This window comes from Nonomuraea sp. NPDC004580 (assembly GCF_040609855.1).
GTDB classification, from domain to species: domain Bacteria; phylum Actinomycetota; class Actinomycetes; order Streptosporangiales; family Streptosporangiaceae; genus Nonomuraea; species Nonomuraea salmonea.
The window spans coordinates 1-57,435 of sequence record NZ_JBEXLH010000032.1; the positions used below are offsets into that span (position 1 = coordinate 1).

Annotated in this window: 51 protein-coding genes (1 of these 51 only partly in view); 20 read left to right on the plus strand and 31 right to left on the minus strand. The window is 72.9% G+C overall.

The window, feature by feature from the left end:
* On the minus strand, positions 1-471 hold a 471-nt coding region (locus ABZW11_RS28165; RefSeq protein ID WP_355423104.1), incomplete at its 3' end, for a type VII secretion protein EccB.
* A gap of 22 nt (positions 472-493) precedes the next feature.
* Positions 494-1,879, minus strand: a complete 1,386-nt coding sequence (gene eccD, locus ABZW11_RS28170) for a type VII secretion integral membrane protein EccD (protein WP_355423107.1) — start codon at positions 1,877-1,879, stop codon at positions 494-496.
* Positions 1,880-1,982: 103 nt separating this feature from the next.
* Between eccD and eccCa the strand changes: the two genes are divergently transcribed.
* Positions 1,983-5,957 carry a type VII secretion protein EccCa gene (gene eccCa / locus ABZW11_RS28175; protein ID WP_355423110.1) on the plus strand — a complete coding sequence of 1,325 codons (3,975 nt, stop codon included), beginning with the start codon at positions 1,983-1,985 and terminating at the stop codon, positions 5,955-5,957.
* Positions 5,958-6,017: 60 nt separating this feature from the next.
* Here the strand turns inward: eccCa and ABZW11_RS28180 are convergent, their stop codons facing one another.
* Genes ABZW11_RS28180 through mycP form a run of 8 tightly spaced genes read right to left on the minus strand, consistent with a single transcriptional unit; the run spans position 6,018 to position 11,089 of the window.
* Positions 6,018-6,446 (minus strand): hypothetical protein, encoded by a 429-nt coding sequence (locus tag ABZW11_RS28180; RefSeq protein ID WP_355423113.1) that lies wholly within the window; start codon positions 6,444-6,446, stop codon positions 6,018-6,020.
* 5 nt (positions 6,447-6,451) lie between these two features.
* Complete coding sequence (locus ABZW11_RS28185) at positions 6,452-7,264, minus strand: hypothetical protein (RefSeq protein ID WP_355423116.1); 813 nt, start codon at positions 7,262-7,264, stop codon at positions 6,452-6,454.
* Positions 7,261-7,602 (minus strand): hypothetical protein, encoded by a 342-nt coding sequence (locus tag ABZW11_RS28190; RefSeq protein ID WP_355423119.1) that lies wholly within the window; start codon positions 7,600-7,602, stop codon positions 7,261-7,263. The genes ABZW11_RS28185 and ABZW11_RS28190 overlap by 4 nt, the downstream gene beginning before the upstream one ends.
* A 5-nt stretch (positions 7,603-7,607) precedes the next feature.
* Complete coding sequence (locus ABZW11_RS28195) at positions 7,608-8,864, minus strand: hypothetical protein (protein WP_355423122.1); 1,257 nt, start codon at positions 8,862-8,864, stop codon at positions 7,608-7,610.
* A gap of 8 nt (positions 8,865-8,872) precedes the next feature.
* Complete coding sequence (locus ABZW11_RS28200; protein ID WP_355423125.1) at positions 8,873-9,214, minus strand: hypothetical protein; 342 nt, start codon at positions 9,212-9,214, stop codon at positions 8,873-8,875.
* A gap of 6 nt (positions 9,215-9,220) precedes the next feature.
* Positions 9,221-9,511 (minus strand): WXG100 family type VII secretion target, encoded by a 291-nt coding sequence (locus ABZW11_RS28205; protein ID WP_345399826.1) that lies wholly within the window; start codon positions 9,509-9,511, stop codon positions 9,221-9,223.
* An 11-nt stretch (positions 9,512-9,522) separates the two neighbouring features.
* Positions 9,523-9,864, minus strand: coding sequence for a WXG100 family type VII secretion target (locus tag ABZW11_RS28210; RefSeq protein ID WP_345399823.1), 342 nt, complete (start codon positions 9,862-9,864; stop codon positions 9,523-9,525).
* Positions 9,865-9,922: 58 nt separating this feature from the next.
* Positions 9,923-11,089, minus strand: coding sequence for a type VII secretion-associated serine protease mycosin (gene mycP, locus ABZW11_RS28215; protein WP_355423128.1), 1,167 nt, complete (start codon positions 11,087-11,089; stop codon positions 9,923-9,925).
* 133 nt (positions 11,090-11,222) lie between these two features.
* Here mycP and ABZW11_RS28220 point away from each other — a divergent pair, with 133 nt between their 5' ends.
* The 3 genes from ABZW11_RS28220 to ABZW11_RS28230 are packed head-to-tail and all read left to right on the plus strand — an operon-like array spanning position 11,223 to position 15,269.
* Positions 11,223-11,846: a hypothetical protein gene (locus tag ABZW11_RS28220; RefSeq protein WP_355423131.1), complete on the plus strand. Its 624-nt coding sequence runs from the start codon at positions 11,223-11,225 to the stop codon at positions 11,844-11,846.
* A gap of 10 nt (positions 11,847-11,856) precedes the next feature.
* A complete protein-coding gene (locus ABZW11_RS28225) occupies positions 11,857-13,104 on the plus strand; it encodes a hypothetical protein (protein ID WP_355423134.1) in 1,248 nt (415 codons plus the stop codon).
* A complete protein-coding gene (locus ABZW11_RS28230) occupies positions 13,101-15,269 on the plus strand; it encodes a protein kinase (protein ID WP_355423137.1) in 2,169 nt (722 codons plus the stop codon). Before ABZW11_RS28225 ends, ABZW11_RS28230 begins: the two co-directional genes overlap by 4 nt.
* Before the next feature lie 100 nt (positions 15,270-15,369).
* On the opposite strand, the gene ABZW11_RS28235 is transcribed toward ABZW11_RS28230, so the two are convergent.
* From ABZW11_RS28235 to ABZW11_RS28285, 11 genes are all read right to left on the minus strand, one after another.
* Positions 15,370-17,526 carry a transglutaminaseTgpA domain-containing protein gene (locus ABZW11_RS28235; protein ID WP_355423140.1) on the minus strand — a complete coding sequence of 719 codons (2,157 nt, stop codon included), beginning with the start codon at positions 17,524-17,526 and terminating at the stop codon, positions 15,370-15,372.
* Between the two features lie 182 nt (positions 17,527-17,708).
* Entirely contained in the window at positions 17,709-18,830 is a 1,122-nt protein-coding gene (locus ABZW11_RS28240; protein WP_355423143.1) for a DUF58 domain-containing protein, read from the minus strand.
* Positions 18,827-20,977, minus strand: coding sequence for a hypothetical protein (locus tag ABZW11_RS28245; protein ID WP_355423146.1), 2,151 nt, complete (start codon positions 20,975-20,977; stop codon positions 18,827-18,829). The genes ABZW11_RS28240 and ABZW11_RS28245 overlap by 4 nt, the downstream gene beginning before the upstream one ends.
* Before the next feature lie 103 nt (positions 20,978-21,080).
* Positions 21,081-21,686: a HipA domain-containing protein gene (locus tag ABZW11_RS28250; RefSeq protein ID WP_355423149.1), complete on the minus strand. Its 606-nt coding sequence runs from the start codon at positions 21,684-21,686 to the stop codon at positions 21,081-21,083.
* Between the two features lie 143 nt (positions 21,687-21,829).
* Positions 21,830-23,419 carry a DUF262 domain-containing protein gene (locus ABZW11_RS28255; protein ID WP_355423152.1) on the minus strand — a complete coding sequence of 530 codons (1,590 nt, stop codon included), beginning with the start codon at positions 23,417-23,419 and terminating at the stop codon, positions 21,830-21,832.
* Positions 23,420-23,462: 43 nt separating this feature from the next.
* Positions 23,463-23,780 carry a hypothetical protein gene (locus tag ABZW11_RS28260; RefSeq protein WP_355423155.1) on the minus strand — a complete coding sequence of 106 codons (318 nt, stop codon included), beginning with the start codon at positions 23,778-23,780 and terminating at the stop codon, positions 23,463-23,465.
* A gap of 128 nt (positions 23,781-23,908) precedes the next feature.
* Complete coding sequence (locus ABZW11_RS28265; protein ID WP_355423330.1) at positions 23,909-24,943, minus strand: LacI family DNA-binding transcriptional regulator; 1,035 nt, start codon at positions 24,941-24,943, stop codon at positions 23,909-23,911.
* 87 nt (positions 24,944-25,030) lie between these two features.
* On the minus strand, positions 25,031-25,750 hold the full coding sequence (locus ABZW11_RS28270; protein ID WP_355423158.1) for a cupin domain-containing protein: 720 nt from the start codon (positions 25,748-25,750) through the stop codon (positions 25,031-25,033).
* Entirely contained in the window at positions 25,747-26,649 is a 903-nt protein-coding gene (locus ABZW11_RS28275) for a PmoA family protein (RefSeq protein WP_355423160.1), read from the minus strand. The genes ABZW11_RS28270 and ABZW11_RS28275 overlap by 4 nt, the downstream gene beginning before the upstream one ends.
* On the minus strand, positions 26,646-27,737 hold the full coding sequence (locus tag ABZW11_RS28280; protein ID WP_355423163.1) for a Gfo/Idh/MocA family oxidoreductase: 1,092 nt from the start codon (positions 27,735-27,737) through the stop codon (positions 26,646-26,648). The genes ABZW11_RS28275 and ABZW11_RS28280 overlap by 4 nt, the downstream gene beginning before the upstream one ends.
* A 110-nt stretch (positions 27,738-27,847) precedes the next feature.
* Positions 27,848-28,867 carry a LacI family DNA-binding transcriptional regulator gene (locus ABZW11_RS28285; RefSeq protein ID WP_355423166.1) on the minus strand — a complete coding sequence of 340 codons (1,020 nt, stop codon included), beginning with the start codon at positions 28,865-28,867 and terminating at the stop codon, positions 27,848-27,850.
* 115 nt (positions 28,868-28,982) lie between these two features.
* Between ABZW11_RS28285 and ABZW11_RS28290 the strand changes: the two genes are divergently transcribed.
* Positions 28,983-30,242 carry a serine hydrolase domain-containing protein gene (locus tag ABZW11_RS28290; RefSeq protein WP_355423169.1) on the plus strand — a complete coding sequence of 420 codons (1,260 nt, stop codon included), beginning with the start codon at positions 28,983-28,985 and terminating at the stop codon, positions 30,240-30,242.
* Between the two features lie 121 nt (positions 30,243-30,363).
* The gene (locus ABZW11_RS28295; protein WP_355423172.1) at positions 30,364-30,774 is read left to right on the plus strand and encodes a hypothetical protein; all 411 of its coding nucleotides are present in this window, start codon (positions 30,364-30,366) and stop codon (positions 30,772-30,774) included.
* Positions 30,775-30,826: 52 nt separating this feature from the next.
* On the opposite strand, the gene ABZW11_RS28300 is transcribed toward ABZW11_RS28295, so the two are convergent.
* The 4 genes from ABZW11_RS28300 to ABZW11_RS28315 form a co-directional block, all read right to left on the minus strand.
* Complete coding sequence (locus ABZW11_RS28300; RefSeq protein WP_355423175.1) at positions 30,827-33,442, minus strand: M36 family metallopeptidase; 2,616 nt, start codon at positions 33,440-33,442, stop codon at positions 30,827-30,829.
* A 154-nt stretch (positions 33,443-33,596) separates the two neighbouring features.
* The gene (locus tag ABZW11_RS28305) at positions 33,597-34,121 is read right to left on the minus strand and encodes an NAD(P)H-dependent oxidoreductase (RefSeq protein WP_355423178.1); all 525 of its coding nucleotides are present in this window, start codon (positions 34,119-34,121) and stop codon (positions 33,597-33,599) included.
* A complete protein-coding gene (locus tag ABZW11_RS28310; protein WP_355423181.1) occupies positions 34,118-34,264 on the minus strand; it encodes a hypothetical protein in 147 nt (48 codons plus the stop codon). Before ABZW11_RS28310 ends, ABZW11_RS28305 begins: the two co-directional genes overlap by 4 nt.
* Positions 34,257-34,388, minus strand: a complete 132-nt coding sequence (locus tag ABZW11_RS28315) for a hypothetical protein (protein ID WP_355423184.1) — start codon at positions 34,386-34,388, stop codon at positions 34,257-34,259. The genes ABZW11_RS28310 and ABZW11_RS28315 overlap by 8 nt, the downstream gene beginning before the upstream one ends.
* 120 nt (positions 34,389-34,508) lie before the next feature.
* Between ABZW11_RS28315 and ABZW11_RS28320 the strand changes: the two genes are divergently transcribed.
* From ABZW11_RS28320 to ABZW11_RS28355, 8 genes are all read left to right on the plus strand, one after another.
* Entirely contained in the window at positions 34,509-34,841 is a 333-nt protein-coding gene (locus ABZW11_RS28320) for a putative quinol monooxygenase (RefSeq protein WP_355423187.1), read from the plus strand.
* 197 nt (positions 34,842-35,038) lie between these two features.
* Positions 35,039-36,247: an ROK family protein gene (locus ABZW11_RS28325; RefSeq protein WP_355423190.1), complete on the plus strand. Its 1,209-nt coding sequence runs from the start codon at positions 35,039-35,041 to the stop codon at positions 36,245-36,247.
* Positions 36,248-36,266: 19 nt separating this feature from the next.
* Complete coding sequence (locus tag ABZW11_RS28330; protein ID WP_355423193.1) at positions 36,267-37,076, plus strand: ABC transporter permease; 810 nt, start codon at positions 36,267-36,269, stop codon at positions 37,074-37,076.
* Positions 37,073-37,852, plus strand: coding sequence for an ABC transporter ATP-binding protein (locus ABZW11_RS28335; RefSeq protein WP_355423195.1), 780 nt, complete (start codon positions 37,073-37,075; stop codon positions 37,850-37,852). The genes ABZW11_RS28330 and ABZW11_RS28335 overlap by 4 nt, the downstream gene beginning before the upstream one ends.
* Before the next feature lie 35 nt (positions 37,853-37,887).
* The gene (locus tag ABZW11_RS28340; protein WP_355423198.1) at positions 37,888-38,862 is read left to right on the plus strand and encodes an aliphatic sulfonate ABC transporter substrate-binding protein; all 975 of its coding nucleotides are present in this window, start codon (positions 37,888-37,890) and stop codon (positions 38,860-38,862) included.
* Positions 38,859-40,352 (plus strand): sulfatase-like hydrolase/transferase, encoded by a 1,494-nt coding sequence (locus ABZW11_RS28345; RefSeq protein WP_355423201.1) that lies wholly within the window; start codon positions 38,859-38,861, stop codon positions 40,350-40,352. The genes ABZW11_RS28340 and ABZW11_RS28345 overlap by 4 nt, the downstream gene beginning before the upstream one ends.
* 105 nt (positions 40,353-40,457) lie before the next feature.
* Entirely contained in the window at positions 40,458-41,384 is a 927-nt protein-coding gene (locus ABZW11_RS28350) for a hypothetical protein (protein ID WP_355423204.1), read from the plus strand.
* 6 nt (positions 41,385-41,390) lie between these two features.
* Positions 41,391-41,684 (plus strand): hypothetical protein, encoded by a 294-nt coding sequence (locus ABZW11_RS28355; RefSeq protein WP_355423207.1) that lies wholly within the window; start codon positions 41,391-41,393, stop codon positions 41,682-41,684.
* Between the two features lie 9 nt (positions 41,685-41,693).
* On the opposite strand, the gene ABZW11_RS28360 is transcribed toward ABZW11_RS28355, so the two are convergent.
* Positions 41,694-41,987 (minus strand): fumarylacetoacetate hydrolase family protein, encoded by a 294-nt coding sequence (locus ABZW11_RS28360; protein ID WP_355423210.1) that lies wholly within the window; start codon positions 41,985-41,987, stop codon positions 41,694-41,696.
* 1,021 nt (positions 41,988-43,008) lie between these two features.
* A complete protein-coding gene (locus tag ABZW11_RS28365) occupies positions 43,009-43,857 on the minus strand; it encodes a L,D-transpeptidase (protein ID WP_355423213.1) in 849 nt (282 codons plus the stop codon).
* A 57-nt stretch (positions 43,858-43,914) separates the two neighbouring features.
* Between ABZW11_RS28365 and ABZW11_RS28370 the strand changes: the two genes are divergently transcribed.
* Together ABZW11_RS28370 and ABZW11_RS28375 are read left to right on the plus strand one after the other, a co-directional pair.
* On the plus strand, positions 43,915-44,562 hold the full coding sequence (locus tag ABZW11_RS28370) for a hypothetical protein (protein WP_355423216.1): 648 nt from the start codon (positions 43,915-43,917) through the stop codon (positions 44,560-44,562).
* Positions 44,563-44,655: 93 nt separating this feature from the next.
* A complete protein-coding gene (locus ABZW11_RS28375; protein WP_355423219.1) occupies positions 44,656-46,170 on the plus strand; it encodes a cytochrome b N-terminal domain-containing protein in 1,515 nt (504 codons plus the stop codon).
* Between the two features lie 67 nt (positions 46,171-46,237).
* Here the strand turns inward: ABZW11_RS28375 and ABZW11_RS28380 are convergent, their stop codons facing one another.
* Genes ABZW11_RS28380 through ABZW11_RS28395 form a run of 4 tightly spaced genes read right to left on the minus strand, consistent with a single transcriptional unit; the run spans position 46,238 to position 53,149 of the window.
* Positions 46,238-49,501, minus strand: a complete 3,264-nt coding sequence (locus ABZW11_RS28380; protein ID WP_355423222.1) for a glucodextranase DOMON-like domain-containing protein — start codon at positions 49,499-49,501, stop codon at positions 46,238-46,240.
* 57 nt (positions 49,502-49,558) lie between these two features.
* Positions 49,559-50,872: an MFS transporter gene (locus tag ABZW11_RS28385; protein ID WP_355423225.1), complete on the minus strand. Its 1,314-nt coding sequence runs from the start codon at positions 50,870-50,872 to the stop codon at positions 49,559-49,561.
* A gap of 10 nt (positions 50,873-50,882) precedes the next feature.
* Positions 50,883-52,391 (minus strand): AMP-binding protein, encoded by a 1,509-nt coding sequence (locus tag ABZW11_RS28390; protein ID WP_355423228.1) that lies wholly within the window; start codon positions 52,389-52,391, stop codon positions 50,883-50,885.
* Positions 52,388-53,149: an enoyl-CoA hydratase/isomerase family protein gene (locus ABZW11_RS28395; RefSeq protein WP_355423231.1), complete on the minus strand. Its 762-nt coding sequence runs from the start codon at positions 53,147-53,149 to the stop codon at positions 52,388-52,390. The genes ABZW11_RS28390 and ABZW11_RS28395 overlap by 4 nt, the downstream gene beginning before the upstream one ends.
* Positions 53,150-53,260: 111 nt before the next feature.
* Between ABZW11_RS28395 and ABZW11_RS28400 the strand changes: the two genes are divergently transcribed.
* The 4 genes from ABZW11_RS28400 to ABZW11_RS28415 form a co-directional block, all read left to right on the plus strand.
* Positions 53,261-54,154 (plus strand): LysR substrate-binding domain-containing protein, encoded by an 894-nt coding sequence (locus tag ABZW11_RS28400; RefSeq protein WP_355423234.1) that lies wholly within the window; start codon positions 53,261-53,263, stop codon positions 54,152-54,154.
* Positions 54,155-54,291: 137 nt separating this feature from the next.
* On the plus strand, positions 54,292-55,173 hold the full coding sequence (locus tag ABZW11_RS28405) for a polysaccharide deacetylase family protein (protein ID WP_355423237.1): 882 nt from the start codon (positions 54,292-54,294) through the stop codon (positions 55,171-55,173).
* A gap of 78 nt (positions 55,174-55,251) precedes the next feature.
* Complete coding sequence (locus ABZW11_RS28410; protein ID WP_355423239.1) at positions 55,252-55,941, plus strand: hypothetical protein; 690 nt, start codon at positions 55,252-55,254, stop codon at positions 55,939-55,941.
* Positions 55,942-56,237: 296 nt separating this feature from the next.
* A protein-coding gene (locus ABZW11_RS28415; protein WP_355423242.1) for a PepSY domain-containing protein crosses the window boundary here: on the plus strand, positions 56,238-57,435 show its 5' portion. Its footprint extends 245 nt past the window's final position; only the first 1,198 of its 1,443 coding nucleotides appear in the window; its start codon is at positions 56,238-56,240; its stop codon lies beyond the right edge, outside the window.

A 57,435-nucleotide genomic window follows, 5' to 3' on the forward strand; every position in this document is an offset into this window, starting at 1 on the left:
CTCCTGCACGCAGGCCGACCAGGGGCCGCGGGCCAGGTGCGCGGGGCCGGGCAGCGAGTCGGGGGCGCCCGGGATGCCGATGGGCACGCCCCGCTCGTACGCGGTGAGCGCCTCGCGCGCCACGACGCGCTCCTTGACCTGCCCGGACGCCAGGACGAGCCGGGCGGAGGCGTAGTTGGCGACGGGGACGAGGCGGCGCTGGTCGTGGCTGTAGACGTAGCGGGCGCCGGTCTCGCGCTCGATGATCAGCGTGCCGGGCTCCTCCAGGGACTTCGTGCCCCCGGGCCGCAGCAGCCCGTACACGGCGAAGCCGACGCAGAGCAGCACCGCCACCATGATCCCGGCGAGGAACCCGATGGTCTGGCGGCGCAGCGGCCACTCCGGCTGGTTGGGCTGGGCACGCAGCAGCGCCAGGCCGATGCGCTGCACGGTGAGGCGATACGCCTGGTAAAGGTCACGCTGGCTGTGCAACTGCGCCTCTCCGGTTAGTCGGCTAGCTGACCAGGCCGCGGATGGTCTCGTACAGGTCCATGACGGCCAGCGCGAGCGGGATGAGGGCGATCATCAGCAGGATGTCGAAAATGTCGCCCACCCGTCCCCAGAACGGGGACGGCCGCGCGGTGGCCACCCACAGCGCCGTGCCGGTCACCCCGAGGGCCAGCACCACCAGGCCGGGCACGATCCCGTACAGCAGCAGGGCGTCACCCGCGGTCAGCACGGCTCCCGCGGCGGGCAGCGCGACGCCGGCCAGGGTCGCCGACAGCAGCCAGGCCCGCTGGCCGCGTCCCTCGAAGACGCGGGCCCGCATGAGCAGCGACAGCGACAGCGCGCCGCTCATCACCAGCGCCGCCCAGGTGCCCTCCAGCACCAGCAGCGCCTGCGCGCCGAGCACGACCAGCGCCACCGTGCCGAGCAGGCCGGCGCAGAAGCGGTCGGCGACCACGGTCTTGTCGATGACGAGCTCACCGTCGAGGTCGCCGCTCTCCCGCCGCAGCTCCTCCGCCGTGGTGGGCAGCGCGGGCAGCGGCATGCCGGCCAGCCGGAACGACAGCGTGGGGATGACCGTGGTGAGCCCCACGGCGAGCGCGGCCAGCACCGCCGCCACCCCCGCCGCGGGCAGTCCGAACGCCATGACGACCCCGCAGCCGAGCAGCCCGCAGAGCGCGGCGGCGGCGATGCCGAGGAAACCGGGCAGCCCCCGCGCCACCGCGAACCCGGCGGCGGTGGCCAGCATGAGCGTCACGCCGCAGGCGGCCAGCAGGTTGTCCGGCTGCAGCACGGACGGGCCCGAGGCGGGCGCGACCAGGCCGGCGACGAAGCCGTAGGGCAGGGCGGCGTACCCGATGACCGCCCCTGACCGGTCGTCGCCCAGCGCGCGCGAGAGCGCGACGGCCACCACCAGCAGCAGCACCGCGACGACGCCCGCGACCAGGGCCGCGGGCGTCCACGGGGGCCCCGCGAGCGGCGGCGCGGCGGCGCCGAGCGCGAGCAGGCAGGCGGCGGCGCGCAGGCCGTAGGCCCTGGTGACCGCGGGCTGCCAGCGCCCGGTGCGTTCGATGACGCCGGTGGCCACGGCGTCGGCCACGTCGTCGAAGACGGGTTCGGGCAGCTCGTGGCCGCGGGGGCGCAGGTGCAGCAGCTCGCCGTCGTGGACCTGCAGCTCCGCGAGGGTGACGCCGGGATCGAACGGCGGCCCGCCGAGCCGCTGCAGCGCCCAGCCGCCGTGCGCGAGGCCCGCCTCGGCCAGCCCGTCGCCGGCGATGCGCAGCACGGTCGGCAGCAGGTTGCCGAGCGGGATGTCCGGCGGCAGGCCGAGGTCCAGGAAGCCGCGCGGGGTCACGACGGTGACCCGGCACAGGTCGGTTCCGGTGGCGCTCACCCGGACGAGTGTAGGGAGCGGACTTCTCCGGCGGCGGCTGTGACACGTCTAGGAATTTTGAAATATCCGGCATATCCCTACGTCAGGGGCTTTCATAGGGCCGGTGAGCGGGAGCCTGATCGTGGTACGCAGGCCCGAGCGGCGCAGGCCGCCGGAGCCTCCGGGGGGCGAGGTGCTCCTGGAGTCGCCGCCGGAGATCCCCGAGACGGTCACGGGCGGCGGGCTGACGCAGCTGCTGACGTACCTGCCGATGATCGCCGGGGCGGGCGCGATGGCGCTGATGTTCACCGGCGGGTCGGCGAGCAACCCGATCATGCTGGTCTCCAGCGGCCTGTTCGCGGTCTCCATGATCGGCATGAGCGTCGGCCAGATCATGCGGAACGCCGCTGAGCGCCGCAACCAGCTCAACGGCCTGCGCCGCGACTACTACCGCTACCTGGAGCAGGTCAGGAAGCGCGTCCGTACGGCCGCCGCGCAGCAGCGCCGCGCCATGACCTGGAGCCACCCCGACCCGGCCGCGCTGTGGTCGCTGGTGATGACCAGCAGGCTCTGGGAGCGCCGGCCCCGCGACGACGACTTCGCGCAGGTCAGGATCGCCACCTCGGCGCAGCGGCTGGCGCTGCCGCTCATCCCGCCGGAGACCCGTCCCGTCGAGGACCTCGACCCGCTGACGGCGGGGGCGCTGCGCCGGTTCGTCCGCACGCACGCGACCGTGCCGGGGCTGCCGGTGGCGCTGGCGCTGCACTCGTTCGCCAGGGTCGTGGTGTCGGGGGATCCGGTGGCGGCCCGCGACCTCGTACGCGCCGCGCTGGGGCAGGCCGCTGCCCTGCACGCGCCCGACGACCTGCGGATCTCGGTGTGCGCGAGCCGCGAGCGGACCGGTGAGTGGGAGCCGGTCAAGTGGCTGCCGCACGCCCTGCACCCGTCCGAGGAGGACGGCGCGGGGCCGGTGCGGCTGGTGACGGGCGACCTGGGCGAGCTGGACGACCTGCTGGGCTTCGAGCTGAAGGACCGGCCGCGCTTCAGCAAGGGCATGTCGGCGGACGCGGTGCCGTACCACGTGGTCGTGGTGGACGGCGGGACGGTGCCGTCGGGCAGCCAGCTCGGCCTCGACGTCATCGAGGGCGTCACCGTGATCGACCTGGGCGGCGGGGTGCCGCAGGCGCCCGCCCAGCTCACGCTGCGCCTGGAGGTGACCGCCGACGAGGTGGTCAGGGTCGCGGAGGACGAGCTGGGCAAGGAGGTCAGGACGCCGCTGGGCCGGCCCGACCGGCTGGCGCCGCCCGCGTTCGCCGCGCTGGCCAGGCAGCTCGCGCCGATGCGGACCGGCACCGGCGGGCCCGAGGAGGAGCGTGACGTGTTCGCCACGAACACCACGCTCACCGACCTGCTCCGGCTCGGCGACGCCCGCCGTCTCTCGACCGCCGTCACCTGGCAGCCGCGCCCGGTGCGCAACCGGCTGCGGGTGCCGATCGGGCTCGGCGCCGACGGCCGGCCCGTCGAGCTGGACATCAAGGAGGCCGCGCAGGGCGGCATGGGCCCGCACGGGCTCGTGGTCGGCGCGACCGGCTCGGGAAAGTCGGAGCTGCTGCGCACGCTCGTCCTCGCGCTGGCGATCACCCACTCGTCCGAGACGCTGAACTTCGTGCTGGTCGACTTCAAGGGCGGCGCCACCTTCCTCGGGCTCGACGCGCTGCCGCACGTCTCGGCCGTCATCACCAACCTGGAGGACGAGCTGCCGCTGGTCGACCGCATGCACGACGCGCTGCACGGCGAGCTGGTACGCCGCCAGGAGCTGCTGCGCGCGGCCGGGAACTTCGCCTCGCTGCGCGACTACGAGCAGGCCCGTGAGCAGGGCGCTGAGCTGAGCCCGCTGCCGACGCTGTTCATCGTGCTCGACGAGTTCAGCGAGCTGCTGTCGGCCAAGCCCGAGTTCGTCGAGCTGTTCGTGATGATCGGCCGGCTCGGCCGTTCGCTCGGGGTGCACCTGCTGCTGGCCTCGCAGCGGCTGGAGGCGGGGCGGCTGCGCGGGCTCGACACGCACCTGTCGTACCGGATCGGGCTGCGCACCTTCTCCGCCGCCGAGAGCCGGGCCGTGCTGGGGGTGGCGGACGCGTACTCGCTGCCGCCCGAACCGGGCAACGCGTACCTGATGTTCGAGACGACCGGGATGACGCGGTTCAAGGCGGCGTACGTGTCGGGGCCCTACCAGGTGGCGGCGCAGAGCCCTGCCACGGCGGCCCGCTCAGGCCATCGGGGGAAGATCGTCTGGTACGGGCCAGAACGCGTGCCGCTGCCGCCCGTCGCCGACACGCCGCCCGTCGCCGAGGACAAGGGCAAGCAGGACAGCCTGCTCGACATCGTGGTCTCCCGGCTGACCGGCAAGGGGCCCGCGGCGCACCGGATCTGGCTGCCGCCGCTGAAGGAGCCCGCCTCGCTCGACCGGCTGCTGCCCCGCATCGAGGCGACGCCCCGCCACGGGCTCACCGCCGCCGGGACCGCGCAGGACCGTCCCGGGCGGCTGCACGCCGTCGCGGGGATCGTGGACAGCCCGTTCGACCAGCGGCGGGATCCGTACTGGCTGGATCTGTCGGGCGCGGCGGGCAACGTCGCGATCGTCGGGGCGCCGCAGACCGGCAAGAGCACGCTGCTGCGCACGCTCATCGCCTCGCTCGCGCTCACCCACACGCCCCGGGAGGTGCAGTTCTACTGCCTGGACTTCGGCGGCGGCACGCTCTCGGCGCTGGCCGGGCTGCCGCACGTCGGCGGCGTGGCCACCCGGCTGGACGCCGACGCGGTCCGCAGGACCGTCGCCGAGGTGCGGGGCGTGCTGGAGCGGCGCGAGCGGCTGTTCGTGGAGCGGGGCATCGACTCCATGGCCACCTACCGGCGGATGGTCGCCTCCGGCGCGTACGAGGGCGACGGCTGGGGCGACGTGTTCCTCGTCGTGGACGGCTGGGCGACGCTGCGCCAGGAGTACGAGCAGCTCGAACCCGACCTCGGCGACCTCGTCACGCGCGGGCTCGGCTTCGGCGTGCACGTCGTCGGCACCGCCAACCGGTGGCTGGAGTTCCGCGCCGGCGTGCGCGATCTGCTCGGCACCCGGCTCGAACTGCGGCTCGGCGACGCCTTCGACTCCGAGATCGACCGGCGGGCCGCCGCCAACGTGCCGGAACGCGCCCCGGGCCGCGGCCTCACCCGCGAGGCGCTGCACTTCCTGGCCGCGCTGCCGCGCATCGACGGCCGCGGCACCGTGGACGACCTCGCCGACGGCGTGTCCGCCCTGGTCGAGGCGGCCGCTGCGGCCTGGCCCGAGCAGGGGGCGCCGCCCGTACGGCTGCTGCCCGCCCTGCTGCCCGCCCACACGCTGCCCGTGCCGCCCGGCGACGGCACCCGCGTGCCGATCGGCATCGACGAGGCCGCGCTCGCGCCCGTCCTGCTGGACTTCGACACCGACCCGCACTTCGTGGTGTTCGGCGACACCGAGAGCGGCAAGAGCAACCTGCTGAAGGTGATCGCGCGCGGCATCGCCTCCGCCCGCACGCCACTGCAGGCCCGCTTCATCGTCATCGACTACCGCCGCACGCTGCTCGACGCCACCGACACCGAGCACCGCATCGGGTACGCCGCTTCGAGCGCCGCCGCCGCGACCCTGCTCAAGGGCGTGCAGGAGGTGCTCCAGGACCGGCTGCCGCCGCCCGACCTCACCTCGGAGCAGTTGCGCACGCGGAGCTGGTGGACCGGGCAGGACCTGTACGTCATCGTGGACGACTACGACCTCGTCGCCACCTCCGCCAACCCCCTGTCCGTGCTCGGCGAGCTGCTCCCCCAGGCTCGCGACATCGGCCTGCACCTCGTGCTGGCGCGCGCGATGGGCGGGGCGGGGCGGGCGATGCTGGATCCCGTGGTGCGGCGGCTCAAGGAGATGAACACGCCCGCCGTACTGCTGTCGGGGCCGCGCGACGAAGGCCAGCTGTTCGGGAACGTCCGGCCTCGTGTGCTGCCTGCTGGGCGGGGGGTGCACGTGGATCGGCGGGCGGGCGAGAAACTCATCCAGACCGCCTACCTGCCGTCCTGAGCCCCACCCGCCCTGCCGGCTGCTCCGTCGGCCGCCCTTCAGCCCCCTGCGCGTTGCTTTCTACAGGCCGCGTTCTATCCGGGACAGCTCGGCCATCGCCTGGTCCATCGCGGACTCGTACGCCTCGCGTGCCTCGCGCATCCGCAGGTCGGCCGGGTTGTCCTGGGCGGACAGGTCCAGCGGGCCGTCGCCCACCACGTCGCCCACCACGGCACGCAGCAGCTCGGCCGAGCGGGTCTGCAGGTCGGCGAGCGCCTCGGCGATCAGGCTCAGGATCGTCTCCGACAGGCGCTGCGAGCCCCACCGCATGGCCCTGGGGTCGATGTCCAGGCCGGTCACGCCCTCCGCCGAGCACTCGACCCTGACCAGGTCGTCGGGGTCGCTCGCGGTGCCCTTGGCGGCCAGGACCTGCTGGTAGAGGTCGTCCAGCCCGTCGGCGGGGTGCTGGGAACGGGCGATCAGCCGGTCCAGGGCGCCTTCGTCGGACATAGCCGTCATTTCTCCGTCTCCGTGCTCGGGTCGTGGGTCGTGGGCGGCTGGGCGTCGAACGGTGACAGGCCCTGCGGTGTCAGCCCCTGCGGTGACAGGCCGGGCGGTGTCAGGCCGGGCGGCGCCTGCCCCGGCGGGGTCTGTTGCAGCTTCGTGGCGCTGAAGCGCTCGGCCACCGCCTGCTGGGCCAGCATCCCGCCGCCTGCCGCCGCCGCTCCCCCGCCGAGCGCCAGCTTGCCCGGCGAGACCTGGGCGAGCCGCCCCGCCACCTTGCCCAGCACGCCCTGCCCGCCCGTCACGAACTGCCGCACCCGGGACGCGATCGCTCCGGCCTGCCGGTCGGCCCTGATGCCGAACTGCGTGGCCGCCACCTCAGAGGCGACCCGGGTGAAAGGGTTGAGCTGGGCGACCTTGTGCATCACGCCGGCCGTGAGGATGCTCGCGCCGGTGAGGAAGACGGCCTTGCCGGCGGCGTCGTACACGTCGGCGGTGACGTTGAGCGTGCGGGCGGACGCCGCAGGCAGCGCGGCCTTCTCCTCGGCGTCGGACGCGTAGTCCGCCACGGCGCCCATGGCCAGTTCGGCGCTGGCGGCGGTCCAGGTGACGCCCTTGGTGGCGGTGTCCACGACCTCGGGGTGGCGGCGCAGGCCGGCCGACAACGTCTCGTAGCCCTCGGCGGCCCGCCGCTGCTCGGCGGTGTCGCCGTACATGAGGGGCAGGATCAGCATCGCGTAATGGGCGCGGCGGAAGCCGAGCAGCATGGAGCCGGTCGCCGCCATGGCCGAGCCCTCGATGACGGACTGCGGCTGCTCCATCATCGCGGCGCCCCCATGGTCGCGGCGACGGAGGCGGCGTTGCCGTCCACGTAGCCGTTGGCGGTGTCGTACGCCCGGTCGTGCAGCTCGGCGACCTGGTCGCGCTTGGCCAGCAGGTACCGCTGGGCGGCCTCGTTGACCTCGTCGAACGAGCGTCCCAGTGCGCCGCCCAGCATGCCGAAGGCGCCGTACGCGCCGGAGGAGAGCCGTACCCGGGCGACGGCCCTGGTCATCTCCTCCAGGTCCCGCATGGGCGTGTCGGCCAGGTCGCGGCCCATCTCCCTGACGGAGTCCGCCACCACGGCGACGGCGTCGGCGTCCATGCCCGGTGTCCCCCTCATGTTCATCAGCTCACCACCGGTGGTGGCGTGTCCACGGACGGGCGGAAGAAGTCGTCGTCGGCGGGGCGGGTGCCGGGGTGGCGGGTGCTCTGGCGGTCCGCCGCCGCTCCCGCGGCCATCGGCATGAACGGCACGCCGCCCGCACCGGCCATCCCGGCCGTGCCCGGCTCGCCGCCGAGGCCGCCCGGCGGTCCCATCGCCGCAACCGGCCCGCCCACCACCGGGACGCTGCCCGGCCGCACGGAGGGGCCCTGGGCGGTGGTGGTGTCCCGGCCGTGCGGGACGGGGCCGGGGGCTGTGGGGCGGCCGCGCTCCGTCGTGCCCGGCTGCGCCGTTGCGCCCGTCACACCTGACATGCCCGTCAAGCCGGATGTACCCGTCAACTCCGACGAATCGGTCATGGCCGATGAGCCGGGGCTGCCTGGGGAGCCGGTAGCACCGGGGTGGGGGGTGGCGCCCGCGAGGGCGGTGCCCGTGAAGCCGTCGGTGCCGGGCTGCGCGACGGTTCCCGGCAGGCCCGTTCCTCCGGGTCCCGTCGTGGGGCCGGGCGAGGTCGGAGTCCACGGCGCGGTGCCGGCCATGGTGTCCAGCGTGGTGTCCATCGTGGCGGCCGGCGTGGTGTCCAGCGTGGCGGCCGGCGTGGTGTCCAGCGTGCCGGCCGGCGACGTGCCGGGCCGGGCCGGCGTCGTGCCCGGTTCGCCGGGCGGCGGCAGGTACGGCGCGGGCGAGGCCAGCTCCGCGTCCCACGGCAACCGGTCGGGCAGGGCCGTGTGCGCGGTGTGGAAGGCGGTGTTGAGCCGGGCGATGAACGCCCGCGCCGCGCCGTCGGGGTCGTTGGTGGGATGGTCGGGGTCGGTCGAGCCCGAGCCCATCGCGTAGTGGGTCTGCGGCTTGGTGGCCTGGTCGAAACGTTCCTTGGCCGTGGTCAGCTCCCTGGCGACGCCCTCCAGCGAGGGCGGGACGTCCTCCAGCCGGTCCCGCAGCGCCTGGAGGTAGGTCTGGAGCCGGTTCATCCGGGTGAGCATGGCGCGGGCCGACTCCCCGCCCCAGTTCCCGTCGGCCACCAGGCGGGCCGCGCCGTCGCCGAGCGTGGTGATCGTGGTGGTGAGCAGCTCGGCCGTCTGCCGGTACGCCGCCGCGACCGGCCCGAACTCCTCTGGCCTGGTGGACATGATCAACGTTCTGATCGCGTCACGGCCGCCGTACCCCTGCGGGTCGCCGCCCTGGAGGCAGCCGGTCTTGATCGGTTTCGGTTCCGGCACGCGTTCCTCTATCTGTCCGTACGTCCCGCCACGCCCGCGGCCCGCTGGTCGGCGTCGCGCACGGTGGCCGCGGTGTCGGCCAGGTCGCCGATGACCCGCTGGACCTGCTCCAGCACGAACTGCAGCGACTCCCCCGTGGCCTCGCGGGCGCTGCGCACGGTGCCCGCGTACCCCTGGGCGATGTCCCACGTCCCGGCGGCGCCCGGGGTGAGGTCGGGCACCTGGAACCGCGCCGTCTCCAGGCGCGGCAGCAGCTCCCGCCGCAGCTTGCCCGCCACGTCGAGGAGCGCGTCAGGGCGGCAGGTGACCTGGTCCCCGGCGGCGGCCGGGTCGATGAGCGGCTCGTTCACCCGGGCTCAGGTGGTCCAGCGGCGGATGTTGACGTGTTCGGCCTCGCGCATGATGCCGGTGGCCTCCTGGAGCGACGGCCCGAAGCGCTGCATGGTGTCGCCCATGGTGACGACGGCCTCGTTCCACTGGCGCTTGGCCTCGAGGTAGACGCCCTTCGCGGCGCCGTCCCAGGTCTCCAGCACCTTGAAGTCGGCCTCCAGGTCCGTCAGCTCGCCGACGAGATTGGTGTACGCGCGGCCCAGCTCGGCCGCGATCTCTTCCATCTCGTCGAAATTGGCGACGATGATGTCATTCATGTCGGTTCCTTTCAGGAAACGGGCCCGGAGTATTCACCGCCGGCGAGCGCGGCCCGGAGTTTCACCGCGACGTCGCTCGCCTGGGTGTTGGCGTCGTTGTACTGGATGCCGGTGGCCTTGAGGTTCTCGCCGATCGTGTTGAGCGCGTCGATGACCTTCCTGAACTGCGGGGTCCACTCCGTGAGCACCTGCCGGTAAACGGTGGCCGCCTCGCCCTGCCAGGCGCTGCCGAGCGTCTCGGGGATCTGCGTGAGCCGGTTGTAGATCTGCTCGATGTTGGCGACGGCGAGCTGTGCGCGTTCTGCGGCACTATGCTGGCTGCCCTCGGTATAAGTCGTCGGTTGATTGACCACGCTGCTCCTTTCGGCGGGCTTTTCCCGCATCAACGTAGGCGGGCCCCGGCGGGCGAGGCTACGATTTCAACTTTCCTGTAAATGTCCCGGCGCCGCCCTGGCGCCGGCGTCTGGCTCTGGGCAGCATGAGCGCCGCGAACACCACCAGCGCCGTCACCCCGGCCGCTCCCGCGGTGATGCCGACGGCGATCGCCCGCGTCCGCTCGTCCGGGACGGGCGCCCTGGCCAGCACGACGGGTGGCGCGCCGGCGGCGCTCACGGTGGCCGCGGGCAGCACCGAGGTGACCGCCTGCAGCGGGTTGACCAGTCCGGCGCCGGTTCCCGCCGCGCCGCCGCCCTCGGCGGTCTGCTCCAGGCGGCGCTTGACCTGCCAGTGGTCGAGGTCCGGGTGCCGGGCCCTGACCAGGGCGGCGACGCCGGAGACGAAGGGGGCGGCGAAGCTGGTGCCGTCGAGCCCCGTACGGTAGCCGCCGCCCGTCCACGCGCTCGTGATCCCGGCGCCTGGCGCGGTGACGGAGATGCGGGTGGCGCCGTTGGAGAAGCCCGGCTTCTCGCCGTCGGGGGCCGCCGCGCCGACCGCGATCACGCCGGCATACTCGGCCGGGTACGCCGGCGAGGCCGCGCCGCCGTCCTGCTCGACGTTGCCGGCGGCGGCCACGATCACCGCGTCCTTCTCCTGCGCGTACGCCACCGCCGCCTTCAGCTCGGGCGCGTCGTGGGCCTGCACGGACACGTTGATCACATCGGCACCCAGGTCGGCGGCCCGCCGGATGCCGGCCGCGAGCCGCGACACGTCGCCCGACCGTCCCTCGGTCTGCTTGATGGACAGGATCCGCGCGGCCGGGGCCACGCCCATGACCGGGACGCCGCGCCCGGTGAGGTCCTGGCCGGCGATGATGCCGGCGACCGCGGTGCCGTGGCCGACGCAGTCGCGCGCGTCCGTCCCCGTGAGGTCCACCTGGCCGGTGACCACGCCCCTGAGCTGCGGATGGGTGGCGTCCACGCCGCTGTCCACGACCGCGACCCGCACGCCTTCGCCTCTGGTGAGCCGCCACACCTGGGTGAACCGCAGGCGTTCCTGCGGCCAGGGCGTGCCGGTGACCTCGGCGACGCCGGGCTCGGGGTCGCAGGCGACCGTACGGGCCGTGTCGGTCGTCGGCGTCGGGGTCACCGGGGCGGGGGTCAGCGCCATGAGGAGGGCGGCGCCGTACCAAAGGAAAGGCACGAAAACGGAGTCTCGCCGACATTTCCGGCCTCTGCCGCTCTCTTAGAAATATCTTGAAATGGCGCTGCGCCCGGCGTCACGGCAGGTAGGCATGTGCTGGCATGTCCAGCGCTATGGCCCGCGGAGAGTGAGCATGACGGTACCTGCCGCCGAGGGTGGCGACGCCCACGGCAACCCCAGGCCGGGCATCGGGCTGTCGCGGCTCCAGCGGCCGACGACGACCGTCGGCCATGAGGACGCCATCTCCTCCCACGATGAGCACATAGAGGCGCGCGGCGTCGAGGACGCCTACGCCGACCACATCCACGACCACCGCAACGGCGACTATCCGCCGGAGCCGCCGCCCGCCCCGACGCAGGCGCAGCTCGACGAGCTGCTCGCGGCCAACCGCGTGGACCCGGGGACGACGAGCAGGACGATGTTCGTCAAGATCGGCGAGTACGAGGACCCGGCGTCCGGCAGGCCGCTGCCGTCGTCGCCGATCGAGCGGCTGCGCCAGGACCTCGAACGCCTCCAGGGTGCGGCAGGCGAGAGCCTCAAGGTCCGGCTCCAGTTCGCCAGGCTCACCGAGCAGGACCTCGGCACCTGGCAGGCCGCCACCGACCTCAAATACACCACCGACCAGGCACAGACCACCCTCGACCAGGTCATCACGCGCGTCACGCAGGTGTACGAAGCCGTGGTGCAGGCACTCGACGAGACCGTCAAGACCGCGAAGAACGCCGACCGGTCCATCGCGGGCGGCGTCAGGAAGTGACGGAGGCCTGATGACCGACTACTGGGTCGGAACGCTCAAGGACAGCCGGGAGCCGCAGATCGACGGCACCCAGCCGCTGGGCGGCGACGCCGAGAGCAGCGACGGCATCTCCGACCTCATCCAGTCCACCAAGCCGGAGAAGGTGGCCGAGGCGGGACGCCGGTACACCGAGATCGCCGAGATGTGCGCCACGTCGGTGGAGGTGCTGCACACCGAGGCCGCGCGCATCGCCCAGACGCTGGGCGGGGAGTCGCTCGAGGGCATCTTCGACACGATCGGGGAGCTCCAGCGCGACCTCACCCGCCTCAGCTTCGCCGCCCGTTCCGTGGGTCAGCCCCTCGTCTGGTACGGGGCCGAGGTGCTGCCCTGGTTCCACCACAACGTGCCCAGGACGGGCAGCGTGGACCTCGACGACTGGATGGGCGACGTCGCGGGCACCGACACCAACGCCCACGCGCTCGCCCGGCACCACCTTCAGCAGCTCAACCGCTTCATCCAGGCCGTCTACCACTCCATCGACGACCACGTGGAGCAGCGGACCACGGCGCCGCAGACCTCGCTCACCGACCCGTCGTTCGACCCGCGGCTGGGGCTGCCGAGTGGGCTGACCGCCGACCCGTACGGGGGCCTCGGCTCGACTCCCGGCTTCGACGGCCCAGGACTGCCCGGGTCCGGCGGGCCGGACCTGCCGCGCCTCGACGACCCGTCCCTCCAGGACCCGTCCCTGCGCGACCCCTCCGCCCCGGACCCGTCGGCGCAGGACCCCTCCCTGCAGAGCCCCTCCCCGGAGAACCCCTCCCTGCCGAACCCCTCGCTGCAGGACCCGTCACTCCAGAACCCGTCCCTGCAGAACCCCTCGCTGCAGGACCCGTCCCTGCAGGACCCGTCCCTGCGGAACCCGTCCCTGCAGAACCCCTCGCTCGACCAGCCCGACCTGCGGAACCCGGCCACGCACCTGTCCAGCCACCCCAACCCCCAGGTGCCGACCACCCAGTCGATCGTCCCCGGGATGCCCACCGGCGCGGGCCCCTCGATGCTGCCCGGCAGCGCCGCCGCCACCCAGCTCGGCGGCGCGCCGGGCGGTCCTGGCGCGCCGGGCGCGGGCGGCCTGCCGGGCGGGCCGATGGGCATGATCCCGCCGATGGGCGGCGCCGGGGGTGCCGGGGAGGAACGCGAGCGGGAACGCATGAAGATGCCGCTCACCGAGCACGACCCGTTCGACAGCGATGACCTGGGCGGCCCGCCCCTGATCACATGACCCCGCCCATCGACCGGCCCCCCGGTGTCCCCGGACAGGTCCATGGCGCCCGCCCACCCGGACCCGCCCGACAGGCCGGTGACATCCAGCCGCCCGCACCCGCCCACCAGACCCGCGGCCCGCACACGCCCGCACCCGCCCAACAGGCCCGCGGCCCGCACTTGTTCAGAACCGCCGAACGCGTTCGCGGTTACCAGCTGCTCGGGCCTGCCGGCCAGGACGGCCCCTGGACCCTGTACCGGGCGCGCTCGGTGGCCACCATGGCGGAGGTCCTGGTCAAGACGCTGACCTGCCACCGCGTGGACAAGCGGGCGCTCAAGCGGATCATCCGCGGGTTCGCCTTCCCTGACGAGCTGGCCGCGCACGACGGGGTGATCCCCGTCCTGGAGGTGGGAGCGACCGGGGACGGTCGGCCGTACCTGGTGACGCCTCCCCACGACGGCCTCACCCTCGCCGAACGCCCGGACCGCGACCGTCCCATGCCGGCGGAGCAGGTCGCCGGCCTGCTGGCCGCGGTGGCGCGCGCCGTCGCGGCCACTCATGCGGCGGGCGGCGTACACGGACGCGTCACGCCCTCGAACGTGGTCATGACCCCGAACGGCGTGATGCTGACCGGCTTCGCGATGTCGGCCCTGATGTCGATCGCCGAACTCACGGACGGCACCCCACCGTCGTCGGTCCACGCCTCCCCCGAGGAGGTGGAGGGCCGCCCACCATCCCCCGCCTCCGACATCTACACCCTGGCCTCAACGACCTACGAACTCCTGACCGGCCACCCCGCCTTCCCCCTGGAAGGCACCACCGACATCGCCAGATTCACCCTGGCCGTCCTGACCGAACCACCCCCACCCCTACCTCCCACGGTCCCTGAGGCCCTGGCCGCCCTCCTCGCCCAAGCCCTCTCCAAGGACCCCGCCACCCGCCCCACAGCCACCACCCTCGCCACCACCGCCCACCGTTTCGCCGGCGGCCCTCCGCGACCTCACACCACCGGCGCTCCCGCCACCGGAAAGGGCGCGACGACCGACCCCGACGCCCAGCGGGCCGCCCCCGCCGGCTCTGCCGCCGACCAGCGTGTCGGCGTCGACGGCTCCGGCCGCTCGACGGTCGCGCCTCCCCCCTTCGGCGGAACCGCCGCGTCCTCGGCCGGTCTCACGAGCGAGCCCGTGCTGGGAGCGACGGCGGATCAGCCGCGTACCGCCCGGCTTCCGGAGCCCAGTCCCGTGCCGGAGCCCGGTCCTCGGCTTCCCCGCACGGCGCGCCTCCCCGCGTCCGGGTCACCGGGCAACCAGGAGCTGTCGGGGCCCAGGGAGCTGGTGTGGACCGTGGACTCCGAGCGGTCTCGGCTCAGGCCGCCTGCGGGGCCTCAGCCGTTCCTGCCGACGCCGCCCGACCCCGGCTCGTCCGCCCGGACACCGGATGCCCAGGCACCGGCTGCCATGGAGGGCGGGCGGCGGGGGCGGATGCCGCTGGTCGTGGCGGGCGTGTCGGCGCTGGCCGTGCTGGCCGGTGCGGGCAGTGTGGCGCTGGCGATGAGCGGTGATCAGGGCGTCACGCTGACCGCCGACCACCAGGCGGCCGCCACCCGGCCCCCGGACGCGGGCGTGCAGGACGGACAGGCCGGCGAGGGCGACACGCAGAACAGCCCTCATGACGGGCAGCCGCAGGATGGCCAGGTCCAGGACGGGCGGCCGCAGACCCTTCAGCCTGACGCGCAGGCCACCGGTGACCGTGCGCGGCCCGAGCCGTCGCCCGAGCAGAGCACGGCCGGCCCCGCCACCTCACCACCGGCCACGCTCAGGACCCCCGGCCCGGCCGCCCTCACCGCCTACCGCCCCAAGAGCCTCAAGCTGGTCGCCGACAACGGCACCACGGTGACGCTGTCCTGGAAGACGGCACGCAAGACCGAGTACCCGGTGATCGTCCAGCAGGCCCCGGACGACCGCCTGATGTCGGCCCCGGTCGGCAGCACCACGTACACGGTCGGGAAGCTCGACCCGGGCACCGGCTACTGCTTCAAGGTCGGCGCGGTGGTCGCACTCGGCCGGCCGTCCTCGGTGGCCTGGTCGCCGGCGCTGTGCATCAGAGGTGCCGCGGAGACCGGCGCGGAGGACGACGTCCAGCCCCCGATCGTGCTCCCCCTGGTCACCCCACCGACCGGCTGACCCCGCCTGTCACGCCAACGAGCCCCCGACCAGGCCGCCGACCCCGCTGCCGGAGTCTGCTCGTTGCCTCCAACCGACCGGCTCGGCCGCCGGGCCGGCCTCAGCCGATCAGTGACAGGGGTGACAGCCGGCCGGCGGCCCGGCGCAGGAGGCTCACCCTCCGCCTGACCAGGGTGTCCACCGTCGTGTGGTGCTGCCAGGCGAGGTCGGCGTCGTCCGCGTTCACGGGGGTGTCGCCGAAGGTGGCCGCATTGGCGAGGGTGGCGAGGGTCATCAGGGGGACGCGAGCGGCGGGGTCCAGGAAGCGTTCGGCCAGGGAGGCCACCTCGCCCGCCGTCAGCGTCCCCGAGGTGACGGGGAGGCCGGCCGTGCGGAGGCGGGTGAGGGTCTGCTGCCAGGCTCCGATGACGCGGGCGGCCGGTGCGGCGGCGTGGCGGCGGCGCGTCCGGCGTACCAGCGGGACGAGGGCGGCGGCCAGCACATAGGCCGCCGCCAAGCCGCCGGCCGCCGCAGCCCACACCCACGGTCCGGTCGAGGCGTCCTTGACGGGGGTCGCAGGTGGGGTGGGGCGCTTGGTGGGGGTCTTGGCGGGCTTGGGTGGGGTGGCGTCCTCGTTGATGGCCTGCTCGATCTCCTTGGCCTGCTTGGGCGCGCCCTCGGCGACGTCCCCGCCCTCGCCGGAGCGCGTACGGGACGGCGTCGGATAGAACGGCACCCACCCGATGCCGTCGAACTCGACCTCGGCCCAGGCCAGCACGTCCCCGCCGCGCACCTGCCGGACGCCGCCCCGCTCCTCCCCCGGACGGAACCCGACGACGATCCGGGTCGGCAGCCCGATCGCCCGCCCCAGCAGCGCGAACGACGCCGCGAACTGCTCGGTCGTCCCTCGCTTCGACTCGGTCAGGAAGAACTCGATGCTGCGGTAGCCGTGCCCGGGCGGCGCGTTGACGTCGTTCACGGCGAGTTTGCGCAGATAGGCGGCCAGTTTGGCGGCCTGCTGGCTGGGGCTGCGGGCGCCGGCGGTGGCGCGGCGGGCGATCTCGCCGAGGCGGGCGCGCTGGGGCGGGGTGCGGCCGTCGGGGCCGTCGGGCAGCCGCCGCTGTTCGGGGTCGTCGGCGGGTGACGCCTGCCGCAGCTCCGCCGCCGGATATGTCCGGACTCCTGATGTCACCTGGTACGTCAGCCCCTCCCGCGTCCGCGTGCTGGCCAGCATGCCGGTGCCGGGGTCGACCACGAGGCCCGTACCGGTCGCCGCGAGCGGCCGGTCGGCGGCGGGCAGCCAGGGCCCCGGCAGCTTCTGCACGGTGAACCGCTGCTCCACGGTGTCGCGTGCGGCGTCGTCCGCGCCGGGGACGCGTCCGCCGGTGGGGAGGAAACCGGCGCTGGACGTCCAGCTCACGCCGTCGAACCGGTCGAGTACGGCCAGGCGCAGGTTCGCCTCGGACGTGGTGCGGACCGTGAACAACTCGCGCCGCGGGTTCTGCAGCCAGGCCGACACCTGGTCGAGGGCGCTCACGCCGTTGATCGGCTGGGGCGGGGGCTGCTCGACGAGGGTCCGTACGTCGAAGGGCTCCCCGGCGACGGGCAGCACCGGCGCGACGACGGCGGCGGCCACCACCAGCCCGGCCGGCAGCGGCACCGCGACCGCCACCGCGAGCGGCGACCTGCCGGTCCTGACCAGCCCCAGCAGCAGTACGAGCCCCGCGAACCCGGCCGCGTAAGGCACCACCGTCCCGCCCCCTGCCACCCCGAGCACGACGGCCGCCCCGAACACCGGCAGCGCCGCCACGGCGGGCAGCATCGGGGTACGGCGGCGCAGGGCCAGCTCGGCCGCCACGGTGGTCGCCGTCCAGACCAGGAAGCTGACCAGCACGATCGCGGGGCTGCCCGGGGCGGCGGGCAGGATGGTGGTCAGCAGCCACCCGCCCGCGTCACGCACGCCCAGCAGCGCCGCCCTGACGGCTCCCGGGCCGGGCAGGAACCCGAGCCACGCCTGCTCCCTGAACACCGTGGCCGACACCACCGTCAGCCACCCCAGCACGCCGACCGGCACCGTCCCCCACAACGGCAGCCGCCCCGGCAGCGCGAGCGCCAGCACACAAGGCCCTGCGACGGCCACCCCGACGACGGGCAGCAACGCCTCCAACGCGAACACCCCGTCGAACGCCAACCCAGCGCACGCCACCAGTAACCCGGCCACGACCACGGCGGCCACCCGCCGCCCCAGCGGCTCCTGCTGCTGATCCCGCACCACCACCCGAGAGCCATCCGCGGCCTGGGCCCCCGCCCCACTCCCCCCAACGCGCCCCGCCCCTTGGACAGGGGTGGAGGTGGAGCGGGAAGTGGGCTCGGGACCCGAGCGGGCGGGGTGGCCGGGCCCTGAGCCGTTGGGGGGTGGGCCGTTGGGGGGTGGACCGCTTGGCGGTGTGCCGTGGGGGGTCAGCGTGGCCATGCTGCCGCCAGCTCGTCCAAGTCCGTCGCTTCGATCACGGTTACCCCCGCGGCCCGTGGCGCACCGGCCTCAGGGGGGCCCACGTGGACGAACAGGGCCTGGCCGAAGCGGCGGCGGACGGCCGCCGCGTCGGCCAGGGCCCCATAGCCGCCGCTGATCAGCACCAGTGCTCCGCCCGCCCCCGCGTGGCGGAGCGCGTGCAGCGGCGGTTCGGCCCGGTCCGAGCGTTCGACGAGCGCGAGCCGGTCCAGGACCTCCTCGTCCTCGCCGGGCCCGCCCTTGGCGTGCAGCAGCTCGCCCTCCCCGGTGAGCACCCGCACGGGGAACCGGTCCCGGGTGACGGCGCAGGCCGCCGACGCCGCGACGTCCACGGCCAGCTCGAACTCGTCGTCCCCCTCGTACGACGAGCTCCGGGTGTCGAGGACGACCACGGTGTCCGGCAGGTTGACGTCGGTCAGCTCCTTGACCATGAGCACGCCGGTCCTTGCGGTCGAGCGCCAGTGGACGTGCCGCAGCTCGTCGCCGACGACGTACTCGCGCAGGCCGTTGAAGCTGCTCGCGCCCGACGGCGCGGAGCGGGAGGCCAGCCCGTCGAGGTGCCGTTGCCGCCCGGAGCGCAGCGGCCCGAGCGGCACGGTGCGGGGCCGGACGAGCAGCAGGTCGGCCCGCCCGTACGCGATGGAGCGCCGCGCCAGCCCGAACGGGTCGGCCCGGTCGAGCAGCAGCGGCCCCACCGGCGTGCGCCCGCGCCGGCGGGTGGGCAGCCGGTACGACACCGTCCGCGCCGCCCGCCTGCCCAGCGACGGCACCTCGACCGTCACCGTGGTCTCCCGGCACGTGTCCCGCGCCACCAGACCGGAGTGCCGCCACCGCCCGGCGTTGCGCACGTGCAGGACGGCCACGGCCGGCTCACCCCGCGCCACCTTGACCGGCGTCACCTCGCGCCGCACCTCCAGCCGGGCGCCCCTGAGCGTCCACAGCGCGCCGGCGCCGACGGCCGCCAGCCCGGCCACGGCCAGCACCGCCGCCTGGGAGTAGCCGAGCGGCGCCCCGGCCGCGTAGACCAGCACGGACGCCACGGCCAGCCCCCACCCCGCACGAGTGATCATTCGCACTCCCACAGCGGGGCGGCCGGGAAGCCCCCCTTCGGGGTGTCGACGAGCACGTCGTTGAGCCAGCCGTTGCCCCGGGACGATTCGATCTTGTTCCAGACGTCGCTGCTCTGGCCCGTGTACTGGTCGGTGTAGGCCGGGCCCTTCTGCTGGCACAGCACGGTGAGCGTGATGTACTCCCCCTTCGGGATCCTGCCCGCCTCGCCGCCGCCGGGCGCCGAGCGGATGAGCGTGTTGGTGTCGTTGTTGTTGGCGTTCTTGAACTGGGCGGACGGCGGGCGCAGCTCGGCGGTGGCCTCGGCGCGTTCCTGGCTCTCGCCCGCCTCGTTCCTGGCGCGCAGCGTCCAGGTGTAGGACTGGCCGTTCTTGAGCCCGGTCACCTCGGCGCTCGTGCCCTCGGGCTGGGCGGGGTGCTGGCCGGGGCCTTCCAGCGTGTACGTGACGCCGTCCGCCGCGTTGTCGGGAGCCGCCCAGGTGAGGTCGGCCCCGTGGTTCTTGCCCTTGGCGGTGAACGACGCGGGCTTGCCCGGGGCGACACAGGGACGTACCGGGATGGACGGGGCCGACTCCACCTCGCCGCCGGCGTACTCGGCGACGACACGGAACGCGTACTCCTGGTCGCACCGCCCGCCCGTCACCCGGAACTGGAACGGCCCGTCCGGCCGCACCTTCGACGGCGTCACGTCGGCGCCGCCGGGGGCGCCCTTGAGCGTGTACCCCGTCACCTCGCCCTTGGCCGACGGCGTGAAGACGACCTCCATCCAGCCGGGGCCCGAGTTCGCGGTGACCGCGCCGGGCGGGCCGGGGGTGACGGTCGGCGTCGGGGTCGGGGTCGGCGTGGGAGTCGGGGTGCGGGTGGGCGTGGGGGTCGGGGTGGGAGTGGGGGTCGCGGTGACCGTCACCGTCGGCACGGCCGTCTTCGTCCTCGTCGGCACCGTCGTGGTGGCGGTCGGCCTGGTCACGGTCGTCGGCCGCACCACCGTCGGCGTGTACGTCGGGATCGGCAGCGGCGTCGGGCTGTCCTTCTGGCCGAGCGCCTCGTCGTACTTGCCGACCCGGTGTCCCCTGCCGTCCTCCTCGATGACCAGGGCGGCCTCGCTGAACTGGTCGTTCACCCAGAGCAGCCCGTCCTTGACGAACACCTCAAGCGGCCCCGCCTTGCCCGTCACGACCTTGTCGGCCTCGAACCGCTTGGCCACCGTGTCGTACACGATGAGCTTGCCCGCGCTCTCGTCGGCGATGTAGATGCGCCGCCCGAGCGCCTGCGGCGCGCCCAGCTTGCCGCCCTTGACGCCGACGGTGGTGAGGGCGCCGGTGGCGGTGTCCACGAGGACGAGCGCGCCCTGCTTCGGCGCGAGGATCGGCACCACCTGGCTCTCGGCGACGGCGGGCACCAGCAGGCCGGCGCTGCCCGCGCCGGTGACCGTGCTGGGCAGGCTGACCTGCAGCCGGGTGCCGGTGCCGCCGATCACCATGGCGGTGGCGGCGGCGGAGTTGGTGACCAGCGGGACGCCGTTCGCGATCGTCAGCGTGAGCGGGTCGCCCGGCTCGCCGACCGTCACCGCCTTGCCCTGCTGCGCGCCGTTGATCTGGACGAGCGTGCCCTCCTCGGGCACGGGCACCCACAGCGTGCCGTTCTTGTCCAGCCCGGCCTGCCCGAGCGGCGGCTTCAGCGTGATCGGGGCGCCGACGGTGTCCACGGTCAGCGGGTCGAGTTGCTGCACGGTGCCGCCGCGCGGGTCGATCCCGTACGCCTTGCCGGCGCCCATCACGATCTGCATGCCGCCCGCGCCCAGCTCACCCGTCTGCGCCACTTCGAGCTGGGTGGGGTCGATGCGGCTGACCTGGCCGGTGGACTCGTCCATGACCAGCACGTTGTCGCCGTCCTGCACGACCTTCAGCGCCTGCCCCTCCGCTGAGGCCAGGTCCACCCGGCCGTCCAGCTGCCCGGACAGACCGTTGGCGTGCACCACCTCACCGTTGAGCGCGCTGGCCAGCCAGGCGCCCACATCGGCCAGCTTCGGCCGGGCGCTCGAGACGCCCGTGCCCAGGAACAGGCCCACTCCCACCAGCGCGGCGGCCAGCACGGCCGCGACGATCCCCGCCGCCCGCCGCCCCGCCGCGCTCCGCCACCGAACGGCCACCGATTCACATCCCGCGAGCTTCGTCCGCATACATATCCGCGGACACACTAGGCCGCGCTCCGGGGCCGCCGACCTCCCTTCAAAGAATGTGGAAACGTCCGGCTCAGGAACCCTGCCGCGCCTCAGCGACGAGGGGCAGCGTCCGCAGCCGCCCCTCGATGTGGGAGGTCACGAACGCGGGAACGTCCGCCTCTGCCTTGGCCTGCGACCACGACTCGGCCAGTGCGATCACGGTGTCCCGTACGACGCCCGCCACCCGGTCGCCGTCGAGCCCCGCCCGCCGTGCGAGGCTGCGGAAGTTGCCGAACGTGATGGCCTTGGCCACCTTGCCGCCGTTCACCGGGAAGGCCAGTTCCTCGCCGCGGAAGTCGTCGTAGGAGGACACGGAGACGAGGTCGTAGGCCGGGGACAGCCGCGCCGTGACGCCGTCGGGGTAGCGCAGCGTCCAGTTCTTCAGATGTGCGTCCAGGTTGCCCATGACGACGATCGCGGCCAGACGGCGTACGTACTCCTCCAGGTCCTGCGGGCAGACCGTGCTGATGACCCGGGCCAGGCCACCGTAGGTCGCTCTGTCGTACTTGGAGGACACGGCGACCTCACGCACCTGCGCGAAGTCCTCCTGATGGACGCGCCCGCCGGGCAGCCGGTCGAACCGCCTGACCGCGAGCGCCATCTCCGCCGCATCGATCAGGCCGTCCGGCAGGCCCATGAGCCGCTCGCCACGCCTCGAACGCCTGACCAAGCACAGGGTGCGGCGATCCGATGTCCTCGTAGTCGAACCAGGTGCTGCCATCGCGGTAACGCAGCGTGCCGACGCGGCGATCCCCGAGGAACACACCCGCCGTCGTCTCATCAGTCAAGCTCGTCATCCTCGTCGAACAGCGTGGCCAGATCAGGGCCGTCCCGGAACCCGAACAGGGCACGATTCTGCACGTGACGATGGATGACTGTCTCGGCTTTGTACGCACGTCGTTCGAGGAAGGCGGCCGTTCGGCCGCGGCGCAGCAGCTCGATGGACTCGGCGTCGAGGCAGTGGCCGGCCAGCACCGTCTCGTCCAGGTCGAGGCGCACCAGGAGCCCCGCCAGGGGCCCTGCCTCCTCCGACGGCTGGATCAGGTGGTTGGCCAGGCCGGATCCCAGGCCGCTCCGGTCGTCCACGATCGGTACGAGCGGTATGCGGGCGGCGAGGAGCTTGACGGCGTCGATCGGCGCGCCTGGACGGGTCAGACAGCGCGGCCCGAGCGCGAGCAGGCTCAAGATGTTGACCTTGGCCTGCGGGTGGTCGAGCCCGATTCGCGTGAGGTCGGGCTTCCATGGGGCCAGCGGCGTCGGCAGCGACTCGATCAACCGCTGGGCGCTGTCCACGGGATGCGTGTGCACCTGCTCGGCGAGGTGCGTCGCTTCCTCCAGATGTCCGTGCCGCGTCACCCCGAGCACCGCGCCGCGCCAGATCCAGCGCCGCAGGAGGTCGGCCGCCCGCCCGCCCGGCGGGCCGAACGTCGCCGTGAAACGCGCGAGGACCGGAATGCACTGAGGGCGCGGAACCAGCTTCACATGTGGGATGTCGGCTTCGTCCCGGAGGTAGTCGACCACGTGGCCGAGCGCCGTCTCCGTACGGGCGAACGCAGCCCGCCGATCGTCCTCGTCGCGGAACCCGCCCTCGATGTCCCGGGAGTTCCGGCTGGCGAGCACGCTTCGCACGAGGAGCTCTTCCGGCAGGTCACCGAAGCCGAACGTGCGCACACTCGCGCGCAACGTCCGCAGATCGCCGGGTTTCTGCTCGTCGGTGATCGAGCGCAGGGTGTGCAGCACCTCCGCACTGTCCGATGGCTTCCCCGGAGTGTTGATCCGGGCGTAGATCTCCCGGACGGGGCGGTCGTCCTGGCCCGTCACGACGTACAGGGGGATCCGGTAGTCGCGCACGGCCTCGACGACCTGCTCCGCCAGCGCGCGTTGCGCACGGCTCAGATACGTGTTCGCCCGGAACCACGCGTCGGTCTCAGCAGCGTCCAGGACGAGCGCCATGGGCAGTCGGCCATCACCCGGCTCCTCGCGGCGGGACAGCGCGACGAACTCGCCCGTGGCCAGGTCGAAGTGAATGCGAAAGCGCGGATCCACCGTGTCAGCGGTCGCCGTGAGCGCACCGACCAGGGCGGCTAGGCGTTGCCGGCCGTCCACCACCCAGAACGCGTCGCCCACCGCCTCCGCCTCGATCACCAGGGGACCGATCACCACGCTCCCCGACGGCGCGGGACGCTGCCACACCAGCACGTTTCCCATGGGATAGCCGTGCAGGACGCTGTCGAACAGCCGGGTCACGTCATCGCGCCCCCACTGGCGGGAGGCCGGCGAGGCGGGGATCCGGATCCGGCCGCGCCGCGCGAGGTCCACCAGTTCGCTCAGTGAGGGTCGGCAGACCTTCGGCCGGGTCACCGCAGCCACCGCGCCCTCCCTCCCTGGCCCGCATCACTGGATGGTGCCGATCTTATGGCTCGGTGCGGGCGAGGAGGGCGAAGCGGTGGGCGGTGGCTGTCAGGGGGGCTCGGGACTCGTGGAGGGTGCGGAAGTGCGGGGCGTACGTCTGGACGTCGAAGGCGGGGATCTGCCACGGGACCATGCGGAGGAACAGGACGAGGGCGCCTATGTCGTGGAATGCGGTGGTGAAGGCGGCTTCGGCGCTCCAGACGACGTCCAGGCCCGCGTCCCGCAGGCCGTTCGCCGCTTCGGTCAGGCTCCAGGTGGCGTTGTCGTGGGGTGGGGCTTTCAGGGCTGTGTTGAGCTCCTCCAGGTCGCGGCCGGCCACCTGCTGGGTGAGGAAGGTGCCGCCCGGGGTCAGGAGGCGGCGGATCTCGTGCGGGTCGTACGCCTCGTGGCGGCTGGTGATCAGGTCGAAGGAGCCGTCAGGGAAGGTCGCCGTGGTGTCCGTGACCTCTACGCCCAGGGGTGCCAGCCTTCTCCTCGCGACCGGGAGGTTGGGGGTGTGGCGCTCGGGGTGCTGGCGCGGAGGATGACCTTCGTGGTGAGGCTGGGAGGGGTGGTGTCGTTCGACAGGGCGAGGCGGACGGCGGCGGCGCCCGCCTCGCGGAGCGGGACCGCGACCGAGGTCAGGGCGGGGACGACGTCCACGGCGGGTGCGATGTCGTCGAAGCCGGCCACCCCGATGTCCGTCCCCGGCCGCAGCCCGGCGTCACGCAGCCCGGTCATCGCGCCGATCGCCATCACGTCGTTGACCGCGAACACCGCGTCCACGTCCCCCGGCCGCTCGGCCAGCCGGCGCGCCGCCGCGTAGCCGCCGTCCCTGGTGAAGCCGGTTTCGACGGCGAGCGGCTCGGGCACGCCTGAGCCGGCCAGCCCGGCCAGGAAGCCCTCGTGCCGCTCGCGGGAGGTGCGCAGCGCGGCGGGGGCGTGCAGGACGGCGAAGCGGCGGTAGCCGGCGCCGAGCAGGGCGCGGGCGAGGTCCGCCGCGCCGCCCCCGTTGTCGATGGTCACGGTCGGGTACGGCAGGTCGCGCTGGCTGATCATGACGACCCTGCCGCCCGCCGTCCGGTACGCCTCCAGCTCCTCCACGAGCGCGTCCCTGGTGCCCGCCCCGTCGATGCGGCTGCCGGTCACGATGACGACGCGCGGGCGGCGGCCCCTGAGTGTCCTGACGATCTGCAGCTCGCGTTCCGGTGAGCCGCCGGCCACCGCCATCGTCAGGATCAGCCCCGCGGCCTCGGCCTCGGCGGCCACGCCCGCGGCGATGGCGGAGAAGTACGGGTCGGCCACGTCGCGCACCACCAGGGCGACGGTCCTCGTCGAGCCCCTCGCGATGGCCTGGGCCGACAGGTGCGGCCGGTAGCCGAGCCGGTCGGCGGCGGCGCGCACGCGGGCGACGTTCTCCGCCCTGACGTTGCGGGCGCTGCCGTTGAGCGCCCGGGAGGCGGTGGCCACGGACACGCCCGCCTCCCGCGCGACATCATGCAGGGTCGCCGGCCCGCCGGCTCCCCGCGCCCTGTCAGGCGGCCCGCCCGAACCCGGCGTCTCGTCGCCCGTGCCGGTCATCATCCCTGGTCAGGTCGGGGTGTGGAGGATGGGGTGGGTGACGTCGTGGGCGCGGAGGTGGCCGCACATGCCCCACCGCTCCTCCGCGGGCGACTCCATGAGCGCCGCGTCCAGCAGGTGGCCGCCGTCGCCGCGTTCGAGGGCGTCGAGCACTGCGGAGGTGCGGCGGGTCTCCTCGGCGACCGTACGCTCCCAGATGCCCCGCCACTCCCCCACCCGGTCACGTACGAGCGCGACCGCGCTGTCGTAGAAGGCGCGCAGCGCGCCCGGGCCGCCGTCCACGAGCCGCGAGAAGCCCTCGACGGCCAGCTCCCTGCGCCGCCGCACCGCCTTCTCCACATCGACGGAGGGGAGGGTCGCGGCGGCGCGGTAGCGGGCGGGGTCGGCGACGACGTCCGGCGGGAACGTCATGACCGCGTCCCCCGCCTCGGGCAGCCCCGCGTTGGACATCACGACCACCACTTCGAGCCCGCCCCTGTTGACAGCGCGGTGGATGGTGCCGGGCGTGAACCACACGGTGGTGCCGGGCAGCAGCTCGGTCTCGCGCAGCCCATTGGCGTCCAGCGTCTGGAGCGCGCCCCGCCCGCCGATCACCACGTACGCCTCCGTCGAGGCCGTGTGCAGGTGCGGCGTGCCGCCCTCCAGGCCGTCGGCGCAGGCGTTGCCCGAGTAGACCGACAGCCGGCTGACGGACGTGCCGCCGGGGAACGCCCCGGGAACGGCGGTCATCGCAGCGCCTCCCTCCCCAGCTCGGCGAGCTTGGCCGTGCCGTCCTCGCCCCGGTCGCCGTCGGCGATGACGACCGCGTACCGGAAGCTCAGGCTCTGCCCGTCGGGCAGCGGCACCTCCTCGCTGAAGAACGGCGCGGGGCACAGGCACGCGAACATCTCGGTGCGGGCGAACCACTGCGGCGGGTGCTGCGGGTTGGCGGTGTCGTCGACCATGACGATCGTGGAGTGCTCGCCGGTCTCGTCGTGCCGGCCGCGGAAGCCGAACCACTCGGCGCGCATGCCGCGCAGCTCGTCGCCGCCCGCCCCGGCAGGCGACTGGATGAGGCCGCCGGTGAACGAGCGGGGCCCGCGCCAGAACAGGCCGCCGTAGCCGGCGTTCTCGCGGCCCTTGGTGGTCGGGGAGCCGAAGTCGAGGGTGGCGCCTGACACGTTCGTCATGACGGTCTCGAAGACCAGCGCCCACGCGCCGTCGTCCACGACGGACGCGCTGAGCGCGCGCCGCTCCTCGATGACGGGCGCGCCAGCCTGGGACGTCCAGTCGAGCGCGTGCCCGATCCCGGCCCGGCCGCCGTCGGCGGTGAGGTTCGTCATCTCGCGGTGGACGGCGCTGCCGTTGTTGTCGAGCTGGCGGTAACGGCCGTCGGTGAACGTCGGCCCGCCCCAGAAATTGTGCTCGCCCACGTGCGGCAGCGACCAGGCGATGCCCTTGTGCCACACGTGGTCGTGCGGCCGGTAGAGCGACACGAGCGCGCCGCCGAGGGTGCGGATCGGGTGGAGGTACGGCTTGGGCGACTCCAGCACCGGCGTGTCGGGGCGGTAGACGTAGGTGAACAGCTCGGCGTCGCCCGCGGCGACCGTGACCGACTTTCCGACGGTGTGGGTGGCCTGCAGAGTCACTGGTTCCTCCAGGGGGCGCCGGTGCCGTCCATGCGGCGGGCGAACGGGCTGTCCGCGGTGATCTGCCCGGCCCGTACGCGCTCGCCGGTGAAGGCGGAGGCGTAGAGCGCGGCGATGAACTCCATCGTGCGGCGGGCTTCCTTGGTGGTCACCGGCGGCTGCTCGCCCTGGTCGAGCGCGTCGAGCACGGCCGCGAACCAGCCGGTGTGCCCGCTCGACCCCTCGGTGCGGTCGGCGCCCCACAGCGACTTGACGTCCTCGTGGGCGGGGGCCGGGGTGACCGTCCAGTCGTCGTCGGTGTAGCCGTACAGGTGCTCGACCTCGATCGTGGCGCGCTCGTAGTCGAAGCGCAGCACGGACGTCTCGCGCGGCGACAGCACCGAGTTGACGACGGTGGCCATGGCGCCGCTCTCGAACGTCACCAGCGCCATCGACACGTCCTCGGTCTCGACGGGACGTGCTTGGCGGGCGGCCATGGCGGTGACCTCGGTCCACGGGCCGAGCACCGACAGCAGCAGGTCGAACTGGTGGATGCCGTGCCCCATGGTGGGGCCGCCGCCCTCGGACTCCCAGGTGCCGCGCCACGGGACCGCGTAGTAGTCCTCGCCCCGGTACCACTGGGTCAGGCAGGTGGCCACCAGCGGGCGGCCCAGCTCACCCGCCCCGGCCAGGCGGCGCAGGCGGGCCGCTCCGGCGCCGAAGCGGTGCTGCAGGACGGTCGCGACGTGGGCGCCGGTACGCTGCTCGGCCTCGATCAGCGCATCGAACTCGGCCAGCGAGAGCGTCGGCGGCTTCTCCACCAGGGCCGTGACCCCGGCCTCCAGGCAGGCCAGCGCGATGGGGGCGTGCAGCTGGGGCGGGGTGCACAGGTGGGCGACGTCCAGCTCCTGCTCGCGCAGCAGCTCGTCGGCGCCGGCGTAGGCGTGGGGGATTGCGTACTTGTCGGCGAACTCGCGGGCCCGGCCGGCGTCCACGTCGGCCACGGCGACCAGCTCTGCCCGCCCTCCGGAGCTCTGCACGGCCCTGGCGTGGGCATGGGCGATCCCGCCGGTGCCGATGATCGCGGCCCGGTACTGCTGTCGAGACATGGGTTCCTTCGTCCGGTGGTCAGGTCGCGCGGCGCCGCGTGGGAAAACGTATTCCGCAGTCTGCCCCGCCCGTCACATGAGCGTCAAGAGCACCATCCCTGAGCAGGACGTCAGGCACGCGTGGAGTGGCGAGGGATCAGGTGGCCCGTCATCCGGAGGTGCCGGACGGTGTCCGAAGGGGTCAGGGCGTAGCGGATCGCCTGGGCGCCCGCCTCGGCGAGCGGGAGGGCGACCGTCGTCAAGGGCGGGGTGACGTCGCGGGCCAGGGGGATGTCGTCCACGCCCGTCACGGACACGTCCCCGGGGACGTCCACGCCGGCGGCCCGGAAGCCGGACAGGGCGCCGATGGCGATGGCATCGTTGACCGCGAGCACGGCCTGCCGCCCGTCCAGGCCACGGGCGGCCAGATCGCGGGCCGCCGCGTAGCCGCCGTCCCGGCTGACCGGGCAGGGCAGGACGAGGATGTCGCGGACGCCGCCGGCGCTCAGCCCGGCGACGCACCCCGCCGTACGGTCGGCGAGGTTGCGCAGGCCGGGCGACCCGGCGAGGATCGCCACCCGCCAGTGCCCGAGCGCGGCCACGTACGCCCCCACGAGCCGCCCGCAGCCGTGGTTGTCGAAGCCGATGGTGTCGAAGGGCAGGTCGGTGTCGCCGAAGATGACGGCCCGGCCGCCGTCCCGCTCGTACGACCGCAACTCCTCGGCCAGCCGGTCGTCGGACGCCCCCGCGAGGAACCGGTTGGAGGTGACGACGAGCGCCCGGGGCCGCAGCGACCGCAGCACGCGCACGGTCTCCGCCTGCCGCGCGGCGTCCCCCATCGTGGCGGACACCGTGACGAACGCCCCCGCCGTGCTGGCCTCCCGCTCCATAGCGGCCACCACCATGCCCATCGACGGCGTGGTCAGGTCGTCGGCCACGAGCGCGATGGAGTCGCCCGCCGTGCGCATGGCCCTGGCGGCGGCGTCGGCGGTGTAGCGCAGGTCGGCGGCGGCGGCGAGGACGCGGGCCGCGTACTCGGGAGCGACCTTCCTGGCGCTGCCGGCGAGCACGCGGGAGGCGGTGGCGACCGACACCCCGGCGGCGGCGGCCACGTCGCGCAGCGTGACCGTGGGCCTCGCCGCGTGGGGCATCCGCTCTCGTCCTCTCGTGGGGGGATTGCAGCGTACTCCCTCATGACGGCTGTCATATGGAGGTCGTGACAGCGGCATCTGCCCGGGGCGGGGCGCAATCGATCATGCTGGCGGCATGACGAAGCGACAGTCTGCCAAGAAGACCGGACGCCGCGCCGCCGCCGTGGCGGCGACGCTCGGTGTGCTGTTCGCCGCGAGCCCGGCGCAGGCCGCCACGGGTGAGGGGCTCGACCGGCGGGCGCTGCGCGAGGCGCTCGACGCCGTGCATGAGGCGGGCATGTACGGCCTGTACGGCGAGGTACGCGACGGGGCGAAGAGCTGGCGGGGCGCCTCGGGTGTGGCCGACGTGCGGACGAACCGCCCGGCCAAGCCGGACATGGTGCACCGGGTGGGCAGCATCACCAAGACGTTCACCGCGGTGGCCGTGCTGCAGCAGGTCGCCCGCGGCACGATCGAGCTGGACGCCCCGATCGGCCGCTACCTGCCGGACGTCGTGCCGGGCGAGCGCGGCCAGAAGATCACCGTACGCATGCTGCTCAACCACACCAGCCACATCGCCGACCTGGTCGGCCCGGCGTTCCCCTCCCTGTACGAGAACTCCGCGCAGAGCCTCGACGACCACCGCTTCCGGAGGCTGACCCGGCTGCAGACGGCGAAGTTCGGCCTCGACGCCCCGCCGACGGGCGAGCCCGGCGCCACCCCCGGCGTCTACTCCAACACCAACTACGTGCTGGCCGGCCTGCTGCTGGAGAAGGTGACGGGCACGAAGGCCGAGGACTACATCACCCGTCACGTGATCCGCAGGGCGGGCCTGCGGCACACGGCGTTCCCGCGCACGCCGCACATCCCCGGCCCGCACTCGAAGGCGTACGAGTCGATGCTCGGCCTCATCGACCCGCCGCGCGACTACAGCGTGTACGACATGTCGTGGGTCACCACGGCGGGCGCGCTGACGTCCACGATGGACGACCTCAACCGCTTCTACCGCGCGCTGCTGCGCGGCGAGCTGATCGGCCCGGCCGAGCTGGCGGAGATGAAGAAGACGGTGCCGGTCGTGGCCGGCGGGCTGCTCGACTACGGGCTCGGCATCTACGCCTACGACCTGCCGTGCGGCCGGTTCTGGGGACACAGCGGCAGCGTGTTCGGCATGGCGACGGAGTCGGCGACCAGCGAGGACGGCGGGCGCCAGATCTCGATGGGCGTCAACAGGACGAAGTACCAGGCCGTCGGCGAGAACGGCCAGGTCGTCCCGCACGCCATCGACTACGCCAGCGCGCGCTTCCTGGTGCTCGGCGCGTGCGGGGACGTGCAGGCCAGGACGGCGAAGCAGGGGTACGTCCCGTTCGCCGCGGATGGGGTGCGGGTGAAGCGCTGAGGAGTGTGGCGCCGATCACGTTCGTTGTGTGGATTCCTGCGCAGTCGTTGTGGTGCGTCCTCCGTAATGTCCCTCTTGCCGGAAGCACCCCGGCAGCACCGACCAGGGGGAGGAACCCGAAATGCGTAAGACCTTTGCGATCGCCGCTCTCGCCGGTTCGATGGCCGTCACCGGCCTCGCGATGAGCGCTCCGGCCCAGGCCGCCACTCAGGCCGCCACTCAGACCGCGCACTCGGCCGGGACGTCCTGGGGCAAGTTCTTCTCCAGCGACCACAAGGCGTACACGTTCGGCAAGACCTGGAAGTCGCACGGCAAGGTCTACACGAAGTGGTACGGCGTGGACAAGCGCGGCGGCAAGAAGGGCTGGGTCTGGTTCGAGGTCTACCAGAACGGCCACTGGACGAAGTTCAACAAGGCGTGGGACGGCAAGGTCGTCGGCACGTGGAGCGGCCGGGGCATCAAGAAGGTCTACACCTTCACCTGCTGGGCCGGGAAGTTCGACAACTGCGGCAAGAAGTACCGCATCTACTAAAGGGGGGAGGCCCGCGGCCCGGCACGGAAGCCGGACCGCGGGCCTTTTCCTGTCAGTACGAGAACGCCTGCAGCTCGGCCGCCCTGACCTGGTCCCGCTGCGGGCCGGCCGTGGCGCAGTCCGTCGCGGAGTTCGGGTCGTTGTCCTGCTCACCGGCGTACAGCGGGTTGCCGGTGCACTGGGTGGTGAGGGCGCGCAGCATCAGGTGCGTCGCGCTGGTGTCGCGCACGTCGAACGACTTGATCAGCATGTTCGCGCCGCGCGGGCGCGGCAGCGAGGCGTCGAAGGCGTTCTTCTGGCTGGTGTAGATCTTCTTGAAGCTCGCCGGGTCGGCGCAGCTCCCGCTGCACGCCAGCACCTCGAAGGAACGCAGGCTGGAGAAGCGGTTCTGCGCGCCAGGGTCGGCCGGGTCGCCGACGTTCGGCCGCAGCATGGCGCTGACCTGCACCCGGCTGATCTTGACCGGCTTGTCGCCCGCCAGGTCCACCACCACCGACTTGCCGGCCGGCGCGCCGGTGAGCGAGGCCCAGTTCGTGGCCTCGGTCTCGTCGATGAGCTTGTCCTGGTTGACGCCGTCACCGCCGGCCGTCGCGCCGCTCGCCGCCGACGCGTGGTTGCGCGGCATGACCAGCGGGAGCGGCAGCTCGACGCCGGGCACGACCGCGTACGTCAGCCGCCGGTGACCGAAGCCGGGGCCCGCGACGACGAAGTCGTACACGCCGGGCGTCATCGTGACCGTGTCGCCGAGCTCGGTCGCCGGGTCGGTGTCGGCCACCGGGACCGCGCGGGCCTCGTAGTCGCCCACGTACAGCCGCAGTACCGCGCCCTTCGCCTCGCCGAGCGGCTTGAGCTTCAGTGAGCCGTTCTCGCCCCTCGGGTCGACGAAGCTCGGCGTCGGGTCGGCGTCGCCCGCGCCGCGGCTGGACGCGCCCTCGCCCAGGCCGTGCTCGGCGAACGCGCGCCACATGATGTCCTGGTTCTTGCCGCCGAACCGGATCGCGTCGGCCGCGAGCAGCGCGTCACGGTGGTCGACGTAGCTGACCGCGCCCGAGGCCATCAGCAGCAGCGCGTCGAACGACAGCTGCGCCCAGCGCCGGTTGCCCGGGCACTTCTCGACCGGCGTCTTACCGTCGGCGCACGCCTGCTGCTGCTTGGCCGTGCCGGCGCCGTACCGCTTGACGAAGGCCGCCCGCACGTCGAACTGCGTCGCCGACCAGATCTCGCCGTCCGCGTGCACCTGCGCCCCGACGATGTCGTACGCCACGTCGCTGTAGTTGAGCGGCGACTTCGACATGTCGTAGTTGCGGATGCCGCGTTCCTTGTCGCCGGTGACGTAGCCGCCCGTGACGTACGGGGTGCGGCCGGCGGGGCGGAAGCCGTACTCGTTGAGGTACTCCATGGAGAACAGGTCGGACGTGCTCTCGTTCATGGCTCCGGCCTGGGCGCCGCTCCAGCCGGAGTTCGGGCCGGCGATCATGCGGCCGGAGATGGCGTGCGTGTACTCGTGGGCGATGACCGACATGTCGTAGTCGCCGTCCACGCACGGCGAGTAGAACGAGCCGGCGATCGGCTGCCACAGGTACATGTTGGTGATCGGCGCCACCCCGTCGGGGCCGGTGATCTGGTTGGCGTTGTCCCGTACGGACAGCACCCGCGCGCCCGCCTGCGCGTTGCCCTGCTCGGGGTCGCCGCCGAGCCCGCCGCGACCGCCGTTGTCCGCCTGCATGTTCCAGGCCGTCTCGGTGAAGCCGAGGCGGTAGGACCAGTCGTGCATGCGGTTGTGCGCGACGTGCAGGTTGGAGATGGCCGCTTCGAGGTCGGCCTCGCCCGGCTGGTCGAACACGGCAGGGTCGCACTTGGACTCGTGCCAGGTGTTCTTCCACGGGTAGCGGTAGTCCCTGGCCGGGGTGAGCACGTTGGTGCGGGTGCCGACGGAGAACGGGTCGCCGCTGGCGCGCTTCTCGTACGTCCTGGCCGCGTTGCCGACGCTGGTGTTCGTGGGCTCGTTCGTGAGGTGGTCGACGTCCCACGGCCTGCCGGCCGCCGGGTCGCCGCCGATCACCCGGTCACAGCCGGGGCCGGGCGCGGCGCACCACTTCTGGCGGGTGTCCTTGGAGGAGTAGTCGTCACGCGGGTTCGACGGGAAGACCGACCACTCCGGGTTTCCCGGGTCGGCGTGGTGGTCGGCATGGTGGTCGGCGTGGTGGTCGGCGTGGTGGTCGACGTGGTGGTCGACGAGGTTCTCGCGGGTGAGGATCGCGCCGGTGACCGCGTCCACGTGCGTCGTGTACGCCGCCTCCGCGCCCTGCGCGCCGCCGATCAGCACCACCTGGTACGCGCTGTGCACCCCGCCGGGCGCGGGCACCGCCACCTCCGTGGCCTGCTTGGTGCCGGCCGTGGCGAGGTCGATGCCGCCGTCCTCGGCCGCGATCTCCATGGCCCGCTGCGCGGTGATCGCGGCGGCCGGCGGCGTGCCCGTCTCGCGCGACAGCGACGACGTGACGTGCCTGACCTGGCCGTCCGTCACGCCGATCGCGACCAGGCCGTCCACCCCGGCGGGCAGGTCGCCGAAGCGCTGGCGCAGCAGCACCGCGTGCCCGGGACCGATGGCGTTGACCGCGACCGTCTCCAGCGCGTCGATCGAGGCGGCGGACAGGCCGAAGAGCATCAGCGTATAAGCGGGAATAAAGCCCGCCCCGGCAACCCGCGCACCACCAGGACGGGCCGGACGACGCCGTCAAGGGGGGCCGTCAAGGGGGGGCCGTCAAGGGGGGCCGTCAAAGGGGGCCGTCACATGGGGCGGTCACGGTCACTTGGGGCGGTCACATGAGCGTGCAGAGGGTGGCGTTGGTCTGCGGGGCGACGCGTTCCGACCAGATGGTGAGCACCTCGTCCAGCCGGGGCAGGTCCGCCTCGACGACGGCGAGGCCCGGCGTGGGGACGGTCGCGCCCAGCTCCACCAGCAGCGGCCGCAGGTGCACCTCGACCGCGAGCGCGTGCCGGGCGTCGCCCATGACCAGCAGCGGCAGCGCCGCCTTGCCGGCCAGCGCCTGCGGCGGCAGCCGGTCCAGGAACGCCTTGAGCAGCCCGGTGTAGGTGCCCTTGTAGGTGGGGCTGGCCACGACCAGCACGCTCGCCTCGGCGACCAGCTCAAGCGCGACCTCCACGCCGGTGGAGACGCCAGGGCTGAGCAGGTGCGGGCCGAGCGCCGACAGGTCGATCACCTCGTAGGAGTCCGCCGCCCCCAGCCGGTCGAGCCGCTGCCCGACGGCCTTGGCGGCCTCGACGGCCACGGTCAGCGTCCTGGACCCGGAGCGCGGGTTGCCCACCAGGGCGAGGACGCTCATCGGCCCACCACCGCCGCGATCACCCGGAGCCGGCCGCCGGGCACCCGTCGTTCGCTCACCCAGTCCTCCTCAGCCTCGTCGTCGGGCAGGTCGTACCAGTGGACGTCGCCCTCGAGCCCGTCCAGCCGTGCCGTGTCAGCCATGCGCGGCCGCCACCCTTCGCTTCCTGGCCGCCGCGACCTCGCCGCGCAGCAGGCTCCATACGTGCCGCCGGCTCCGCGCCGCCGGCGTCACGTTCCTGAGGGTGAGGTGCGGAGCCTGACTCATGCGTACGAAGCTACGAGGCACCGCCCGCAAAGTCAACATTTCCTACATGAGATGAAGACAATAGTCCCTCGATATCGTCGAGCCGTAACGCCGCCTGACGATTCACATCGAGGGGTTTCGATGATCTTCATCACCGCGAAGTTCCGCGTCCTGCCCGAGCACGCCGACGACTGGCCGGCCATCACCCGCGACTTCACCGCCGCCACTCGCGCCGAGGCCGGCTGCCTGTGGTTCGACTGGTCGCGCAGCCTCGACGACCCGAACGAGTACGTGCTGGTGGAAGCCTTCAGGGACGACGAGGCGGGCGCCGCCCACGTCCAGTCGGATCACTTCAAGCAGGCCCAGCAGACCCTCCCGCCGCACCTGGCGGAGACGCCCCGCATCGTCAACACCACCATCGCCCAGGACGACTGGTCCGAACTGGGCGAAATGGCCGTCAAGCACTCCGCCTGACCCATCTCCCGGGCCGCCCACGCGGCGGCCCGGGGCCACGGCGACAGGGCGCGCGGCGGCGGCCGTTACGCGAACGTTACGAGCGCGCCGGAACCACTCACAGGTACGTCATCGCAGGTCACAGCGCACATCACGGCATGGGCGCCTTTTTTTCCGGGTTATTGACGAAAAACCACGGACCTCGGCAGACTCTCCGCATGGCACCACCCCGTGGCCCCCTTTCGCAACTCCGGCGCGGGCACGAAGAGCTCGTGCTCGGCCTGTTGCGCAAGCACGGCCCCCTGAGCCGGGGCGAGCTGGGCAAGCGTTGCGGCCTGTCCAGGACGACCCTCTACGACATCCTCGCCGAGCTGGTGGCGAGCGGCGCCGTGGTCACCGCGTCCGCGCAGGAGACCCCGCGCGGCCGGGGCAGGCCGGCCGAGACGCTGACTCTCAACCCCGACGCCGGCCAGGCCATCGGCATCGACTTCGCCCGACGCGGCCTGCACGTCGCGGCCGTCAACCTGGCGCACGAGATCGTCGGCTCGGCCAGCGAGCCGCACGACGCCGACCTGCCGTGGGAACAGCGGGTCGAGCTGGCCGAACGGCTCATCGGCTCCCTCACCGGCACCGGCTCGGGCGCGCTGCGACTGGGCGCGCTGGACGCGATCGGCGTCGGCGTCGTCGGCGCCCAGGTCGAAGGCCCCGCCACGGACCCCGGCGAGACCCCGCCGCACCCCGTCCACGTGCTGCTGCGGGAGCGGTTCGGCGTGCCGGTGCTGCTCGACAACAACACCAGGCTGGCCGCGCTGGGCGAGGCGATCTGGGGGGCGGCGGCAGGCGGGCAGGACGTGCTGTACCTGCGGCTGTCGCACGGTGTCGGCGGCGGGCTGGTGGTCGGCGGATCGTTGCACCGGGGCGCGTACGGGCTGTCGGGCGAGTTCGGCCACATCACGGTCGATCCGGGCGGCGCGCGCTGCGACTGCGGCGGCACCGGCTGCCTGGAGACCGTCGCCTCCATCAGGGCCGTGCTGGACGCCTACCGAGCGACCGGCGGGAGAGCCGCCGACGTGCCCGAGCTGGTCAAGGCGGTCAGGGCGGGCGAGCGAAGCGCGCTGGACGTGCTGGATCGGGTGGGCGGCAGGATCGGCGAGGTGCTGGCCGCCGTCTGCAACGCGATCGGCCCCAGCGTCATCGTGGTCGGCGGCGAGCTGGTCGAGACCGGCCAGGCGCTGGTCGAGCCGATCGAGCGCACGCTGCACGACCACGTCATGCCGGTCTCGCGGCACCGGGTGAGCCTGCGCAGGGCGACGCTCGGCGAGGTCGCGGGAGCGCTCGGCGGCATCGCCCTGGTGCTGCACGAATCCCCCTTGCTGTCCCGCTATCCGGCAGGCCCGGATCTCGCTGAGGACCCCACATCACCATGACGCAATCGAGGCACCACCCATGACCCAGCTCACCGCGACGGGCAAGGCGCAGGCGGCTCCGGCCGCGCGGCGCGGGCCCAGGCGCTCGCGGCGCGCCCTCGCACTCAACCTGGTCGCCGTCGTCGTCGGCCTGCTCGTCTGGACGGCGCTGGCCACCATAGGCGTGCAGGGCCTGCCGAACCCGCTGGAGGTGGCCGGCCGCGCGGCCGAGCTGATCGGCGACGGCACGCTGGTGACCGACGCCCTGGCCAGCCTGCGCCGCGTCCTGATCGGCTTCCTGCTCGGCACGCTGCTGGCGATCCCCGTCGGCTTCCTCATGGGCTGGTACGCCACCGCGCGCGGCCTGCTGGAGCCGTACGTGCAGTTCTTCAGGACGATCCCGCCGCTGGCGATCATCCCGCTGGCCATCGTGCTCATGGGCATCGACGAGCGGCCGAAGATCTTCGTCATCTTCCTGGCGGCGTTCCTGTCGAGCGTGGTCTCCACCTTCCAGGGCGTCGTGGACGTGGACAGGACGCTGATCAACGCCGCCCGCGTGCTCGGCGCGTCCGACCGGACGATCTTCCTGCGGGTCGTGGTGCCGGCCTCGACGCCGTTCATCCTGGTCGGGATGCGGGTGGGGCTGGGCGCGGCCTGGGGCACGCTGGTCGCGGCCGAGCTGATCGCCGCGCAGGAGGGCCTGGGCTTCCGGATGCAGCAGGCCCAGCTCTACTACGACCTGTCCACGATCTTCGTGGGCCTGATCACCATCGGCGTGCTCGGCCTGCTGATGGACCGCCTGCTGCTGCTGGCCGAACGCCGCCTCACGAACTGGCAGGAGCGCCGATGAACAACAAGATCTCGTTCAGGGACGTCGTCAAGACGTACCCGATGAAGGACGGCACCTTCACCGCGCTCGACCACGTGTCGCTGGACATCGCCGACCGCGAGTTCGTCACCGTCGTCGGCCCTTCTGGGTGCGGCAAGAGCACGCTGATGAGCATGGCGGCCGGGCTGGTCGAGCCGACCGGCGGCGAGGTGCTGGTGGACGGCCGGCCGGTCGACGGTCCAGGCCCCGAACGCGGGGTGATCTTCCAGCAGTACGCGCTGTTCCCGTGGCTGACCGTGCGCAAGAACGTCGAGTTCGGGCTGAAGCTCAAGGGGCTGCCCGCCGACGAGCGCAGGCGGCGGGCCGAGCAGGCGATCGAGCTGGTGGGCCTGTCCGACTTCGCCGACGCGCTGCCGAAGGCGCTGTCGGGCGGCATGCGGCAGCGGTGCGCGATCGCCCGCGCGTACGCGGTGGACCCGCAGGTCCTGCTCATGGACGAGCCGTTCGGCGCGCTCGACGCGCTGACCAGGGTGCAGTTGCAGGATCAGCTCCTCGCCACGTGGAGCAGGGAACAGCGCACGGTCATGTTCATCACCCACGACGTGGACGAGGCCGTCTACCTGGCCAGGCGGGTCATCGTCATGGCCGCGCGGCCCGGCCGCATCCAGCAGATCATCGACGTCGACCTGCCGTACCCGAGGACCGAGGAGATGCGGCTCTCGCCCGAGTTCGGGCGGATCCGCAACGAGGTCTGGCACGCCGTCTACCACCAGGCGTCCGCCGCCCCCGCGGCCTGAACCCGCCCGAACCCCCAGCACAGAAAGAAGGACCGATGGCCAAGCGTTCCCTTCGCCGCGCCCTGACGGCCGCCTCGGCGGTGAGCCTGCTGGCACTCTCCGTGACCGCCTGCTCCGACGACGGCTCCACCGTCAGGTTCGGCTACATCAGCGACTACAACGGCGCCAGCCTGCTCGCCATCGCCGAGAAGCAGGGCCTGTGGGACAAGCAGGGGCTCACCCCCGAGATCAAGGTGTTCACGAACGGGCCGCTGCAGATCCAGGCGCTCGGCGCGGGCGACCTCGACTTCGGCTACATCGGCCCGGGCGCGATGTGGCTGCCCGCCACGGGCAAGGCCAAGGTCGTCGCCATCAACACGCTGGCGTACGCGGACCGCGTGATCGGCCGGCCCGGCATCAAGACGATCCAGGACCTCAAGGGCAAGAAGGTCGGCGTGCCGGAGGGCACGTCCGGCGACATGGTGCTCAACCTGGCGCTGCAGAAGGCCGGCATGTCGGTCAAGGACATCGAGAAGGTGCCGATGGACCCGGCCACGGTCGTGTCGGCGTTCGCCTCCGGGCAGATCGACGGGGCCGGCATCTGGTATCCGCTGATCGACAACATCAAGCAGCAGGTGCCGGACATGGTGGAGATCGCCAGTACGAAGGAGTGGCCGGACAGCTCGTTCCCGACCGCATTCGTCGGCGGCACGGAGGTGGACGAGGCGCTCACCAACAAGGTGATCAAGGTGCTGCAGGAGGCCAACGACTGGCGGGCCGCGCATCCCGAGGAGGCGATCACCGAGTCCGCCGCGCTGCTCAGGCTCGACCCGGCCAAGGTCAAGGCCGACGCGGCCAACGTCCAGACGATGACCACCGAGGACCTGGTGAACAAGACCAAGGACGGCACGGTGGCCAAGTGGCTGAACAGCCTCGGCGACTTCTTCGTCGGCACCGGCCAGCTGAAGTCCAGGCCCGACCCCTCCACGTACTACACCGGCGATCTCTACACGAAGGCCTTCACCAAGTGAACCTGCTGTTCCTGATGACCGACCAGCACCGCGTCGACACCCTGGGCTGCTACGGCAACCCGCACGTCGCCACGCCCAACCTCGACAGGCTGGCCGCGAGCGGCACCCGGTTCGACCGGTTCTACACGCCGACGGCCATCTGCACGCCGGCGCGGGCCAGCCTGCTCACCGGGCAGGCCCCGTTCCGTCACCGGCTGCTGGCGAACTACGAGCGCAACGTCGGTTACCTGGAGGACCTGCGGGAGGACGCCTTCACCTTCCCCGAGGCGCTCAAGGAGCGCGGCTACCAGCTCGGGCTCATCGGCAAGTGGCACGGCGGCACCAGCCGCAACGCCGCCTCCTACGGCTTCGACGGCCCCGACCTGCCCGGCTGGCACAACCCGGTCGACCATCCCGACTACCTCGCCTACCTGGCGGAGCGGGGGCTGCCGCCGTACCGGATCTCGGACCTCGTCCGAGGGACGACGCCGAACGGCAACCAGGGCAACCTGCTGGCCGCGCGGCTGCACCAGCCGGTGGAGGCCACGTTCGAGCACTACCTGGCGACCAGGGCGATCGAGCACATGGAGCGCTACGCCGCCGACGGCCGGCCGTTCTTCCTCGCCACCCACTTCTTCGGGCCGCACCTGCCGTACCTGCTGCCTGACGAGTACTTCGACATGTACGACCCGAGCCTGGTGGAGCTGCCGCCGTCGATCGCCGAGACGTTCGAGGGCAAGCCGCCGGTGCAGCGCAACTACAGCGCGCACTGGACGTTCGACACGATCCCGATCGAGGTCACCCGCAAGCTGATCGCCGTCTACTGGGGTTACGTGACGCTGATCGACCAGCAGATCGGCCGCATCCTCGACCGCATGGACGAGCTGGGGCTGAGTGACGGCACGTCCGTCTTCTTCACCGCCGACCACGGCGAGTTCACCGGCGCCCACCGCCTGCACGACAAGGGCCCGGCCATGTACGAGGACATCTACCGCATCCCCGGCATCATCCGCGTCCCCGGGCAGCAGCCGCAGGTCAGGGACGAGTTCGTCACGCTGACCGACTGCACGGCGACCATCCTCGACCTGGCCGGCTGCGACACCGGGCCGGCCGTGGACAGCCGCAGCCTGCTCCCGCTCGTCCGCGGCGAGCACCCGGAGTGGCCCGGCGAGCTGCTGGCCGAGTTCCACGGCCACCACTTCCCGTACCCGCAGCGGATGATCCGCGACGACCGCTACAAGCTGATCGTCAACCCCGAGTCGGTCAACGAGCTGTACGACCTGCACGCCGACCCGCACGAGCTGAGCAACCGCTACACCCACCACGAGCTGGCCCCCGTACGCCGCCGGCTGATGCGCCGGCTGTACGACCTGCTGCGCGAGCGGGGCGACAACTTCTACCACTGGATGACCCCGATGTACGACATCGGCGCCCTCGACTACGACCCCACGCTCAGCTCCTTCGAGAAAGAGGGCGAGAAGGAGGGCGAGAAGGAGGACTCCCCCTCCTGACCGGCATCGGCCGGACCGATTCCCGTTCCGGCAAACGCGTGTCGCCCGGCCCGGTTCGTGTGCTTGACTCCCGCCTTGGCACTACCGCACCGATGGGGAGAGTTCATGGGGGAGTTCGTGGGGATCGACCCCCGTGGCGCGCACGAACTGATCCGCCGCATGGAGGCGGGCAAGGCGTACGTCAGCGCGACCCGGCCGGGTCTCGAGACGGCGATCGCCGAGGCGGAGCAGGACTGGGCCGGCCGCCAGGGCACCACCGCCCTGCACCGCGCCTGGGTGTTGTTCCACGACTCCCAGCAGGACCTGCGGTGGCGCATCGACACGATCGAGCAGCTCGTACCGGTGCGGGAGCGCGGCATGCTGACCGCGACCTTCCCTTTCACGGCCGAGCACGAGGCCAGGCAGGCCGCCGAGAGCGCCGCCCGCGCCATCCTCGCCGCTGAGCGGGACGACGAACGGGCGGGCGAGCGGGAGGGCGGGGACGTGGCGGCGGCGGTCGCGGCCGTCGAGGGCGAGGTCCGCGATCCCGCGTACGCGACGGCGCTGCTTTCCGCGCTCGGCACCGAGACGTTCATCCGGCTGCTCGAAGGGCACGGCGGGCCGCTGGCGCGGGCGTACGCGAGCGCGGAGCGCACCGGGCGGCTCGGCGACGCCTGGCACGAGCTGGTGGCGACCGCCCCGGCGGGCGCGCTGACGGCCCTGGTCACGGGCGCCGAGCAGTCGGGCACGGTGCTCAACCGGGTCGCGACCACGCTGCTGAACCGCCCGCAGGACACCGGCTGGAGCCCTGGCGACCTGCTCCGGCCGTATGCCGCCAACCCGCTGGCCTTCCAGCAGCTGCTGGCCGAGCATCCCCGCGAGTCACGCGCCCTGCTGAGCGCCGCCACCGCCGACCCGGCCGCCGCCCGGGCGCTCGCGACCGCGCTGCACGAGGCGCTCAAGCCCGGCGTCGGGGCCGACGGGCTGCGCGAGCGCGCCTGGGCCACCGTCATCGGCACCCCGGGCGGCAGGACCGCCGCCGAAGGCGGCTGACCCGCGATGGCGACGAAGCACCAGCTCCTCCGCGAGGCTGCCGACAAGGAGTCGCTGGCCGCCGCGTTCATGCGGTACGCCAGGGGGCTCGCGGGCGCGTTCGACGGCATCCCGGTGCGGCCTGGCGACTGCGAGCCGTACTGGACGGGGCCGGCCGCGCAGCGGTACCTGACGCAGGTCGTCAGGCTCAGGCGCGAGGTGGCCGACCTGGAGGACTCCTGCCTGGCCACCGCCGACAACCTGCGCCGCCGCGCGGCGAGCCTGCGCGCCGCCGCCGCGGCCATCGTCGCCGACCGCTGAACGCGGGGACTAACGCATCGCGTCCAGACCGCGCACCACGCTGGTGGTGAGCGTGCCGATCTCGGAGATGCCGATCGTGACGGTGTCGCCGGCCTGGAGGGTGAACGGCAGGTCGGGCACCAGGCACGTGCCGGTGGCCAGCACGGCGCCGTCGGGGAAGGCGTCGGCGCGGTAGAGGTAACCGGCGAGGTCGTCGAGCCGCCGGTTGAGCTGGGAGGTGCTGGCCTTGCCGTCCCAGACGGTCTCGCCGCCCCTGACGATGGTGAGCGCGATGTCCAGCGTGTACGGGTCCGCGACCTGCACACGGGCCTGATGCCAGGGCCGACCGCGCAGCCGCCGAGGTAGATCTTGGCCTGCGGCAGGTAGAGCGGGTTGACCCCCTCGATGGTGCGGGAGCTGACGTCGTCGACGACCGTGTAGCCGACGATCTCGCCGCCCGCGTTCAGGACGAGACCCAGCTCAGGCTCCGGCACGTCGATCCCGGAGTCCTCGCGGACGGAGATGCGGCCGCCGTCGCCCGAGACCTTCCACGCCACCGACTTGAAGAACAGCTCGGGCCGCTCGGCGTCGTAGACCAGCTCGTACACGTCGGCTGCGCGCTCGCTCTCCAGCACCCTGGCCTCACGGGAGCGCCGGTAGGTGACGCCCGCGGCCCACACCTCCATGCGCCCGTCCACGGGCGGGAGCAGGGCGACGGAGCCCGAGGGGTGGCGGGGGCCGTCGGCGGACGCGCACCGCTCCTTGAGCTCATCGGAGGACAACCGGAGCAGCTCGCCGACGGTGGTGATCCCAGCCAGCTCCACCACCTGCTCGCCGTCGTCGATTCCTACTGCGTCGGCGCTGGTCAGTGGGCTGGTGAACCGTACGATCTGCATGCCTGCTCCTAGCTCCCTCACACGAGTCATCCGATGAATGGTCGCCTATGGGATCAACTTAGGGCAAGACCCAGGTGAGCAGGTCGATGGTCAAGCTGGGCGTCCGCGACCGAACCCGGCTGGTCCTCTTCGCGTACGAGTCGGGCCTGGTGGTCCCGGGAGATCAGAACGTCACCAGGAACTCGTAGCAGTTGAGCAGCCAGACGAGCAGCCACAGCGCGAGGGTCGGGAGCGGGATCAGCCCCCGGCCGGTTCCGTCTTCAGGCACCCGATACCAGCTCCCGTGAACGGGACGGCGTTCCTGTCGTGCCCTCATGGTAATTCGCCGCTCTGTGCGGAAGCGGTACAGGCCGACAAAGGATTCCCGATTGTGTCCTTTACTGAAACCGCGTCCTGAGAACCGCGTACTGAAAACCGCGTACTGAAAACCGCGTACTGAAAACCGCGGCCTATCCGTTCACCGGCTCGCCGAGCGCGCTGCCCGCCAGCCAGTCCTCCCACGACTTGGCCCACGGCGTCGGCCCGTTGCCGAACTGGAGTTTCCTGGACGTGCCTGTCACCTCGATGATGTCGCCGCGCTGGGTGAAGTCGTAGAACCAGCGGGCGTTGGCGGGGCTGGCGTTCACGCAGCCGTGGCTGACGTTCGAGCTGCCCTGCGCGCCGGTGGACCAGGGGGCGGCGTGGAAGAAAGTGCCGCTGTACGTCATGCGCACGTTCCACTTGGTCTTGATCCGATATTCGCCGGGCTCGCCGATCGTGGCGGAGTCCATGACGATGTCGGCCGCCTTCTCCTGCGCGATCATGACGCCGGAATAACTGTCGTCGCCCGGCCGCCCGAGGCTGACCGGAATGGTCTTGACGACCTTCCCGTTCTCGCGGACGACCGCCTTGTGGGCCTTGGCGCTGACCTTGGTGATGTGCTCGGGCCCGACGGTGAACGTCAGGCTGCGGTCCTTGGTGCCCCACAGTCCGGAGCCGGCGCGCAGCCCGGCGAGGTGCGCGACCACGGTCACCTTCTGCCCGGCCGGCCAGTACTCCCGCGGCCTGAACTGCACCTCGCGGTCGCTCACCCAGCTCCACGCCCCCTCGACCGGCTTGGACATGCGCACGACCAGCGACCGCTCGATCGCCGCCCTGGCCTTCTGCGAGGTGATCGGCTGCGAGAGCAGGAGCTGCACGGGCATGCCCACGCCGACCTTCTCGCCGTCGAGCGGCGCCATGCCGCTCTTCAGCACCCGTTTCGGCTTGAGCCAGGCGGACTCCTGCCCGGATTGGGCTCGGACATGCGGCCACGGCACGCGCGGCGCGAGTGAATGATCTTGATCTGGCGATCCGCCGGGCACAATCATGGGCCGGTGGATTACTACCTGATCTCCGCGACCGCGGGCGATCGCACGCCCGCAGGGCTCCTGGTGGAGGAGTTCGTCCTGTGTGAGGACTACACGGCGGCCGGAATCGACGGCGCCGAGTGGAGAACGGAGAACGGAGCCTGGTCCTCCTCCGCCGAGCTGAGCCGCGCCATCCGCGCCGACCGCGCGCTGCGCGGCCGGGTGACGCCGGTCAGCAGGCAGGAGGCGTACGACGCCTTCGCCCGCATGGGCGGCGGGGTGCTGCCGGAGGAGGCCGGGCTGCGCACGCTCTTCCAGGAGCGCCGCACGCTGCCCACCACCGCCCCGCTCAACCTCGGCGGCTCCAGAGCACGCCGCTACCGCATCCTGTTCGCCGGCGAGCTGGGCGCCGACGGCCTGGAGAACGCGCGCACGGCGCTGCGGCTTGAGCCGACCGGCGACCCGCGCGTGGTCGGCGCCGCCTCGGCCGACGCGGGCGGCCACGGCTTCAGCTGGGAGCTGCGCCGGATCGGCGCGGGCATCGCCTGGTGCGTGGACGTCACCGCGCGGCTCGGCTCGGGCCCGGTGACCGCGCTCGGCGCGCTGCTGCACCACCACCGCCAGGCGGTGCGCGAGCAGGGCCTCATCCCCGTGACCGTCGAACGCTTCGCCTGAGAGAACCACATCCGCCGGCCGGTGAGTGTCACATTCGCGGCCCCTATCCCGTCTTGTCCATAAGGGTCCGGACAAGACGCATGCGGGGTGGCGATGAAGGGCAGCTCACTGGCCGGGGCGCTGGACGACCGGCTCGGCGGGGCCGGGTTTCTGAAGAAGGCGATGCGGAAGGTCTTCCCCGACCACTGGACGTTCCTGCTGGGCGAGATCGCGTTATACGCCTTCGTGGTCATCCTGCTCACCGGCGTCTTCCTGACGTTCTTCTTCAAGCCGTCCATGCAGGAGGTCGTCTACGACGGCAGTTACGCGCCGCTGCACGGCGTCACGATGAGCGAGGCGTACGCGTCGTCGCTGGAGATCACCTTCGAGGTGCGCGGCGGCCTGCTGATGCGGCAGATGCACCACTGGGCCACGCTCATCTTCCTCGGCGCCATCGTCATCCACCTGCTGCGCAACTTCTTCACCGGCGCCTTCCGCAAGCCGCGCGACCTCAACTGGCTGATCGGCGTGACGCTGTTCGCCCTGGTGCTCATCAACGGGCTGTTCGGCTACTCGCTGCCGGACGACCTGCTGTCCGGGGCCGGGCTGCGCATCCTGCACGGGGTGATCATCTCGGTGCCGCTGGTGGGGACGTACCTGGCGATGTTCCTGTTCGGCGGGGAGTTCCCCGGCGAGGACATCATCGCCCGCCTCTTCAGCCTGCACGTGCTGCTGATCCCCGCGCTGCTGCTCGTGCTGCTCCCGCTGCACGCGGTGGTGCTGACGTGGCGGCAGACGCACACCCAGTTCCGCGCCAAGGGGCTGCGCAACGATCAGGTGCGCGGCGCGCCGTTCTTCCCCGCGTTCCTGGCGAAGACGACGGTGTTCTTCCTGTGGGTGACCGGGGTGATCACGCTGCTCGCTACGGTGTTCCAGATCAACCCCATCTGGCTGTACGGGCCTTACCTGCCCAGCACGGTCAGCGCCGGCTCCCAGCCCGACTGGTACATGGGCTTCCTGGAGGGCGCGCTGCGGATCATGCCGCCCTGGGAGTTCACCGTCTTCGGCTCCACGGTGACGATGAGCGTGCTGATCCCGGCGCTCGGCGCGCCCGGCCTGTTGTTCACCGCGCTGGCGCTCTATCCGTTCGCCGAGCGGTGGGTCACCCGTGACCGTGCCGTGCACCACCTGCTCGACCGGCCGCGCGACGTGCCCGTGCGGACGGCGCTCGGGGTCGCGGGCATCGTCTACTACGGCGTGCTGTGGCTGGCCGGCGGCAACGACCTGATCGCCTCGACCTTCCACATCTCGCTCAACGCGACCACGTGGATCTTCCGCGTCGCCATCGTCGCCGGGCCCGTGCTGGGGTACATCGTCACCCACCGGATCTGCCTGGGCCTGCAGCTACGCGACCGGCACACGCTCGCGCACGGGGTGGAGACCGGGGTGATCGTACGCGGGCCCGACGGCGGCTTCACCGAGATCGAGCGCCCGGTGACCGAGGAGGAGCAGGCCGTCCTGGAACCCGGCTCCCCACCCGCGCTGCCACCCGCCCCACCGAACGGCGACGTGCCACCGCCGGCCGGTGAACGCGTCCGCCGCGCGCTCCAGCGCTCCTGGCTCAACTGACCCCCCGCCCCGGCCTCTCCGCAGCGGCCTCTCCGGGGCGGTTTTTCCGGCGGCTTTTCGCGCCGGCTCAAGGAACGGTGACGGCGGGGACGGTGACCGGGCCGGCGAGCGGGTTCAGCGCGTCGGCCTGCGACTGACCGTCCGGGACGAGCACGTCGAGCGCCTTGGGCACGCTGCCGGGGTCCACCGCGCACAGCGGGCTCGTGCCGCCCTCGGCGCACACCCCGAACTGGTACGGCTGCGGCGTCGCCGCGAACCCCCTGGCCTGGTCGGCGCTGAACCCGTCCTGCCCGGTGAGCACGACGGCGAAGCGCCAGCCGGGGCCGGGCGTGCCGAAGGCCGTCCTGGGCAGCGCGATCGTGATCGTCCTCGTGCCGCCGGACGCCCGCACGGCGGCCCCTGCCCGCGCGGCGCCGTCGGCCGTCACCCAGACGGGCGCGGCGAAGCCCTGCGCCTCCACCCGCTGCGTCCAGGCGCCGGCCTCGGCGATGCGGTAGTTGCGCTGCGGGAAGGCCGGCTCGGTCGAGCGGGTGGTCACGGCCGGGTCCTGGGCGTAGACGTCGAGGAGCTGGGCGCCCATCTGGTTGCCGAACGTCGCGCTCAGGTCGCGCAGCTCGGCCCGCAGGTAGACGGTGGTGTCATCGGTGATCACCTGGAACCTGCGCAGGTCGAAGGCCCCGTCGTGGAAGTCGGGGGCCGTCGGGTAGGCGTAGGTGCCGGGGCCGTCGTCGTCGCCCTTGGGATCGGTGACGTCGAGCACGACGGTGGCGTCGCCGATGTCGCCGGTGACCGTGCGCCGCGCGTACGCGGTCCGCCCGCCCGAGGTGGCCGTCACGGTGAGCACCACGTCGCCGAACGAGACCGGCGTCGCCACCGAGAAGGCCCCGTCGGCTCCGGCGCGCACGGAGACGGTCCTGGTGGGGGCGCCCGTGTCGATGGGCGTGGCGGCGACCTCCACCCTGGCCCCCGGCGCCGCCGTGCCGGTGACGGGGACCGAGGCGCCGGTCACTGCGGTGCCGTCGGCCGGCGCGGTCACGGTGAGCGGGGTGGTCCGCGGCATCGTGACGTAGCGGCGGCGTACGACGTCGGGCTGCTCGACCGGCCGCGTGCCGCCGAGCGACAGGATCAGCCGCACGACCTGCGCCTGCGCCCACGTCAGCGGCGAGGCGGAGCCGGCCGGGCCACCGTCGCGGAAGCCGATCGAGGCGGTGGCCGGGTCGCCGCCGTACGGTGCGGCGGCGAGATCGGCGTTCTCCCACGCCTGCTCGGGAATCAGCCCGGTCCCCGACGCCATCCGCCGCATGGCCACCAGCAACTCCCCCGCCGTGCCCCGGTCACGGGTCTGCAGGGCGTGTTCGGCGCGTTCGCCGGCCAGGACCGGCCAGATGTGGCCTGAGCCGGTGTTGCCGGTGGGCCACGGGCGGCCGGAGGGCGTGCAGTCGGTGGGGTCGGGCTCGTGGCAGTCGCCGTAGCCGTCCTCGGTGCCGGGGGTGTCGGAGCCGTAGCGGTACCAGCCGGGGCCGCTCGCGGTGTCGCGGCGCAGCACGCGGTCCACGACGGGCAGGCCGGCCCGCACGTCGGGGTCGCCGGGCGGCAGGATGCCGAGCCTGGTCAGCTCAAGGAAACCGGCGTCCACCACGCGCCGCTGGTCCTCGGTGGGCCCGCCGTTGCCCAGGTTGTACGACTCGGCCGCGTTCGGGTCGCCGCCACGCGACAGGCGCAGGAAGTAGCGGGGCGCGTAAGGGCCGGTCGTGGTGACCGTCCACGCCTTGACGGAGCGGGCGAAGTGGTCGGCCGTGGCGCGGTAGAGCCGGGCCCTGGCCTGGTCGCCCTGCCGGTCGGCGATCTCGCCCGCCGCGACCAGCCCGGCGATCTCGGCCGCGATCGTGGACGGCGAGTATCCGGCCTGTTCCTCCCACCGCTCCACGCCGAACGCGGGCCCGCGCGAGACCACGAAGTCGGCCGCCGCCCGCACCCGAGGCCACAGCCGGGCGTCGCCCGCGAGCCCCGCCTGGTAGGCCATGAGCAGCGGGTAGGCGGTCTCGTCGAGCTGGTCGCCGCCCGAGTCGGGGGCGAGCTCGCCGTTCAGCAGGGAGTTGCGCGGCAACCGCCCGTCGGGCCGCTGCTGGCGTTCGAGCAGGAAACGTACGGTGTCGCGGGCGGTCGCCACGTCACCGGCGGCGAGGAAGCCGGTGAACGCCTCGTACAGGTCGCGGGAGAACACCTCGCGATAAGAGCCGAAGTAGACCGGTTTGCCCCCGACCAGCTCGCCGGCCCCGACCGCCTGCCCCCATGGGCTGCCGACGGACGCCACGACCGCGCCGGGGAACGTCTTGTCCTCGCTCGCCTTGAGCACGTTCACCGACAGCCGGTAGAAGTCGGCCTGCGCCTTGGGCGGCGGGCGCAGGCGGGCGTCGTAGGCCGCCCAGCCGGCCTCGTACCGGGATCTCGTGGCCTCGAACGGGCGCTGCACGGCCTCCCCCGCGGTGCGCAGCGCGGCGCCCCTGCTGCGCCCGAACCCGAGCGCGAACGTCGCCTCGCCCCGCCCGTCGAGCGGCAGCCTGGCGGTGGCGACCACGTTGCCCGGCGCCGCCTCGGTGTAGGGGGTCAGCTCGCGGGCCGTGTCGAGCTGGGCGGCGCCGTCGCTCGGGGTGCCCGCGTAGCCCACGCTCGCCTGCGGCAGCCGCCGCCCGGCGCGCAGGGCCAGGTGGGTGGGGACGGCGTAGTCGCGGGCGGGCGCGGCCGTCTCGGTGGTGTCGTCCCAGATCACGGGGGCGCCGGTGGAGGCGTCCAGTACCGCGCGGTCCGCGCCGCCGTTGGGCTGACCGCCGCCGCCGTGGCCGTTGACGCTCGCGTCGAGCCGCACGTACAGGCGCAGGTTCGCGGGCTGGAGCCGGGTGCGCACCACGACGGCGTCGCGGTCGGGATCGGTCACGTACGTCGTGGTCAGGCGGTAGCGCCCGGCCCTGCTCACCGAGGTGATCGTGCACGTCATGCCGGAGCGGCCGGTGCTCACCTCGTACGTGGTGTCGCGGGCCTGCAGCTCGGTGAACGTCCGGCCGTCGGTCACCACGAACTGCATGGTCTCGACGTTGGTGTTGTCGATCGTCGGCTCGTACACGTCGGACAGCACGCCGTTCGCCACCGTGTACCAGACCTTGGACGCCCGCCCCGCCGACGTGCCCAGGCAGTCCTTCCGCGCGAGCCCGAAGTGCGAGGGCGCGCCGGGCCCGCCGGGCGCGGCGGCTCCGGCGACCACCGGCTCCGCGGGGACCACGACCAGCGCCGCCGTGGTGATCAAAGCGAGGACGGACCGTCGGATCGCAGGCATGCCAGGGCTCCCCTCCCGACCCCGATGGGTCGAGAGAAGACCACCCCCGCCCGCCTGTCAAGCCCGCACGGCGGCGGGCGTGTCCACGCCCCGGTCCAGCGCGAGGCCGCGCGTCTCCTTGAACGAGGTCAGCACCACGACCAGCGACACCGCCGCGATCGCGATCATGTAGAAGGCGGGCGCGACCGGGCTGTCCGCGGCCGACACCAGGCCGGTCGCGGCGAACGGCGCGGTGCCGCCGAACAGCACGTACGCCGCCGTGTAGCCGATCGCCGAGCCGCTGGAGCGCACCTTCGCGGGGAACATCTCCACCAGCGCGGGCACGTTGGACGTGCCGATCACCGAGACCAGCATGGCGAGCAGCGACGTGCCCACCATCGCGCCCGCGAGCCCCGAGCCCATCAGCCAGAACGCGGGCAGCGGCAGCAGCACGAACCCGGCGCACGCGATGATCAGCATCGGCCGCCGCCCGTAGCGGTCGCTGGCGGAGGCGGCGAACAGGCAGGCCACGCTGTAGGCCAGCATCGAGACCACGTTCGTGAGCTGCGCCTGGCTCTTGGAGTAGCCCAGCTCCTCCGACATGTACGCGATCATGTAGCTGCTCATCAGGTAGTAGCCGACCGCGTTGGTGATGCTGTAGCCGAACAGCGTCGCGATCTGCCGCCCGCAGCGCCGTACGGCCTCGCGCAGCGGTGCCGGCTCTACCTTGTCGTGCTGCTCAAGCGACCGGAACACCGGCGTGTCCTCGACCTTCGAGCGCAGGTAGAGCCCGATCGCGCCGAGCGGCGCCGCCAGCAGGAACGGCACCCGCCACCCCCAGCTCTGCAGCGCCTCGGCGGTGACCGTCGAGGTGATGAGGAAGCCGACGCCCGACCCCGCCACGCTGGCCAGGCCCACCGTCACGGGGACGGCGGCGGCGAAGCGGGCCCGGCGGCCGGCGGGCGCGTACTCGACGACGAACGCCGACGCGCCGGTGTACTCGCCGCCGGTGGAGAAGCCCTGCGCGCAGCGCAGCAGGAACAGCAGGACCGGCGCGGCCACGCCCCACGACGCGTACGTCGGCAGCAGGCCGATGAGGAAGGTGGCCCCGCTCATCGTGAGGATCGTCAGGGCCAGCATCCTGTTGCGGCCGAGGCGGTCGCCGTACCGGCCGAAGAAGGCCGCGCCGAGCGGCCTGGCCACGAAACCGCCCGCGAAGATCGCCCAGGTGGCGAGCAGCGCGGCCGTCTTGTCGTAGTCGGGGAAGAACAGGGCGGCGATGGTGGCGGACATCACCGCGTACGCCGCCGAGTCGAACCACTCGACGAAGTTGCCGATGGCCGAGGCCATGGTGACCTTGCGGCGGAGGGCCGCTGAGTCTCGGGGGGTCATGCTCACTCCTTCACCGCGCGCGGAGTCTCGCGCGCTGGATCTTCCCGGTCGCGGATCGGGGCAGGTCGTCGACGAACTCGATCTCCCGGGGGTAGGCGAAGCGCGAATGGGTGGTCTTCGCGAACTCCCGGATCTCCTTCGCCAGCTCCTCGTCAGGGCGGAAACCCGGCGCGAGCCGGATCCACGCCTTGACGGCCTGGCCGCGTACGGGGTCGGGCACCCCGGCCACGCCCACGTCGGCGACGGCGGGGTGGGCGCGCAGCGCCTCCTCGACCTCGTCGGGCCCGACCCGGTAGCCGGAGGTCTTGATCACGTCGTCCACGCGGCCGAGGAACCAGTAGTAGCCGTCCTCGTCCACCCGCGCGTGGTCCTTGGTGTGGAACCACTCCCCGCCGAACACCTCAGCGCTCGCCTCGGGCCGGTTCCAGTAGCCGAGCGGGAACTGCGGGTTGCTGCGCGCCCGCAGGCAGATCTCCCCGACCTCGCCGGGCGGCACAGGACGCTCGTGCTCGTCGAGCAGCGCGACGTCCCAGCCGGGCAGCGGCCGCCCCATCGAGCCCTCCTTGACCGGCTGCCCTGGGATGTTCCCGACCAGCGGGTACGACTCGGTCGAACCGTAGTAGTCGAGCGGCGTCACCCCGAACTGGTCGCGGAACCAGCGGATCAGGTCGGCGGTGAGCGGCTCGTTCGCGCAGCACACCACCCGGAACCGCTGCGGATGCCGGGTGCCCGCGTCCGGCACCGCCTCCCGCGTCTTCCGCAGGAACGTGGGGTTGACCAGCCCCGTCGTGACGCCGTTGCGCGCCATCCCGGCCAGCAGCCCCTCCGGGTCGAACCCGGCGCGCGGCCGGTACACGTAGTGCACGGCCCCGGCCCGCAACGGGCCCATGAGCTTGGCCATCGACCAGGCCCACTCCCCCGCGCCGTAGAAGACGTCGCCCGGGCGCAGGTCGTGGCAGACCTCGAACTCGTTGTGGCCGAGCAGCGTGCGGTGCGCGTGCACGATGCCCTTGGCAGGTCCTGTCGTGCCCGAGGTGTAGAAGATCAGCGCCGGGTCGTCGGCGGCCGTGTCGGCGTCGGCGTACACGGGGGGCAGCCCGGCGATCGCCGGGTCGTCCACGTCGAGCACGGTCCCGTCGTAGCCGGCCGCTCTGCGGACCGCGCCGGTCTCGGTGACCAGCACCGACGCGCCCGAGTCCGCCAGGCGGTAGGAGATCTGCTCGTCCGCCCACAGCAGCGACATCGTGACGAGCACCGCGCCCGTCCGCAGGACGCCGAGGTAGGTGGCGGGCGTGTCGGGGCGCTGCGGCAGCATGACCGCCACCCGGTCGCCCGGGCGGACGCCGAGCCGGTGCAGGGACGCGGCCACCTGGCGGGAGCGGTCCTGCACGGCGCCCCACGTGATCTCCTCGTGGGCGCCGGTGTGGTCCTCGAAGATCAGGGCCAGGTTCTCACGGGGGTGGCGGTCGGCCACGTCCACCGCCATGTTGTACCGGGCGGGGACGTGCCAGGCGGTCATCGGGCGCGGCCCTTCAGGAAGCGGGCCATCTCGCGCTGCGGCTCGCCGGTGGCGTACGCGGCCGCGTGCACCTTCTTCGCCGCCGCCACCGCGTCCGCGAGCGCCTCCTGCTCCAGCTCCCGCAGCCGGCCCTTGGTCAGCGCCACCGCGCCGGGCGGCAGCGCGGACAGCTCCTCGGCCTGCGCGACGGCCGCCGCGAGCACCTCGCCCTCGCCGGCGAGCCTGGTGAGCAGGCCGAGCCGCTCCGCCTCGTCCCCGTACACCAGCCGCCCGGTCAGCGCGAACTCCGTCGTCCTGGCGCGGCCGAGGATGTTCCACATGGCCCAGATGCCGGTGATGCTGGGGATGCCGGACAGCACCTCCGGTTGCCCCATCCGCACTCCCGGGTGGCCGATGCGCAGGTCCGCCAGCAGCGCGAACTGGAAGCCCGAGCCGGCCGCCACCCCGTTCACCGCCGCGACGACCGGCTTGTCCAGGCCGAGCACCGCCCGGTAGAGCCGGTCGAAGCCGTCGATCCAGGCGTCCGACGCGGCGTGGTCGTCAGGGTCGATCGTGGCCGTCTCTCCGAGGTCCTGCCCCGCGCAGAACGCCCGCCCCGCACCCGTGAGCACCACCGCCCCCACCCGCGGGTCGGAACCGGCCGCGCGCAGCAGCTCGATCAGCCGCTCCCGCATCGCGGCGGTCCAGGCGTTCAGCTTCTCCGGCCGGTTCAGCGTGATCACCGCGACAGGTCCTTCGCGGTCCATCAGCACAGTCACAAGCGTCCCTTCGCAGGTCAACGGGCTTTTGGGGATACAACCAGCTCGGACGGGGCGCAGGCCAACATCAATCTCGACCCTTGGCCATATCGCAGCGATATGGTGAGGCCGATGGAGCTACGCCACCTGCGCTACTTCGTCGCCGTGGCCGAAGAGCTGCACTTCGGGCGGGCGGCCGAGCGCCTGCACATGGCGCAGCCGCCGCTGTCCCAGCGCATCCGCGACCTGGAGCGGGAGATGGGCGTGCGGCTGTTCGACCGCAGCTCCCACCACGTCGCGCTGACCGAGGCGGGCGCGCTGCTGCTGGAGCACGCCCGTGGCGTTCTGGAACGCGCCGACGCCGCCCGCGCCGCCATGCGCCGCATCCGTCCCGGCACCTCCGCCGTGCTGCGGGCCGGCGTGCCGCCCGACACCACGCCCATGGCGGTGCGCACGCTCGTCACCCGGTTCACCGAGCGCGTCCCCGACGTGCTGCTCGAGCTGCGCGAGCTGACCACCGCGAGCCAGCTCGCGCAGCTGCGGGCCGAGGAGCTCGACGCCGGGCTCGTGCGGCATCCGTGCGACACCGTGGGGCTCGCGTCCAGCGCCGTCGTGCACCGGCGGCTCGGCGTCGTCCTCCCCTCAGGGCATCCGGCCGCCGCCCAGGACGTCGTACGCCTGCGCAGCCTCGACGGCTCACCCCTGGTGATCTTCCCTCGGGCGATGGCGCCCCAGCTCTACGACCACATGCTGGAGGCGTGCCGCGACAACGGCTTCCTGCCCGGCGCCATCCGGCACGCCCGCAACCCCCATTTCGTGCACGGGCTCGTCATGTCAGGACTCGGGGCGCACCTCAACGAGGAGCCGTACGACGAGCTGCCCGCCGGGCTGGTGTGGCGGCCCATCGACGAGCCCCGGCTGACCTGGTCCACCTCGGTGGTGTGGCCCGTCGTGCAGGAGGGCGAGGTCGTGGCGGCGTTCGCGGACGCGGCGCTGGCCGGGCTGCGCGAGGTCGGCCACCGCTGATCCCCTTTCATCCGCGTACGGCCTCCGTACGAACCACGTGCGAACCATGAGTGAACGGCGGGAGTCCAACACCGTGGAACGGTCCCGCGCTCATGGGGACGCCCGCACCGGGGGCGGTGCGCGAAGGGGGAACGATCATGAATATCGGCGCGATGCGGGGGACGGCGGTGGCGCTCACCCTGACGGCCTTGCTCACCACCGGGCTCACCACCGGGCTCACCACCGGCTGCGGCACCACCACGGCGTCATCCGAGGTTTCGGACCGGACGCCGGTGGCGGTGCCAAGGGCCTGGGCGTCCACCGGTTCCGAGCGGTCCGGGCCGTCCGCGCTTTCCGGCCGCGCGACCGCGTCCTCGGCAGGGGGTTTAGCCGCCTCGGCGGTCAAGGCGGTGAAGGTGGCGGCCAAGGCCAGGCCGGTGGACTGCCGGCGGGCGAAGTGCGTGGCGCTGACCTTCGACGACGGGCCGGGGGCGTACACGGACGCGCTGCTGCGGCACCTGTCCGCGTACCGGGCCAAGGCGACGTTCTTCGTCGTCGGGCAGAACGTGGCGGCGAACCCCGGGATCGTGCGCAGGACGCACGCGGCGGGGCACGAGATCGGCAGCCACACCTGGTCGCACCCCGACCTGACGAAGCTGCCGGCCGCCGGGGTGCGGGCGCAGCTCGCGCGTACCGACCGGGTGGTGAAGGCGGCCATCGGGGTGGTGCCCGGGCTCGTCCGGCCGCCGTACGGGGCGGTCAACGCGGCGGTCAGCCGGCTGACCGGGCGGCCGATGGTGTTGTGGAGCGTGGACACCCTGGACTGGCGGCACCGCGACAGCGCCAAGGTGGCCCGCAAGGCCGTCAGGTCCGTACGTCCCGGGAGCGTCATCCTCTTCCACGACATCCACCCATCGACGGTGCGGGCGATGCCCCGTATTCTGAAGGCCCTGTCCAAGCGCGGCTACCGCTTCGTCACCGTCACCCGCCTCTTCAACGGACACCCGCCCAAAACCGTCTACAGCGCCGGGCTGACCTGACGACGCGCAAGTTCGTCGCATCCGGCTGAACCCGGGCCGGGCGACCGCCGTATCTCGTCATGTGAGCGGTGATCGCGCATGAACCCCGGCAAGAGAGGATGCGGCATCGGCAGCAGGGACACCGCGCAGGCCGGGGGGACCGGCCTGCGCGGGCTGCGTACGACGGTGTTCGCGGTCGTCTGCGTGCTCACCGCCCTCGCCATGCACGTCCTGGCCGGAGGCCCGGTGCCGGGATTCGGCACGGTGCTGGCCGCAACGGTGATCACCGGCGCGGGAGCCTTCCTCCTCACCCGCCGCCGCCGCTCCCGCCACACTTTGCTGGCCGCCTCCTTCACCGCCCAGTACGGCATGCACCAGCTCTTCACCACCGCCCCCCACGCCGCACAAGATCTCCTCGCCACCACCCCACCCGCCGCCGCTTCATCCGCCCCGGCCCTTCACGCGTACGCCACGGACGCCTCCGCCCTCGTCGCCCACCACGGGGGCGGCCTCAGCGCGAGCGCCGGCATGCTGCTGGCCCACGTGGTGGTGGCGGTGCTGTCGGCGTGGTGGCTGGACCGGGGCGAGACGACCCTGGCCACGATCATCCACCTCCTGGCCACCTCCCTCCGCGACCTCTGGGCCGCCCTGAGCGCCTGGGACCCCGCGCCCCCGGCCCCCACCCGCCGCCCGGCCCTCCTCGCCACAGCTCCCCTCGGCCCCCTCACACCCCAGGCGCTGACCTGGACACTGTGCCGGCGAGGACCACCCGCCCTGACGTCGTCGTGACGCGAGCTTTCTGAGCAGCTTTCTGAGCACCGGCATCGCCAGTCGCCGGCACCGCCTGCGCACTCGGCGCGTGCCCCTACGCCGGACGCTCACCGCACGGCCCGGCGACCCTGCCGGGCGCGGGACCGCGCCGCGCTCACCACACCGCTTCCGAACGGCGCCGACCCCTCGGTGCCGGTGACGTGCTCGCCTCGCGCACCAGGGCGATCGTCACACGGCGTGCACGCTGTGGCCGCCGCACGCCCCCGGCGTGCCGTCGCCGTACCCACGAAAAGCGCCCCCGAAAGGGACCCCCCATGACATCGATCGAGACTCCTCCCGCACCGACACGAGAAGGGCCCGAGCCGGCGCGGCCGGTCGCGTCGCAGCGCTACCGGGCCGTCTGGCGGTGGCACTTCTACGCCGGGATCTTCGTTGCGCCCGTGCTGCTCGTCCTGGCCGTCACCGGGTCGATCTACCTGTTCAAGGAGCCGTTCGAGCAATGGCGTCATCAGGACGTTCGCACGCTCGGCGAGCCCGTCACCCAGGCCCGGCCGCTGTCGGAGCAGATCGCGGCGGCTCAGCGGGCGCATCCCGGTGCGCCGGTCATGTCCGTCATCCCGCCCATGTCACCCGATCGCAGCACCCGCGTCATCCTCCAGGGCACCGAGACGGGGCCCTTCGCCGAGGGCGTCTCCGTCTACGTGCATCCGGCCACGGCGGCGGTGCTGGGCGAGGTGGACGACGGCAGGACGTTCATGCGCGTCGTCCGTACGATCCACGGCGAGCTGATGGCCGGCACCGTCGGCGACCGGGTCGTGGAGACCGCCGCCTGCTGGTCGCTGATCCTCGTCGCGACCGGCACGTACCTGTGGTGGAGCACCCGCCGCTGGAAGCCCGGCCCGCGCAGGCCCAGGAAGGGCCGGGGCGGTCTGCGCAGAGTGCACACGTGGGCGGGGGTCGGCGGGGGTGCGGTGGTCGTGTTCCTCGTCCTGTCCGGGCTGCCGTGGTCGGGCGTGTGGGGTGACGGCCTGCAACGGCTGCAGGACCGTACGGGCTCCACGTACCCCAGCGCCGCGGACTACCCGCACACGTCGGGCGACCTGTCCGCCAACCCGGACGCCAAGGTCCCGTGGGCGGCGGAACGGCTGCCCGTCCCGCCGTCCGAGGACGGGCACGCCGGCCACGGCACCACCCACGGCGTGCTGCAAGACGGCGCCCTGCCCCTCGAGGACGCCCTGGCGGCGGCGCGGCCCGCGATCAGGTCGTGCCCGCCGGACGAGTGCGACCTGAAGATCCTGCTGCCGGACGGTCCGAAGGGCGTCTACACGGTGGTGACGGCCCCGCGCCGCGACCCGTCCGACGCCCAGACGCTGCACGTGGACCAGTACAGCGGGCGGGTCCTGGTGTCGTACGGCTGGAACGAGTACGGCGTCATCGCCAAGGCCGTCGAACAGGGGGTCGCCCTGCACGAGGGCCGCCGTTACGGGACGGCCAACCTGCTGCTCATGCTGG

Coding starts and splice junctions, on each gene's coding strand:
- ABZW11_RS28180 (WP_355423113.1), bottom strand. CDS start 6,446: ATGTCCGACGAAGGCGCCCTGGACCGGCTGATCGCCCGTTCCCAGCAC.
- ABZW11_RS28185 (WP_355423116.1), bottom strand. CDS start 7,264: ATGATGGAGCAGCCGCAGTCCGTCATCGAGGGCTCGGCCATGGCGGCG.
- ABZW11_RS28190 (WP_355423119.1), bottom strand. CDS start 7,602: ATGAGGGGGACACCGGGCATGGACGCCGACGCCGTCGCCGTGGTGGCG.
- ABZW11_RS28205 (WP_345399826.1), bottom strand. CDS start 9,511: ATGAATGACATCATCGTCGCCAATTTCGACGAGATGGAAGAGATCGCG.
- ABZW11_RS28220 (WP_355423131.1), top strand. CDS start 11,223: ATGACGGTACCTGCCGCCGAGGGTGGCGACGCCCACGGCAACCCCAGG.
- ABZW11_RS28225 (WP_355423134.1), top strand. CDS start 11,857: ATGACCGACTACTGGGTCGGAACGCTCAAGGACAGCCGGGAGCCGCAG.
- ABZW11_RS28230 (WP_355423137.1), top strand. CDS start 13,101: ATGACCCCGCCCATCGACCGGCCCCCCGGTGTCCCCGGACAGGTCCAT.
- ABZW11_RS28240 (WP_355423143.1), bottom strand. CDS start 18,830: ATGATCACTCGTGCGGGGTGGGGGCTGGCCGTGGCGTCCGTGCTGGTC.
- ABZW11_RS28250 (WP_355423149.1), bottom strand. CDS start 21,686: ATGGGCCTGCCGGACGGCCTGATCGATGCGGCGGAGATGGCGCTCGCG.
- ABZW11_RS28270 (WP_355423158.1), bottom strand. CDS start 25,750: ATGACCGCCGTTCCCGGGGCGTTCCCCGGCGGCACGTCCGTCAGCCGG.
- ABZW11_RS28280 (WP_355423163.1), bottom strand. CDS start 27,737: ATGTCTCGACAGCAGTACCGGGCCGCGATCATCGGCACCGGCGGGATC.
- ABZW11_RS28285 (WP_355423166.1), bottom strand. CDS start 28,867: ATGCCCCACGCGGCGAGGCCCACGGTCACGCTGCGCGACGTGGCCGCC.
- ABZW11_RS28290 (WP_355423169.1), top strand. CDS start 28,983: ATGACGAAGCGACAGTCTGCCAAGAAGACCGGACGCCGCGCCGCCGCC.
- ABZW11_RS28295 (WP_355423172.1), top strand. CDS start 30,364: ATGCGTAAGACCTTTGCGATCGCCGCTCTCGCCGGTTCGATGGCCGTC.
- ABZW11_RS28300 (WP_355423175.1), bottom strand. CDS start 33,442: ATGCTCTTCGGCCTGTCCGCCGCCTCGATCGACGCGCTGGAGACGGTC.
- ABZW11_RS28305 (WP_355423178.1), bottom strand. CDS start 34,121: ATGAGCGTCCTCGCCCTGGTGGGCAACCCGCGCTCCGGGTCCAGGACG.
- ABZW11_RS28310 (WP_355423181.1), bottom strand. CDS start 34,264: ATGGCTGACACGGCACGGCTGGACGGGCTCGAGGGCGACGTCCACTGG.
- ABZW11_RS28315 (WP_355423184.1), bottom strand. CDS start 34,388: ATGAGTCAGGCTCCGCACCTCACCCTCAGGAACGTGACGCCGGCGGCG.
- ABZW11_RS28320 (WP_355423187.1), top strand. CDS start 34,509: ATGATCTTCATCACCGCGAAGTTCCGCGTCCTGCCCGAGCACGCCGAC.
- ABZW11_RS28325 (WP_355423190.1), top strand. CDS start 35,039: ATGGCACCACCCCGTGGCCCCCTTTCGCAACTCCGGCGCGGGCACGAA.
- ABZW11_RS28330 (WP_355423193.1), top strand. CDS start 36,267: ATGACCCAGCTCACCGCGACGGGCAAGGCGCAGGCGGCTCCGGCCGCG.
- ABZW11_RS28335 (WP_355423195.1), top strand. CDS start 37,073: ATGAACAACAAGATCTCGTTCAGGGACGTCGTCAAGACGTACCCGATG.
- ABZW11_RS28340 (WP_355423198.1), top strand. CDS start 37,888: ATGGCCAAGCGTTCCCTTCGCCGCGCCCTGACGGCCGCCTCGGCGGTG.
- ABZW11_RS28350 (WP_355423204.1), top strand. CDS start 40,458: ATGGGGGAGTTCGTGGGGATCGACCCCCGTGGCGCGCACGAACTGATC.
- ABZW11_RS28355 (WP_355423207.1), top strand. CDS start 41,391: ATGGCGACGAAGCACCAGCTCCTCCGCGAGGCTGCCGACAAGGAGTCG.
- ABZW11_RS28375 (WP_355423219.1), top strand. CDS start 44,656: ATGAAGGGCAGCTCACTGGCCGGGGCGCTGGACGACCGGCTCGGCGGG.
- ABZW11_RS28380 (WP_355423222.1), bottom strand. CDS start 49,501: ATGCCTGCGATCCGACGGTCCGTCCTCGCTTTGATCACCACGGCGGCG.
- ABZW11_RS28385 (WP_355423225.1), bottom strand. CDS start 50,872: ATGACCCCCCGAGACTCAGCGGCCCTCCGCCGCAAGGTCACCATGGCC.
- ABZW11_RS28390 (WP_355423228.1), bottom strand. CDS start 52,391: ATGACCGCCTGGCACGTCCCCGCCCGGTACAACATGGCGGTGGACGTG.
- ABZW11_RS28400 (WP_355423234.1), top strand. CDS start 53,261: ATGGAGCTACGCCACCTGCGCTACTTCGTCGCCGTGGCCGAAGAGCTG.
- ABZW11_RS28405 (WP_355423237.1), top strand. CDS start 54,292: ATGAATATCGGCGCGATGCGGGGGACGGCGGTGGCGCTCACCCTGACG.
- ABZW11_RS28410 (WP_355423239.1), top strand. CDS start 55,252: ATGAACCCCGGCAAGAGAGGATGCGGCATCGGCAGCAGGGACACCGCG.